The 51,040-nt window shown below is 70.5% G+C and carries 43 protein-coding genes, 1 tRNA gene and 2 pseudogenes; 13 read left to right on the top strand and 33 right to left on the bottom strand.

Annotation, left to right across the window (positions count from 1 at the left end; genetic code table 11):
• Nucleotides 1-1,008 (top strand): annotated as a pseudogene (locus AB0F81_RS25435) (transposase); the annotation flags it as partial.
• Nucleotides 1,009-1,546: 538 nt separating this feature from the next.
• Here the strand turns inward: AB0F81_RS25435 and AB0F81_RS25430 are convergent.
• The 5 genes from AB0F81_RS25430 to AB0F81_RS25410 form a co-directional block, all read right to left on the bottom strand.
• Nucleotides 1,547-2,134: an ATP/GTP-binding protein gene (locus AB0F81_RS25430; protein WP_360201084.1), complete on the bottom strand. Its 588-nt coding sequence runs from the start codon at nt 2,132-2,134 to the stop codon at nt 1,547-1,549.
• Between the two features lies 1 nt (nt 2,135).
• Nucleotides 2,136-2,516, bottom strand: a complete 381-nt coding sequence (locus AB0F81_RS25425) for a DUF742 domain-containing protein (RefSeq protein WP_122982576.1) — start codon at nt 2,514-2,516, stop codon at nt 2,136-2,138.
• A gap of 90 nt (nt 2,517-2,606) precedes the next feature.
• Entirely contained in the window at nt 2,607-3,011 is a 405-nt protein-coding gene (locus tag AB0F81_RS25420) for a roadblock/LC7 domain-containing protein (protein ID WP_014447580.1), read from the bottom strand.
• Nucleotides 3,008-6,481: a nitrate- and nitrite sensing domain-containing protein gene (locus AB0F81_RS25415; RefSeq protein WP_360201078.1), complete on the bottom strand. Its 3,474-nt coding sequence runs from the start codon at nt 6,479-6,481 to the stop codon at nt 3,008-3,010. The genes AB0F81_RS25420 and AB0F81_RS25415 overlap by 4 nt, the downstream gene beginning before the upstream one ends.
• A 453-nt stretch (nt 6,482-6,934) precedes the next feature.
• Nucleotides 6,935-8,059, bottom strand: coding sequence for an adenosine deaminase (locus AB0F81_RS25410; protein ID WP_360201082.1), 1,125 nt, complete (start codon nt 8,057-8,059; stop codon nt 6,935-6,937).
• Nucleotides 8,060-8,082: 23 nt separating this feature from the next.
• On the opposite strand from AB0F81_RS25410, the gene AB0F81_RS25405 reads away from it, so the two are divergent.
• Nucleotides 8,083-8,886: a putative RNA methyltransferase gene (locus tag AB0F81_RS25405; RefSeq protein ID WP_360201076.1), complete on the top strand. Its 804-nt coding sequence runs from the start codon at nt 8,083-8,085 to the stop codon at nt 8,884-8,886.
• Here the strand turns inward: AB0F81_RS25405 and AB0F81_RS25400 are convergent.
• From AB0F81_RS25400 to trpS, 11 genes are all read right to left on the bottom strand, one after another.
• Nucleotides 8,883-9,563, bottom strand: a complete 681-nt coding sequence (locus tag AB0F81_RS25400) for a DUF4272 domain-containing protein (protein WP_360201074.1) — start codon at nt 9,561-9,563, stop codon at nt 8,883-8,885. The two genes, AB0F81_RS25405 and AB0F81_RS25400, sit on opposite strands and share 4 nt — an antisense overlap.
• Nucleotides 9,564-9,586: 23 nt before the next feature.
• Nucleotides 9,587-10,864, bottom strand: a complete 1,278-nt coding sequence (locus tag AB0F81_RS25395; RefSeq protein ID WP_360201072.1) for a thymidine phosphorylase — start codon at nt 10,862-10,864, stop codon at nt 9,587-9,589.
• Between the two features lie 73 nt (nt 10,865-10,937).
• Nucleotides 10,938-11,651, bottom strand: coding sequence for a cytidine deaminase (locus tag AB0F81_RS25390; protein WP_360201070.1), 714 nt, complete (start codon nt 11,649-11,651; stop codon nt 10,938-10,940).
• 15 nt (nt 11,652-11,666) lie between these two features.
• Nucleotides 11,667-12,935, bottom strand: coding sequence for an ABC transporter permease (locus AB0F81_RS25385; protein ID WP_360201068.1), 1,269 nt, complete (start codon nt 12,933-12,935; stop codon nt 11,667-11,669).
• Nucleotides 12,936-12,939: 4 nt separating this feature from the next.
• The gene (locus AB0F81_RS25380; RefSeq protein WP_360201067.1) at nt 12,940-14,178 is read right to left on the bottom strand and encodes an ABC transporter permease; all 1,239 of its coding nucleotides are present in this window, start codon (nt 14,176-14,178) and stop codon (nt 12,940-12,942) included.
• Nucleotides 14,175-15,653 (bottom strand): ABC transporter ATP-binding protein, encoded by a 1,479-nt coding sequence (locus AB0F81_RS25375; protein WP_360201065.1) that lies wholly within the window; start codon nt 15,651-15,653, stop codon nt 14,175-14,177. Before AB0F81_RS25375 ends, AB0F81_RS25380 begins: the two co-directional genes overlap by 4 nt.
• 156 nt (nt 15,654-15,809) lie before the next feature.
• Nucleotides 15,810-16,898 (bottom strand): BMP family ABC transporter substrate-binding protein, encoded by a 1,089-nt coding sequence (locus AB0F81_RS25370; protein WP_360201063.1) that lies wholly within the window; start codon nt 16,896-16,898, stop codon nt 15,810-15,812.
• A gap of 259 nt (nt 16,899-17,157) precedes the next feature.
• Entirely contained in the window at nt 17,158-17,385 is a 228-nt protein-coding gene (locus AB0F81_RS25365; RefSeq protein ID WP_360201061.1) for a hypothetical protein, read from the bottom strand.
• Between the two features lie 14 nt (nt 17,386-17,399).
• Nucleotides 17,400-18,320 carry a YhjD/YihY/BrkB family envelope integrity protein gene (locus AB0F81_RS25360; protein ID WP_360201059.1) on the bottom strand — a complete coding sequence of 307 codons (921 nt, stop codon included), beginning with the start codon at nt 18,318-18,320 and terminating at the stop codon, nt 17,400-17,402.
• Between the two features lie 36 nt (nt 18,321-18,356).
• Nucleotides 18,357-18,890: a 2'-5' RNA ligase family protein gene (locus AB0F81_RS25355; protein WP_360201057.1), complete on the bottom strand. Its 534-nt coding sequence runs from the start codon at nt 18,888-18,890 to the stop codon at nt 18,357-18,359.
• 4 nt (nt 18,891-18,894) lie between these two features.
• Nucleotides 18,895-19,920, bottom strand: a complete 1,026-nt coding sequence (gene trpS, locus AB0F81_RS25350) for a tryptophan--tRNA ligase (RefSeq protein WP_360201056.1) — start codon at nt 19,918-19,920, stop codon at nt 18,895-18,897.
• Between the two features lie 131 nt (nt 19,921-20,051).
• Between trpS and galE the strand changes: the two genes are divergently transcribed.
• From galE to AB0F81_RS25330, 4 genes are all read left to right on the top strand, one after another.
• Nucleotides 20,052-21,026, top strand: a complete 975-nt coding sequence (gene galE, locus AB0F81_RS25345) for a UDP-glucose 4-epimerase GalE (protein ID WP_360201055.1) — start codon at nt 20,052-20,054, stop codon at nt 21,024-21,026.
• A complete protein-coding gene (galK, locus tag AB0F81_RS25340) occupies nt 21,023-22,168 on the top strand; it encodes a galactokinase (RefSeq protein WP_360201054.1) in 1,146 nt (381 codons plus the stop codon). Before galE ends, galK begins: the two co-directional genes overlap by 4 nt.
• 37 nt (nt 22,169-22,205) lie before the next feature.
• On the top strand, nt 22,206-22,409 hold the full coding sequence (locus AB0F81_RS25335) for a hypothetical protein (protein WP_360201052.1): 204 nt from the start codon (nt 22,206-22,208) through the stop codon (nt 22,407-22,409).
• A gap of 115 nt (nt 22,410-22,524) precedes the next feature.
• Nucleotides 22,525-23,343, top strand: a complete 819-nt coding sequence (locus AB0F81_RS25330) for an ATP-binding protein (RefSeq protein WP_360201050.1) — start codon at nt 22,525-22,527, stop codon at nt 23,341-23,343.
• Here AB0F81_RS25330 and cysN read toward each other — a convergent pair.
• The 9 genes from cysN to AB0F81_RS25285 all read right to left on the bottom strand — a co-directional run bounded on the left by cysN (nt 23,340) and on the right by AB0F81_RS25285 (nt 32,764).
• The gene (gene cysN, locus AB0F81_RS25325; protein ID WP_360201049.1) at nt 23,340-24,638 is read right to left on the bottom strand and encodes a sulfate adenylyltransferase subunit CysN; all 1,299 of its coding nucleotides are present in this window, start codon (nt 24,636-24,638) and stop codon (nt 23,340-23,342) included. The genes AB0F81_RS25330 and cysN overlap by 4 nt on opposite strands.
• Nucleotides 24,638-25,549: a sulfate adenylyltransferase subunit CysD gene (cysD, locus tag AB0F81_RS25320; RefSeq protein ID WP_360201048.1), complete on the bottom strand. Its 912-nt coding sequence runs from the start codon at nt 25,547-25,549 to the stop codon at nt 24,638-24,640. Before cysD ends, cysN begins: the two co-directional genes overlap by 1 nt.
• A gap of 54 nt (nt 25,550-25,603) precedes the next feature.
• Complete coding sequence (locus tag AB0F81_RS25315; protein ID WP_360201046.1) at nt 25,604-26,488, bottom strand: 3'(2'),5'-bisphosphate nucleotidase CysQ; 885 nt, start codon at nt 26,486-26,488, stop codon at nt 25,604-25,606.
• Between the two features lie 39 nt (nt 26,489-26,527).
• Nucleotides 26,528-28,327 carry an exopolysaccharide biosynthesis polyprenyl glycosylphosphotransferase gene (locus AB0F81_RS25310; RefSeq protein WP_360201044.1) on the bottom strand — a complete coding sequence of 600 codons (1,800 nt, stop codon included), beginning with the start codon at nt 28,325-28,327 and terminating at the stop codon, nt 26,528-26,530.
• Between the two features lie 138 nt (nt 28,328-28,465).
• A complete protein-coding gene (pth, locus tag AB0F81_RS25305) occupies nt 28,466-29,053 on the bottom strand; it encodes an aminoacyl-tRNA hydrolase (protein WP_360201042.1) in 588 nt (195 codons plus the stop codon).
• Nucleotides 29,054-29,139: 86 nt separating this feature from the next.
• Entirely contained in the window at nt 29,140-29,754 is a 615-nt protein-coding gene (locus AB0F81_RS25300) for a 50S ribosomal protein L25/general stress protein Ctc (RefSeq protein WP_360201041.1), read from the bottom strand.
• A gap of 335 nt (nt 29,755-30,089) precedes the next feature.
• On the bottom strand, nt 30,090-31,070 hold the full coding sequence (locus AB0F81_RS25295; RefSeq protein WP_360201040.1) for a ribose-phosphate diphosphokinase: 981 nt from the start codon (nt 31,068-31,070) through the stop codon (nt 30,090-30,092).
• 112 nt (nt 31,071-31,182) lie between these two features.
• Entirely contained in the window at nt 31,183-32,622 is a 1,440-nt protein-coding gene (gene glmU / locus AB0F81_RS25290) for a bifunctional UDP-N-acetylglucosamine diphosphorylase/glucosamine-1-phosphate N-acetyltransferase GlmU (RefSeq protein ID WP_360201038.1), read from the bottom strand.
• A gap of 70 nt (nt 32,623-32,692) precedes the next feature.
• Nucleotides 32,693-32,764, bottom strand: a tRNA-Gln gene (locus AB0F81_RS25285).
• Nucleotides 32,765-33,002: 238 nt separating this feature from the next.
• Here AB0F81_RS25285 and AB0F81_RS25280 point away from each other — a divergent pair.
• Nucleotides 33,003-33,605, top strand: a complete 603-nt coding sequence (locus tag AB0F81_RS25280) for a TetR/AcrR family transcriptional regulator (protein ID WP_360201036.1) — start codon at nt 33,003-33,005, stop codon at nt 33,603-33,605.
• 24 nt (nt 33,606-33,629) lie between these two features.
• On the opposite strand, the gene AB0F81_RS25275 is transcribed toward AB0F81_RS25280, so the two are convergent.
• From AB0F81_RS25275 to rsmA, 4 genes and pseudogenes are all read right to left on the bottom strand, one after another.
• Nucleotides 33,630-34,091 carry a DUF4383 domain-containing protein gene (locus AB0F81_RS25275; RefSeq protein WP_360201035.1) on the bottom strand — a complete coding sequence of 154 codons (462 nt, stop codon included), beginning with the start codon at nt 34,089-34,091 and terminating at the stop codon, nt 33,630-33,632.
• Nucleotides 34,092-34,169: 78 nt separating this feature from the next.
• On the bottom strand, nt 34,170-35,966 hold the full coding sequence (locus tag AB0F81_RS25270) for an ABC-F family ATP-binding cassette domain-containing protein (RefSeq protein WP_360201033.1): 1,797 nt from the start codon (nt 35,964-35,966) through the stop codon (nt 34,170-34,172).
• A gap of 7 nt (nt 35,967-35,973) precedes the next feature.
• Nucleotides 35,974-36,921: a 4-(cytidine 5'-diphospho)-2-C-methyl-D-erythritol kinase gene (locus tag AB0F81_RS25265; protein ID WP_360201031.1), complete on the bottom strand. Its 948-nt coding sequence runs from the start codon at nt 36,919-36,921 to the stop codon at nt 35,974-35,976.
• A 125-nt stretch (nt 36,922-37,046) separates the two neighbouring features.
• A pseudogene (gene rsmA, locus AB0F81_RS25260) lies at nt 37,047-37,868 on the bottom strand (16S rRNA (adenine(1518)-N(6)/adenine(1519)-N(6))-dimethyltransferase RsmA); the annotation flags it as partial.
• 72 nt (nt 37,869-37,940) lie between these two features.
• Between rsmA and AB0F81_RS25255 the strand changes: the two are divergent.
• Nucleotides 37,941-38,363 carry a hypothetical protein gene (locus AB0F81_RS25255; RefSeq protein ID WP_360201030.1) on the top strand — a complete coding sequence of 141 codons (423 nt, stop codon included), beginning with the start codon at nt 37,941-37,943 and terminating at the stop codon, nt 38,361-38,363.
• Between the two features lie 4 nt (nt 38,364-38,367).
• Here AB0F81_RS25255 and AB0F81_RS25250 read toward each other — a convergent pair whose 3' ends face one another.
• Nucleotides 38,368-39,252, bottom strand: a complete 885-nt coding sequence (locus AB0F81_RS25250; RefSeq protein ID WP_360201029.1) for a TatD family hydrolase — start codon at nt 39,250-39,252, stop codon at nt 38,368-38,370.
• Nucleotides 39,253-39,331: 79 nt separating this feature from the next.
• On the opposite strand from AB0F81_RS25250, the gene AB0F81_RS25245 reads away from it, so the two are divergent.
• A complete protein-coding gene (locus AB0F81_RS25245; RefSeq protein ID WP_360201028.1) occupies nt 39,332-40,366 on the top strand; it encodes a hypothetical protein in 1,035 nt (344 codons plus the stop codon).
• Between the two features lie 47 nt (nt 40,367-40,413).
• Here AB0F81_RS25245 and AB0F81_RS25240 read toward each other — a convergent pair whose 3' ends face one another.
• Both AB0F81_RS25240 and metG read right to left on the bottom strand, forming a co-directional pair.
• Entirely contained in the window at nt 40,414-41,931 is a 1,518-nt protein-coding gene (locus AB0F81_RS25240; protein ID WP_360201026.1) for a hypothetical protein, read from the bottom strand.
• A gap of 232 nt (nt 41,932-42,163) precedes the next feature.
• On the bottom strand, nt 42,164-43,966 hold the full coding sequence (metG, locus tag AB0F81_RS25235; protein WP_360201024.1) for a methionine--tRNA ligase: 1,803 nt from the start codon (nt 43,964-43,966) through the stop codon (nt 42,164-42,166).
• A gap of 132 nt (nt 43,967-44,098) precedes the next feature.
• Here metG and AB0F81_RS25230 point away from each other — a divergent pair, with 132 nt between their 5' ends.
• The gene (locus AB0F81_RS25230; protein WP_360201022.1) at nt 44,099-45,058 is read left to right on the top strand and encodes a hypothetical protein; all 960 of its coding nucleotides are present in this window, start codon (nt 44,099-44,101) and stop codon (nt 45,056-45,058) included.
• A gap of 7 nt (nt 45,059-45,065) precedes the next feature.
• On the opposite strand, the gene rsmI is transcribed toward AB0F81_RS25230, so the two are convergent.
• Nucleotides 45,066-45,923 (bottom strand): 16S rRNA (cytidine(1402)-2'-O)-methyltransferase, encoded by an 858-nt coding sequence (gene rsmI / locus AB0F81_RS25225; RefSeq protein ID WP_360201020.1) that lies wholly within the window; start codon nt 45,921-45,923, stop codon nt 45,066-45,068.
• Between the two features lie 147 nt (nt 45,924-46,070).
• Here rsmI and AB0F81_RS25220 point away from each other — a divergent pair, with 147 nt between their 5' ends.
• The 3 genes from AB0F81_RS25220 to AB0F81_RS25210 form a co-directional block, all read left to right on the top strand.
• Complete coding sequence (locus AB0F81_RS25220) at nt 46,071-47,579, top strand: glycosyltransferase family 39 protein (RefSeq protein WP_360201080.1); 1,509 nt, start codon at nt 46,071-46,073, stop codon at nt 47,577-47,579.
• 436 nt (nt 47,580-48,015) lie between these two features.
• Nucleotides 48,016-48,780 (top strand): hypothetical protein, encoded by a 765-nt coding sequence (locus tag AB0F81_RS25215; protein WP_360201018.1) that lies wholly within the window; start codon nt 48,016-48,018, stop codon nt 48,778-48,780.
• On the top strand, nt 48,777-51,040 hold a 2,264-nt coding region (locus AB0F81_RS25210), incomplete at its 3' end, for a bifunctional polysaccharide deacetylase/glycosyltransferase family 2 protein (RefSeq protein WP_360201017.1). The genes AB0F81_RS25215 and AB0F81_RS25210, both read left to right, overlap by 4 nt.

The raw sequence follows: 51,040 nt of genomic DNA, 5'->3' as shown, positions 1-51,040 counted from the left end.
CCGGGCTCACGTCCGGTGCCGGCGTCGCGCACCCCCGGCACGCCGTCGTCGGTGCCGCCGGCCGCCAAGAGCACCCCGGCCGAGGCGGGCGAGCCGTTCCGGCCGACCCTGACCAACGCCGAGCTGAACCGGGCCCGGGCCGAGCGCCAGCGCACGGTCATCCCGGCCCGGCCGAACACCCGGCAGACCCCCCCGGCGAACGGGACGCCGGCCGGCCCGACCGACTACAGCCTGCCGATGCCCACCCCGCGGCCCGCGCAGGAGACGGCGGAGCCCGGTTCCCGGGCCAACTGGCCGCTGCTGAACACCGGCAACGAGGACACCGCTCCGCCGCCCGCCGCGGCGTCGGTCAGCTCGCCGCCCGCCTCGGGCCGGGTGAAGCCGCCGTGGCAGGACATGCCGAAGGAGCCGCCGTCGCTGCGCCTGGTGGACTCCCAGCTCAACAGCCGCGACACCGGCTCCGGGCTCGATCCGGTCGGCCCCGCGCCGCTGCGCGTGGTCGAGGGCGCCAACGGGCACAGCACCAAGCTGACCGCGCTCGACCGCAGCACCACCCCGCCGGTTCCGGCCGACGGCAACGACGGTGACCTGCTGATCTTCGCCGCGGCCCGGTCCGCCTGGTTCACCGGGCACGACGAGAGCAACAAGCCGGACAAGCTGGACTGGACCAACCCGAACGACAGCGGTTGGCGTGCCGCGGAGAAGGCCGCCACCCCCGCGGTGGCCGCCGAGACCTCGGCCGGCCTGCCGAAACGGGTGCCCCAGGCCAACCTGGTGCCCGGTTCGCCGCTGCGCGAGGAGCGCCCGCTGCGGATCGTCCGGGACGCGGCCTCGATCGCCGCGCACACCACGGGCTACTTCCGTGGCTGGCGACGCGGGCAGGAGATCGGTGGCTTCGCGATGGGCGGTCGCCCCGGCCGGGAGGCCGCCGGCGGCTGGGACTTCACCCGCGACGGCCAGCCCGCCGACGACTACCGCAACAACAACGCCGGTTACGGCGGACGCTGATCGACCTCGAAAAGGCCGCGACCCCGCAGGGTCGCGGCCTTTTCCACGTTCCGGGCAGTTGCGCGCGATCGTCTTCGACTTCTTCGGTACGGCTGACCGGCCCCTCCGCCGAGGCACTACGGGCTGACGGGCTCGCCGAGACGGCACCCGGGCGGTGGGCCCCTACGAAATGTGGGCCGATCTGGACGGAGACCCCTCGCCGCAGCGCTGGCGGGCCATCACGCGGGCGCTGAGCGGGTCCGCAGGCCTCGAACCGCGGCTCTGAGCACCCCTGAATCATCCCCGGGCGCAGGTTACCTTCTGGGGCTTCTCAGCGGCTGTGTCGGTGAACTCTGCGAACACCGGTGTTCTCCTGGCGAGAGGGATGCCGCAAGCCCGGCCCGCGCCTCCCACCAAACCGTCGCCGCTCGGCTTCGGCGTCCCCCACGACCCTCACCGAGCTATCTGCCTTACTGCAACGGAAAGCTCACGCAGCGTAGGCGACGATGGGCACGGAGAAGCCCCGCTCCGGCGACCGGAGCGGGGCTTCGACCGTTCGTCAGGCCGGCGCTACCGCGCGCGAGCGACGCATCGTCAACACATACTCGACGAGCGAGATGAGGACGTTCTTCGTCGACTCACGGTTGCGGGCGTCACAGCTCACCACGGGCACGTCGCTCGAGATCGCCAGCGCGTCCCGAACGTCCTGCGCGTTGTGATACTGCATGCCGTCGAAGCAGTTGATCGCCACCAGGTACGGCAGGCGGCGGTGCTCGAAGAAGTCAATGGCGGCGAAGCAGTCGGCGAGCCGACGCGTATCCACCATGACCACCGCACCGATCGCACCCCGCACCAGCTCGTCCCACATGAACCAGAACCGCGTCTGGCCAGGCGTTCCGAACAGGTAGAGGATCAGGTCACGGTCGATGCTGATCCGGCCGAAGTCCATGGCCACAGTGGTGGTCATCTTGCCCGGCACCTGCCGGTTGTCATCGACACCCACACCGGCCGAGGTCATGATCGCCTCAGTGGTCAGTGGGGTGATCTCCGAGACCGACCCCACCAGCGTCGTCTTACCGACGCCGAAGCCACCGGCGATGACAATCTTCGCCGATGTCACGCGTCCCGCAGCGGGACGGTGCGACATGTCAGAGCCTGCGAAGTCCACTCAGCACCCTTTCCAGCAGTTCCGTGCCTACCGCGTCGGTCTCGTCTTCGAGCGAGGTGGGCTCGTACACCGCGACCAAGCCGTCAGAGGCCATGTCGGCGACGATCACACGTGCCACACCGAGCGGCAGTTGCATGCGTGCGGCGATCTCGGCGAGCGACTGAACGCGCCCCCCGTCGCACATCGCCGCGATGTACTGATGCTCGCTTCCACCCTGCCCGCCGCGGATCATTCCGGAACGGCCGCGCACGGTTGTCTCGACCAGCGCTTCCAGCGCTATCTCAAGCTTCGGCCGGGTCCGACCGCGGGTCACGGCATACGGCCTGACCAGCGCGCCGGTCGGCTCATCGCGTTCAGGCATCGTCACCGTCAACCCCTCCCTCGGCCCCTAGAAGTGTATTAGTTGTCAAGGTTTCTGACAGTAGCCGACTGGGTCGGCTCACCGTCCCTCTCAGCCCAGCACCCCGGCCGCGGAACGCGGCGCGGGGGTCAGAGCCTCACCGACGCGGTCGACCAGGAGCGCCATCTCGTAGCCCACCTGTCCGACGTCGCAGCTCCGAGCCGCGAGCACCGCGAACGAGGAGCCGTCAGAGATGGACATCAGGAACAGGAACCCATTGTCCATCTCGACGACCGTCTGCAGAACGGCCCCGCCCTCGAAGCACCGCGCGGCGCCCTGGGTCAGGCTTACCAGGCCGGACGCGATGGCCGCCAACTGGTCGGCACGGTCGCGCGGAAGATCCCGCGAGGCCGCGAGGAGCAGGCCATCGGCGGAGACCGCGATCGCGTGCGCAACCCCGGGTACGCGGTCGGCGAAGTTGGCAAGAAGCCAACCGAGATCCTGCGTAGATGTCATGCCTCATGCTCCTTGCCAGCCTGCGAGGGCTGCTGCCCTCCCGGAGTCTCCTCCAGGTTGGTCGATTGTTCCTTGGTGCGACCGCGCTGCACACCCCGGTGGTACGCGGACAGCAGACCGCGAACCCCCTCGGGCGTCCGGCGCTGGACGGAATTACCGCCCCGGTCAACACCGCCGGGGACGAGTTGCGCCATCGGCGTGCGCTTCGGCAGGCCCGCCGTGGTGGTGGTCTCGACCGGCGCCTCGGCAGCCGCACGGGCGGCCTGCCAGCCGTCGTCAGCCGCGGTACGCCACGGGTTCGACGCGGGAGCGCCGTTACCGCTGTAAGCACCGGCCGCGGCCGCTGCCCCGACCGTGGCGGTGTCACGGTCACGTTCCTCGGGCGATCCGGCCTGCTGCGGCACGCCGGCCGAGCGGGTCGGTTCGCCGGTCGGGATCCGCTGCGAGAGAACCGCCTCGTCACCCGATCCGTTGCTGGTGGCCCGCGGCGCGTCGCTGCGAGCCGTGGTGAACCAGGCCGACTCGAGCTCCCGGAAGATCGGCAGCTCCATCGTCTCGTCGGCGAACGGAACCGCACCCTCCTGGTGCGCCGAGGCCTGCGCGGCGGCGATCTGAGCGGCCGCCGCGGCCTGCGCGTCCGCCGCCTGAGCGACCGGCTCGGGCGCGGCCGGCGGGGCCGACGCCGGCACGGCTGCCGTCTGCGGGTTCGTCGGGCGCGCCACCTGCGGCTGCGGCTCGAAGTTGTCCGGCCGGTACCGCGGCAGCTCGGCCGTCATGTCGAGCGCGGCGGCCAGGTTCTCGGGCACGTGCGGGGTCGCACCGCCCTCCCGCTCGGCGGAGACCGGCGGCCAGGCCGGCGGCGCCGACGCGAACGGGTTGCGCTGCTCGGCCGGCGCTCCGGAGGCCGGAGCGGCCGAGACGGGCTCGGACGGCGGCGCGGAGATCGGGGCACCGGAGACCGGCGGGGCCGACGACACCGGCGGCGCCGAGATCGGCGGAGCGGAGACCGGCGGAACCGGCGGGGCCGAGACCGGCGGCATGAACGGGTTGCGACCCTGGCTCTCCGGGTTGGCCGGCAGCTGGCGCGGAATGGTCGCGCCGAAGCCGTTCGCCTCGCCGTCGGGACGCGGGAAGTCACCGTTGCGCCGCTGCGGCAGGTCGTCGAGACCGGCGAAGCCCTGCGGCGCGGACGGCAGCGGCGGGATCATCTCGTTGCTGCGCGGCCCGTGGAAGCCGTTGGCCGATCCGTTGGCGCCGCCGTTCAGCAGGTTCGCCGGGGGCGCGGCACCGGTCAGGTCGGACCAGGCCGGCACACCGCCGTTGCTGCCGTTGCTCGCCGGGTCGAACGGCCGGCCACCGGGGTAGCCGGCGTTGCCGCTCTCCAGGGCGAGCGGCTCACCGAAGGCCGAGAGCGAGGACGGCGCGTGGTCGCCGAAGCCGTTGCCGGCCTGCACCCGGGCGGAGGCCGCCGCGGCGAGGACCGACATGGGCAGGCCCACCTCGGCGACGGTGCCGCGTTCGCGGTCGGCCGGGCGCAGCTCGACACGGACACCGTGCCGGTTCGCCAGCCGGGCGACCACGACGAGGCCCATCATCCGGGAGACGGCCACGTCCACCGTGGGCGGGTTGGCGAGCCGCTCGTTGAGGTCGCGGAGCTGCTCGCGGCTGATGCCGATGCCGTGGTCCTCGACGGTGAGCACCGCGTTCTCGCCGATCTTGCGCGCCTCGACGAGGACGTGCGAGTTCGGCGGGGAGAAGGCGGTCGCGTTGTCGAAGAGCTCGGCGACCAGGTGGACCATGTCGTTGACCGCGTGGGCCGCGACCTCGATCTCCCGGTCGATCATGCCGAACTCGATGCGGGTGTAGTGCTCGACCTCGGACTGCGCGGCACGCAACACGTCGATCAGGGCGGCCGGCTCGCGCTGCACACGGGTCGAGTCAGCACCGGCCAGAACCAGGAGGTTCTCGTCGTTACGCCGCATTCGGGTGGCCAGGTGGTCGAGCTGGAAGAGCTCGGCCAGCCGGTCCGGGTCCTCCTCGCCGCGCTCCAGCCGGTCCAGGTGACCGATGAGCCGGTCGACCAGGATCTGCGAACGGCGGGCGAGGTTGACGAACATCGTCGCGACGGAGGCACGCAGGGCGGCCTGCTCGGCCGCGGTCCGCACCGCCTCGAGGTGAACCGCGTTGAACGCCTCGGTCACCTGACCGAACTCGTCCCGGCTGCGCACCGGCAGCGGCTCGGCGATCTGGTCGGCGACCTGCGCCGGGGTGAGCGACGCGGAGAGCGCCGGGTCACGCAGCCGGCTCACCGCGTGCGGGAGGCCGAACTGGGCGACCGCGAGAGCACCCTGGCGCAGCTCACGCAGCGAGCGGGCCATCGAGCGGGCGACCAACCAGGCGAACAGGATGGCCAGCAGGAGCATGCCGAGCAGCACGCTGGTCTCCAGGAAGACCCGCTGGTTCGTCTCGTCGCGCAGCGCGGTGGCCTCGTCCACGATCTCGGCGTCGAACTTCGTCTCGACCTGGCGGAAGAGCTCGTTGTAGCCCTTCATCGCCTCCTCCCAGGTGGGAGTCTTCATGAAGTCGACGTTCTTCGTGTTCGCACCCTGCAGCGCCAGCAGCGGCGCGGTCAGGTTGGTCGCGGCCTGCTTCTTGAGGCCCTGGATCGTGTTCTCGACGGTCCGCTTCTCGGCGTCGGTGCCGACCGAGCCGACGACGTCCGACGCCAGCTGGTCACCCACCGTGGTGCGCAGGAACGCGGTCCGCAGGTCGGCCGAGATCTCGCTCTTGCTGATCACCTCGTGGCCGAGGAACCGCTGCTGGGACACGAAGTCCTTGGAGCGGGCGACCGCGGCGACCACGCGCAGGCGGTTGCTCAGGTCCGGGTCGATGGCCAGCTGGGCGGACATGTCCCGCACCTGCAGCAGGTCGTCGATCAGGGTGGTGTAGGTGGTCTTGACAACGTCGAGCTCAGGGTCCGTACCGTTGCCGTTGCCGACCTTGCTCCGGAAGGAGGGCAGGTCCTGAAGGTTGCGGTCCAGCTTGAGGAGCAGCAGGGTGACGTTCTCCGGAACGTCCTCCAGCGCCGCCTTCTGCTGCGCGTAGGGCCCCTTGGCCTCGTCGGTGCCGCCGTGCTCGTCGTTGTAGAGCTTCTCCGCCGCCTTGGCGGCGGCCTCGTTGCGGTCGCGCTTCGAGAGCGTCAGCATCACCGCGTAGGTCCGCTCGGACTGCAGGTGGTCGACGAGAGCACCGGCGTTCTGAGAGAGCACCGAGAGGGTACGAGCGCGCTCGGCGTTGCTGGCCTCTTCGATGTGGTCCACGAGGCCGTTGACGCCAACGATGATCGTCGCCACGGTCGGAACCAACATGATCAAGCCGAGCTTGGACCAGATTGGTAGGTCTCGCAGTCGACCAGCCGGTCGACGCAGACGCGACATGACGCCGTTCGCCGTGTTGGGGCGCTTGCTCACGTCACCGTCCTCCTGATTCGGGCCCGGCATTCGGCTTGCCGGGCACCGCGCACGGCCGACTCGCCGGGTCGGGCCCCCGAGATTCCATCACGACAAGTGTCAAAGAGAAAGGGCAGGCGGACACGGACCGGTTGTGTGACGCGATGTTGCAACATCGAAGTTGGACATCGCCGGTCCCTTATCACTGCCTGTAGAGGTGCACATCTCTCAAGGTCACTCAAGCTCGGTCGGCCCTGCGTTGGGGGGTGGCTGCTGGCCGACCGGGACCCGATCCTAGTCGATCGCGCCAGAAACGACGATGGCTCGCTTCCGCGCGATCGGCAAGGCGAGATGCCGGATTCTGCCGACTTTGCAGGCGGCAGTGTAGCCGAACGGCGGAGCCGCGAAGCCGGACCGTCGTTTTCTTTTGACGTACGTTCGTCCTTATCCCGGGAAAGGGCGAAAAGCCGGACTTCAGCCGACCAACTTGGCATACGCCGGCTTGATCACCTCGTTGATCAACACCAATCGCTCGTCATACGGGATGAACGCCGACTTCATCGCATTGATCGTCAGCCACTGTAGCTCCATCCAGCCCCAGCCGAACGCCTCGACGAGCAGCGACATCTCCCGGGACATCGACGTACCGCTCATCAGCCGGTTGTCGGTGTTGACCGTGACCCGGAAGCGCAGGTCGTGCAGCAGCTTGATCGGATGGTCGGCGATCGAGGCCGCCGCACCGGTCTGCACGTTGGACGACGGGCAGAGCTCCAGCGGGATCCGCTTGTCCCGCACATACGCCGCGAGCCGCCCCAGCACCGGCGGGGCGGCCTGCGTGCCACCGGTCACGGTGACCGAGCTCGGGCCGTCCGGCGCGCCGGAGATGTCGTCGACGATGCGCACGCCGTGCCCCAGCCGGTCGGCGCCGCACCACTGGATGGCCTGCCAGATCGACGGCAACCCGAAGGCCTCGCCGGCGTGGATGGTGAAGTGGAAGTTCTCCCGCTGCAGGTACTCGAAGGCGTCCAGGTGCCGGGTGGGCGGGAAGCCGGCCTCGGCGCCGGCGATGTCGAAGCCGACCACACCGGTGTCGCGGAAGCGGACGGCCAGTTCGGCGATCTCCTGCGAGCGGGCGGCGTGCCGCATGGCGGTCAGCAGGGTGCCGATCCGGATCGGTGTGCCCTGGGCGGCCGCCTCGGCGCAGCCCTCGCGGAAACCGGCGTGCACCGCCTCGACCACCTCGTCCAGGGACAGCCCGCGTTCCAGGTGCTGCTCCGGGGCGTAGCGGACCTCCGCGTACACCACGCCGTCGGCGGCCAGGTCGAGCGCGCACTCCTTGGCGACCCGGTGCAGGCCTTCCTGGGTCTGCATCACCGCCACGGTGTGCGCGAAGGTCTCCAGGTACCGTTCCAGCGAGCCGGAGTCGGCGGCCGCGACGAACCACTCGCCGAGCTGGTCCGGGTCGTGGGCCGGGAGTTCATGATCGACGGCTTCGGCGAGCTCGATGATGGTGGCCGGCCGCAGACCGCCGTCCAGGTGATCGTGGAGCAGAACCTTCGGTGCCTTGACGATGTCCGAGTGCGCGATGCCAGCCATCAGCAGAGCCTAGAGGGAAGCACCCGATGATCGACGGAGCAATTCCGTATCTGCTTTGCCCAGTGTGCCGCGAACCACTCGCGCGGCACGAGAGGGCGCTGCGCTGCCCCCGCCGGCACAGCTTCGACATGGCCAAGCAGGGGTACGCCGACCTCAGCGCCGGCCGGTTGCCGCACACCGGGGACACCGTCGAGATGGTCGCCGATCGGGCGGCTTTCCTGGCCGCCGGGCACTACGACTTCATCTCCGCGGCGCTCGCCGAGCACCGTACCGACGGCCTGGTGCTGGACGCGGGCACCGGGACCGGCGACTACCTGGCCCGTTTCCTCGACGCGTCCCCGGCCGCGACCGGGCTCGGCCTGGACGTCTCCAAGCCGGCTCTGCGCCGGGCCGCCAAGGCGCACCCGCGGGGCGCGGCCGTGCTCACCGACCTGTGGCGGCCGCTGCCGGTCGCCGACGCGAGCGCCGCGGTGATCCTGAACGTCTTCGCCCCGCGCAACGGGCCGGAGTTCCACCGGGTGCTGCGCCCGGACGGGGTCCTGCTCGTGGTCACCCCGGCCGCCGACCATCTGGCCGAGCTGATCGCCACGCACGGCCTGATCCAGGTGGACCCGGAGAAGGCCGCCCGGGTCGCCGGCAGCCTGGGTGAACACTTCCGGCCGGAGGCCGCCACCGAGCTCCGGAGCAAGCTCACCCTGAGCGCGGCCGAGGTGCGCACGCTGATCGGGATGACACCGAGCGCCCGGCACGTGCCGGTGGCCGAGCTGCCCACCCGCGAGGTCACCGTCACCGCCGCGGTCGATCTCACGGTCTACCGGCCGCGGAGCTAGACGGAGAGGTCGACCTCTTCCCACTCCGGGGGCTTGTCGTGGTAGGGGCCGTGGAAGACGACCGCCCACTCCAGCGCCCAGCGGCGCTGGCCGATCGCGTTGCTGTCCACCTCACCGGGCAGTTCCCGGCCGTGCTGTTCGGCCTCCTGAAACGCCCAGTCCAGGCAGTAGTAGAGGTCGAGCAGCACCGCGGCCTCAGCCGGGTCCCGCACCGCGACCAGCGAGCGGGACCGCCAGCTGGCGAAGGTCTCCCCGGCCGGCAGGTCCGGCATCTGGCCCATCAGCCGGTCCTCCGGCGGCACGGTCGGGTCCAGGTGCCGGCTCAGGCCGAGCAGCCAGGCCAGCGCGAAGACCGCGTCGTGGTGCAGCACGAACGAGCGGTGGTCGCCCTTGGCCCCGATCACGAACTGCCACTCCGGCGGCGTGACCAGGTCCACCAGGTGCGACCCGAGCAGCCAGCTCATCGCCGCCTCGGTGGGCATGCCGAAGCAGCGGGCGACGACGACGTGCAGCACCGCGGCGCGGGCCTCGAGCTCGGCGACCGGTCGCAGCTCGACGGTGTCGCCGAGCTCCCAGACCAGCGGGAAGGCCAGCGGCGGGAGGGGCAGGCCGAGCCGAGCGAGTTCGTCGAGGCTGGCCTCGCGAACCGCTCGGGGATCGGGGGCGGCCTTAATCATGGGCGGCCTTTAATCATGGTCGGTCAGGCTATGCGGTCCAGGAGAAGGCCGACAGGGGTGGACGCCTCGGTTCCGACGAGGATTGCCCGTTCGGCGTCCTCGCGGGCGACCGGGATCCGGGACTCGTCGTCGGCACGCAGCTCCAGCAGCACGTCACCGGCGTTCACCCGGTCGCCGGGCCGGACCTTGAGCTGCACCCCGGCGCCGAAACTGACCGGGTCCTCCTTGCGGGCACGCCCGGCACCCAGGCGCCAGGCCGCGATGCCGATTCCGTACGCGTCGATCGAGCTCACCACGCCGTCGGTGGTGGCCCGCAGCACCTCGGTGTGCGCGGCCGTCGGCAGCGGCGCGTCCGGGTCGCCGCCCTGCGCCCGGATCATGGCCCGCCAGGTGTCCATCGCGGCGCCGGAGGCGAGCGCTTTCTCCGGGTCGGCGTCCACGCCCGCGGCGGCCAGCATCTCCCGGGCCAGGGCCAGGGTCAGCTCGACCACGTCGGCCGGGCCACCGCCGGCGAGCACCTCGACCGACTCGGCCACCTCGTTGGCGTTGCCGATCGCCAGCCCGAGCGGGGTGCTCATGTCGGTCAGCAGGGCAACCGTGGTGACCCCGCTGTCCGTGCCGAGCCGCACCATGGTCCGGGCCAGTTCCTGCGCGGTCGCCAGGTCCTTCATGAAGGCGCCGGAGCCGACCTTGACGTCCAGCACCAGCGCGCCGGTGCCCTCGGCGATCTTCTTGCTCATGATCGAGCTGGCGATCAGCGGGATCGCCTCGACGGTGCCGGTGACGTCGCGCAGCGCGTAGAGCTTGCGGTCGGCCGGGGCCAGGCCCTCGCCGGCGGCGCAGATGACCGCACCGATCTCCTGCAGCTGGCTCTTGAACTGCTCGTTGGAGATCTTCGCCTGCCAGCCGGAGATGGACTCCAGCTTGTCCAGGGTGCCGCCGGTGTGGCCGAGACCGCGCCCGGAGAGCTGCGGCACGGCCACCCCGCAGGCCGCCACCAGCGGGGTCAGCGGCAGGGTGATCTTGTCGCCGACGCCGCCGGTGGAGTGCTTGTCGGCGGTCGGCCGGGAGACCGACGAGAGGTCCAGCCGCTCACCGCTGGCGATCATCGCCGCGGTCCACCGGGCGATCTCGCCCGGCGTCATGCCGCGCAGCAGGATCGCCATGGCGAGCGCCGACATCTGCTCGTCGGCGACGACACCCTTGGTGTAGGCGTCGACGACCCAGTCGATCTGCTCGTCGGAGAGTGTGTGGCCGTCCCGCTTGGCGCGAATGACGTCCACGGCGGCGATGCCGCTCATGCCGCCACCTCCGCTTCGCTCCGGCGTCGACATGAGTTCAGGACTGCGCCTGATGATTCGCTCGCAAGCTCGCTCATGAGTGCTCCTCCCAGCGCTGAGGAATGCCCTCCGGCGCGTCACCTTCGCCGGCCCAGGAGAGGCCACCGGCGGCGTCCACCACCACGATCCGCGGGGTACGGACGAGGCCCCACGCCACGGCCGCCGCCGCGGTGGGGAAGTTCGGGCCCTCCTCGAGGATGCCCTTCTCGTCGGTGGCACCGGGCTCACCCGACGAGCGCTCCCAGTAACCGGTCCAGATGGTCTCGCCACCGGACAGGTCCGGGTGCACGAACACCGTGCCCCGGCCACGCCACTTGGCCAGCTCGGCGGGGACCTCGGCGCCGCCGGCCGGGCCGGTGACGCGTTCCATGTCCTCGTAGCCGAACGCGTGCGGCAGCAGCTCGGTCATCCGCAGCGGCCGCGGCAGCGCCTCGACCTGCAGCTCCGGGCCGCCGTGCTCCCAGAGCAGCTGGCGGCACCGGCCGCACGGCATCAGCGGGGCACCGGTCGCGTCCACGCAGGAGATCGCCACGAGGCGTCCCCCACCGGTCGCGTGCAGCGAGCTGACCAGCCCGCACTCGGCGCACAGGGTCATGCCCAGGGACGCGTTCTCCACGTTGCAGCCGACGACGACCCGGCCGTCGTCGACCAGCCCGGCAACACCGACCGGGAAGTCGGAAATCGGAACGTAGGCGCGCCGCATCGTCTCGATGGCAGCCGCGCGCAGGCCTGCCCAGTCGATCTCCATACCTTCGATTCTGCCTTAGCCCTTGACGTACGGGAGACCATCTGCTGCCGGGGCACGCACGCGCCCGACCAGACCGGCGACCGCGATGATCGTCGCGATGTACGGCAGCATGTTGAGGAACTGGCTCGGCACCGGGCTGCCGACCGCGCTGAGGTAGGTCGCCAGCTTCTGCGCGAAGCCGAAGAACAGCGCCGCGCCGAGGGCGCCGAACGGCGAGTACCGGCCGAAGATCAGGGCGGCGAGCGCGATGAAGCCGGCGCCCGCGGTCATGTTCTTGGTGAAGCTGCCGGTCGCCACCAGGGTGAAGTAGGCGCCGCCGATACCGGCCACCACACCACCCAGCAGCACGTTCAGGTAACGCAGGCCGCGCACCCGGATGCCGACCGTGTCGGCGGCGGTCGGGTGCTCGCCGACCGCGCGGGTCCGCAGCCCCCAGCGGGTCCGGCTCAGCCCGAAGTGGATCACCACGACCAGGATCAGCGCGAGCCAGACCAGCAGGTTCGCCTGGAACAGCACCGGGCCGATCACCGGGATGTCGGCGAGGCCGGGGATGCTCCAGGACGGCAGCCGCGGCGGGGTGTTGAAGCCGGCCGCGTCAGGCTGCATCAGCCGCTCGTAGAGGAAGCCGGTGATGCCGAGCGCGAACAGGTTGAGCACCATGCCCACGACGGTCTGGTCGACCAGGTAGCGGATCGACAGCACGGCCAGGATCGCCGCGATGATCACGCCGCCGACGGCCGCGCTGATCAGGCCGGCCCAGACGCTGCCGGCCATCGTGCCGATCAGGGCCCCGGCGAACGCGCCCATCAGGAACTGGCCCTCGATCGCCACGTTGACCACGCCGGAGCGCTCGCCGAGCACACCGGCCAGGGCGCCGAGGATCAGCGGCAGGGCCAGCTGCAGCGTGCCGCTCGTGGTGTCCACCAGCGGCAGGAACTTGCCCGCCACCTGCCAGCAGAGGAAGGACAGGACGAAGGCCAGGATGCCGAGGCTGAGCAGCAGGTTCTGGTACTGCTTGGCCAGCCCGGCGAAGAGCACCCCACCGGCGGCCACGGCCAGCACGCCGAACAGGATCGCGCCGAGCTGCCCGTTGATCGAGAGCGCGGCGCCCTGGGCATCGTCGCTGAGCGTGAAACGCGCGGTCTCGCTCGGGGCGAGCGCGCCGAAGAGCACGGCGGCCAGGCCGCCGAAGATGATCAGGCCCAGGCCGAGGCGGCGCTGCCGGGTCCAGAACGGCTCCGGAGCGGCGACCTCGGTCAGCTCCTCCACAGTCGCGGTCGACATGTCCTCAGCCCTTCGCCAGGGTCACGCCGGCCCGCAGGTTGCGGCTGGCGCGGAGTCGGAAGATCGCCTTCACCAGAGCGGGGGCGGCGATGAAGATGACGATCAGGGCCTGCAGCACCGTGACCAGCTCCAGCGAGATGCCGGAGAAGGTCTGCATCCGGTTGCCGCCGGCCCGCAGCGCGCCGAACAGCAGCGCGGCGAAGAACGTGCTCCACGGCTTGTTCCGGCCGAGCAGCGCGACCAGCAGGCCGTCGAAGCCGATGTTGCCGGCCACCGCCGGGGTCAGCGCGTGCGCGGTGCCGAGCACCTGGACCGCGCCACCCAGACCGGCGAGGCCACCCGCGACGGCCATCAGCAGCGCGTACGTCTTGGCGACGCTGATGCCCGCGGTCTCGGCGGCGTGCGGGTTGGCGCCGACGGCGCGCAGCTCGAAACCGAACGCGGAGCGGTTCAGCAGCCAGGCGACCGCGACGGTGGCGACCAGCGCGAGCAGGATGCCCAGGTGCACCCGGAGCACGCCGCCGAACGACGGCAGCTGTGCGGACTCGGCGACGGCCTTGCTGATCGCGTCGGTCCGCTCCGGGTCCTGAACACCCTTCTGCAGCACCAGCCAGGACAGGAAGAGGCTGGCGATGTAGTTCAGCATGATCGTCGTGATCACCTCGTGGGCCCCGGTCCGGGCCTTGAGGATGCCCGGGATGAAGCCCCAGAGGGCGCCGCCGAGCAGACCGGCGAGCAGCGCGACCAGCAGGTTCAGCACGATCGGCAGGCCGAACGAGAAGCCGACGACGCCGGCCGTGATGCAGCCGAGCACCGCCTGGCCCTGGGCGCCGATGTTGAACAGGCCGCCGCGGAAGGCGAGCGCCACGGACAGACCGGTGAAGACCAGCGGAGCCGCGTAGGTCAGCGTCTCGGAGATCGGGGCCAGCGCCTCCTGCCAGGTGCCGGAGCCGGAGAACCAGGCGGAGTACGCCGCCGGGTCGCCGAGCGCGCCCTTGAGCAGGTCCGAGTAGGCGGTGGTGATCAGCTCCCAGCTCGACGACAGCGCGTCGCTGGGGCGGGCCGTGAAGTAGCCGAACTTCGCCAGCACCTCGGAGTCGGAGACGACGATCAGGATCGCGCCGATGACGACGGCCAGGAAGGCCGAGAGGAAGGTGACGGTGACGCTGTTCGCCGACCACAGGTTGCGGACGAAATGGCTGACGAAGGAGTCCTCGTCAGACTTTCGCGGCTCGGCGGTCACTTCGATTCCTCTTCTCCGCCGGTGATACCGGCCATCAGCAGACCGATCTCCTCACGGGGGGTGTCCGGGGAGACGACGGCCAGGATCCGGCCGCGGTACATCACCGCGACCCGGTCCGCGAGCCCGACGACCTCGTCGAGTTCGCTGGAGACCACGAGCACCGCGGTGCCCTGGTCGCGCTCGTGGATGATCCGGCCGTGGATGAACTCGATCGAGCCGACGTCCACACCGCGGGTCGGCTGCGACGCGATGAACAGGCGCAGCGGGCGGGACATCTCCCGGGCCACCACGACCTTCTGCTGGTTGCCACCGGACAGCGTGCCGACCGCGGTCTCCGGTCCCTGGCAGCGGATGTCGAACTGCTCGATCCGCTCCCGGGCCGACTCGGTGACCTTGGCCGGGTCGAGCTTGAACGCGTTGCCGTACGGCGCCCGGTCGTACATGTCGAGGACCAGGTTCTCGGCGACGGTGAACTCCTTCACCACGCCGTCGTGGCTGCGGTCCTCGGGGATGTAGCCGACACCGGAGCGCAGGATCTGCTTGGTGCTCATCCCGGACAGGTCCTCGTTGTCCAGCTCGATCGAGCCGGTACGCACCGAGCGCAGGCCCATGATCGCCTCGACCAGTTCCTCCTGGCCGTTGCCCTGGACACCGGCGATGCCGAGCACCTCGCCGGCGCGCACCACCAGGTCGAGGCCGTCCACCGCGCGGGCGCCGCGGTCGTCGTCCACCACCAGGCCGGAGATCTTGAGGACGTTGCGGCCGGGCTCGGCGGGCGCCTTGGCGACCTCCAGGCTCACCGCGCGGCCGACCATCAGCGAGGCCAGCTCGTCCTCGCTGGTGTCCGGGGTGGCCGTGCCGACCACCTTGCCGCGGCGGATCACGGTGATCCGGTCGGCGATCGACTTGACCTCTTTGAGCTTGTGGGTGATGAAGACGATCGACTTGCCCATCTCGGTGAGCGAGCGCATCACCGCGAGCAGTTCCTCGGTCTCCTGCGGGGTCAGCACCGCGGTCGGCTCGTCCAGGATCAGCAGGTCGACGTCGCGGGTCAGCGCCTTGACGATCTCCACCCGCTGCTGGGCGCCGACCGGCAGGTCCTCGACGAGCGCGTCGGGGTCGACCGGCAGGCCGTACTTCTTGGAGGTCTCGATGACGTCGCGCCGCGAGCGCCGGCGGTCCAGCCAGCCGAGCGGGCCACCGCGCACCTCCTCGTGGCCGAGCGCGATGTTCTCCGCCACGGTGAAGACCGGGACCAGCATGAAGTGCTGGTGGACCATCCCGATGCCGGCCGCGATGGCGTCCCGCGGGCTGCGGAAGGTCACCGGCTCGCCGTTGACGACGATCTGGCCCTCGTCCGCCTGCAGCAGGCCGTAGAGCTGGTTCATCAGCGTCGACTTGCCCGCGCCGTTCTCGCCCAGCAGGGCGTGCACCTCGCCGGGCTCGACGGTGATGTCGATGTGGTCGTTGGCCACCAGGTCGCCGAAGCGCTTGGTGATGCCGCGCAGTTCCAGTTTCAGCGGAATCTCCCGACGTCGGTAACTGGCCTGGTGGACGGTTAATGCGAGCCGCCGCTCGGCCGCAGGTTATTGCCTGCGGCCGCGCGGCGGCCAGATGTTACTACTGGTGGATCACTGCGGCGCGCTGGCCGACTCGACCTTGACCTTGCCGGAGACGATGTCCGCCTTGAGCGTGTCGACCTCGGTCTTGAGGGCCGCGTCGACCTTCGAGTCGAACTGGTTGAACGGCGCCAGCGAGACGCCGTCGTTCTCCAGCGTGCCCAGGTAACCGGGGCTGGCGGCGAGCGCCTCGCCCTTCGCGCCCTTGAGCACGGCCTGCTTGACCGCGTCCTGGATGTTCTTGACCACGGTGGTCAGGAAGACGTCACAGTACTGCGCGGCGCTCTTGCAGCCGTCCTGGTCGACCCAGATGACCGAGAGCTTGCCGGCCGAGTCCTTGGCCACCTCGGCGGAGCCCAGGCCGGTGCCGCCGGCGACCGGCATGACCACGTCAGCGCCCTGGGCGACCAGGGTCTGGGTGATGGTCTTGCCCTTGTTCTGGTCGATGAAGCTCTCGGCGAAGGTGCCGTTCTGGGCCTTCTTGTCCCAGCCGATGACCTCGACCTTCTTGCCCTTGGTGGTGCTGTAGTGAGCCACACCGTCGGCGAAGCCGTCCATGAAGATGGTGACCGGCGGGATCTTCAGGCCGCCGTAGGTGGCCACCTTGCCCGACTTCGAGTAACCCGCGGCCAGGTAGCCGGCGAGGAACGCGGCCTGGTGCGTGGCGAACTGCATCGGGTAGACGTTGGCGCCGGAGCTGCCGCTGTCGACGATGCCGAACTGCGAGTCGGTGCTCTCGCCCGCGACCTTCTTGGTGGCGTCGCCCATCAGGCCGCCGACCGCGAGGATGAAGTTGCACTTCTTGCTGACCGCGCCGCGCAGACCGGGCTCGTAGTCGGCCTCGGACGACGAGGCGGTGTACGACGTCTTGATGTTGCTGGCCTCACCCTTGGCGGCCTCCAGGCCGGCCCAGGCGGAAGCGTTGAACGACTTGTCGTCGATGCCACCGAGGTCGGTGACCATGCAAGCCTGGTATTCCGCCGCGGCGCTGCTGCCGCCGCTCGGCGTCTCGTCCGGGGCGTCGCCACAGGCAGCGGCAGCGAGCGTCAGCCCACCTGCCGCGAGAATCGCCACGATCCGCTTCCCACGTACTGGGCGCAAGACGCCCTCCTTCCACTGCTCACCGAATCCGCACGGTGAATCTCAGGTCGGCAGCGTAGCCTCGGCTAAACGCCTCGTCAGGGGATCGTTCCGGACTGTTCGCGCACCGTTACCTGGTTGCAATCCCAGCGGCCGAACGGCACGTTTCTGTATCACGTTGTACGCCCAGGAAACGGGCAACACGGATATCATGCGGCGACGTAGATCACTCCGGAACCTTAACGCTTAAAAAGCTGATTCAGCGCGACAAATGCAATTGTCAGGACCGGCGCGCGCGCCAGGCCCGGATCCCGAGCACCCCGACCGTGGTGCCGATGACCAGCGAGGCGCCGATCAGCAGCGCGTGCACCCAGAGGAACGACGTGGGCGCACCGTCCGCGAACGACCGGTCGTCCTTGTAGATCGCGACGCCGAACCGCGGCCAGATCGCCCAGGTCCACACGCCGACCCCGATGAGGAACGCCGCCCACCGCCTGCTGATCACCACCGGGCCAGTATTCATCACTGCGGGCGGGCGTGCCTGATCCAGGTGTTCTGTCCCACAGGGGCGGTCTTGTCGTCGGCCGACAGGTCCACCACCCGGCCGTGCGGGCTGGTCGCCGCCCAGGCCGCGCCGAAGAGCAACAGCTGGTTGAAGACGTACAGGTAGACCAGCGCGCCGACGGCGGAACCGACCAGGGCGTACGCCGGGTTGCGCTCGACGATCGCGACGAAGGACCGGCCCACCGTGTTGAGCAGCATGATCCCGAGGCCGACCTGGATCACCGGCGGCGCCATCCGGCGCGCGGTCATCCGTAGCCGGGGTACCGCGGCCAGCAGGGCCGCCGCCAGCAGCATGTTCACGCCCAGGGTGAGGACCAGGCTGACGATCGACAGGATGGTGGTGAAGCCGCCGCCGGCCAGCCAGTGCAGCAGCCGCTCCAGGCCGTAGACGGCGAGCTGGGAGAGGGCCAGCAGCAGCAGGACGCCGATCAGCACGACCAGGTCGACCACCTGGCGTACCCCGATGTAGCCCGGCTGTTCGCGCAGCTGCCAGATGAGGCGCTGCGAGGAGCGGATCGACTCGACCCAGCCGATGCCGGTGAAGGTCAGCCCGAGGATGCCGACGATCCCGACGGTCTTCTTGCTGTCCACGATCGCCTGGACGTCGAGGAAGGGCAGGTTGTTCGCGAGGAACTCGACGACCAGGTCGAAGAGCTCGTTGTTGTTGGTCAGCAGGATGCCGAAGACCGAGTAGCCGATCAGCAGCAGGGCGAAGATGGCGAAGAAGCCGTAGTAGGCGATCGCGGCGGCCAGCCGGCCGCCCTGGACGTCCTCGTAGCGCAGGATCGCCCGGCACAGATGATCGAAGTACGGCGACCGGTAGCGGAGGGCCATGATCCGGGCCTCAGCCGCGTCGTATGCCCGGTCGATCGGATTCACGCGCCGACCGTAACCGACATCACGAAAAACGAGCGTTCAGCCGAGCGGGAAGTCGCGGCGTGGCCGCCACGGCCCCTCTCCGCCGTGCGAGAAGAGTGTGAAGGAGCCGACCTCGAAGGTGGCCGAGAAGTCGGCCAGATCCTCGAAGACCGCGTCCAGCGCCTCCGCCGAGACGTCCTGGGCGACCGTGACGTGCGGGTGGTACGGGAAGCGGGTGTCCCGCCGCACGTCCTCCGAGCGTGTGATCGCCTCGGCCAGCAGCTCACACTCGCTGATGCCCCGGGCGAGCGTCACGAAAACCACCTCGGTGACCGGCCGGAACGTCCCGGTGCCGCGCAGGTGGATGGTGAACGGGGGCTGCGCCGAGGCGATCGCCTCGAGGTGTTTCTCCACCGCCGGCAGCGCGTCGGTGGCCACCTCGGTCGGCCCGAGGAGGGTGACGTGCGCCGGCGTGTAGGCGGCCTGCGGATCACCGGCCTCCGCGCGCCGGCGGGTCAGCAACGAGCCCCAGGGTTCGGGGATGTCGATGGCCACGCCGATGCGCGTACGGGCCGGTACCGGCTCGGGCACCGGGTCAGGCCCCGCGGGCGGGGTTGACGAAACCCACGTTCTGGTAGGCGGCGGCGAGCGTGACGGCCGAGACGGCACGGGCCTTGTCGGCGCCGATGGCCAGGATCTTGTCGAGCTGGGCCGGGTCGTCGAGGTACGCCTTCGTGCGCTCCTGGATCGGCTTGACGAACTCCACCAGCACCTCGGCGAGGTCCTTCTTCAGGTCGCCGTAGCCGCGCCCGTCGTACATCTCCAGCAGCTCGTCGATGGCCCGGTTGGTGAGCGCCGCGTAGATGGTCAGCAGGTTGCTGATGCCCGGCTTGTTCTCCTCGTCGTAGAGGATCTCCCGGCCGGTGTCGGTGACCGCCGACTTGATCTTCTTGGCCGAGCGGGCCGGGTCGTCCAGCAGCTCGATGATGCCGTTCGGCGAGGAGGCCGACTTCGACATCTTGCTGGTCGGGTCCTGCAGGTCGGTGATCTTCGCGGTGTCCTTCACGATGAACGCCGACGGCACGGTGAACGTCTGCCCGAACCGGGTGTTGAACCGCTGCGCGAGGTCGCGGGTGAGTTCCAGATGCTGCCGCTGGTCCTCCCCGACCGGAACCTGGTCGGCCTGGTAGAGCAGGATGTCCGCGGCCTGCAGGATCGGGTAGGTGAACAGGCCGACGGTGGTGCTGTCCTGGCCGGCCTTGGCCGACTTGTCCTTGAACTGCACCATCCGGCCGGCCTCGCCGAACCCGGTGATGCAGCTCAGCACCCAGCCCAGCTGGGCGTGCTCCGGCACGTGCGACTGGACGAAGAGCGTGCAGCGGTCGGGGTCGAGCCCGAGCGCCAGCAGCTGCGCGACGGAAACCCGAGTACGGTTACGGAGAGCAACCGGGTCATGCCCCATGGTGATCGCGTGCAGGTCGACCACACAGTAGAAGGCATCATGCGTGTCCTGCATCGACACCCAGTTGCGGACGGCGCCCAGGTAGTTGCCGAGGTGGAAGGAGTCGGCGGTCGGCTGGATGCCGGAAAGCACACGCGGGCGGCGGGCAACGTCGGACATGGGCGCCATTGTGTCAGCCTCGGGTCCGGTCCCGCGAATCACCCACCGATTCGGGACGATGTTCGAACCTGTTGACTTATGAGCGTTTCTGAGAAATTCTGAACCTACCAGTTGAGGGAAAGGGCCCAGTCGTGAAATTGCTCGTCACCGGCGGCGCCGGCTACGTCGGCAGTGTGACCAGCAGGCTACTGCTGGACGCCGGCCACGAGGTCGTCGTCCTCGACAGCCTGCGCACCGGCTTCCGTGAGGCGGTGGCCCCCGACGCCACCTTCGTCCAGGCGGACATCGCGGACGCCGCCCAGGTGCTCACGCCGGAGGCGGGCTTCGACGCCGTGCTGCACTTCGCCGGGCTGATCGCGGCCGGCGAGTCGATGGCCAAGCCGGAACTCTACTGGCACGAGAACGTGGTCAAGTCACTCGCGCTGCTCGACGCGATCCGCGCCGCCAAGGTGCCCCGGGTGATCTTCTCGTCCACCGCCGCGGTCTACGGCAACCCGGTCGAGCTGCCCATCACCGAGTCCGCTGTCAAGGCCCCCACCAGCACGTACGGGTCGACCAAGCTGACCTTCGACCTGGCCCTGACCTCCGAGACGTTCGCGCACGGCCTGGCCGCCGTCTCGCTGCGCTACTTCAACGTGGCCGGCGCCTACATCAACGGCGAGCACGAGATCGGTGAGCGGCACGACCCGGAGACCCACCTGATCCCGATCACCCTGCAGGCGGCCGCCGGCAAGCGGGACAAGCTGCAGCTGTTCGGCGACGACTACCCCACCGACGACGGCACCTGCGTGCGCGACTACATCCACGTCGAGGACCTGGCCCGGGCTCACCTGCTGGCGCTGGACGCCGCGGTGGCCGGCGAGCACAAGATCTACAACCTGGGCAACGGCAACGGCTTCTCCAACCGGCAGGTCGTCGAGGCCGCCCGCGAGGTCACCGGCGCCGCGATCCCGGTCGAGATCGCCCCGCGGCGCGACGGCGACCCGGCCACCCTGGTGGCGTCTTCCGCCCGGGCCCGCGAGGAGCTGGGCTGGGTGCCGCAGAAGAACACGCTGCAGGCGATGATCGGCGACGCCTGGACCTTCTACCGCAAGCATGTGGCATGAGCGGTGTGCCTGAGGCCGCCGCTGCGGCCTTCCGGGAGGCGTACGGCACGGAGCCCACCGGCCTCTGGGCGGCTCCCGGCCGGGTGAACCTGATCGGTGAGCACACCGACTACAACGACGGTTTCGTGCTGCCCTTCGCCCTGCCGCAGCGCACGATCGCGGCGGCCGGCCCGGCGCCGGACGGACAGTGGTCGGTCTGCTCCACGCTGGCCCCCGAGCCGGTGACCTTCGGCGTCACCGAGCCCGGCGAGGTCACCGGCTGGGGCGCCTATGTGGCCGGCGTGGTCTGGGCCCTGCGGGACGCCGGCTTCGACGTGCCGCCGGCGCGCATCGCGATCGCCTCGGACGTGCCGCTCGGCTCCGGCCTGTCCTCCTCGGCGGCCCTGGAGTCGTCCGTGCTGACCGCGCTCGCCGACCTGGGCGCGCTCGACCTGCCGGTGGAGAAGCGGCCGGCGCTCGCCCAGCGGGCCGAGAACCTCTACGTGGGCGCGCCCACCGGCATCCTGGACCAGTCCGCGTCGATCCGCTGCCAGCAGGGCCGGGCGCTGTTCCTGGACTGCCGGACCTATCAGGTCGAGCAGATCCCGTTCGACCTGGCCGCCGAGGGCCTGGCCATCCTGGTGGTCAACAGCAACGCGCCGCACCAGCACGTCGACGGGGAGTACGGCGCCCGCCGCAAGTCCTGCGAGGCGGCGGCCGCGGCCCTGGGCGTGCCTGCGCTGCGCGACGTCGGCGTGGACGAGCTGCCGTCGGCGCTGGAACGGCTCGACGACGACGTGTTGCGCAAGCGGACCCGGCACATCGTCACCGAGAACCAGCGGGTGCTGGACACAGTGACCCTGCTCCGCTCCGGGCGGATCCGCGAGATCGGCCCGCTGCTGACCGCCTCGCACGCCTCGATGCGCGACGACTTCGAGATCACCGTGGCGCAGGTGGACGTGGCCGTGCAGGCCGCCCTGGAGGCCGGGGCCTACGGCGCCCGGATGACCGGCGGCGGCTTCGGCGGCTGCGTGCTCGCCCTGGTCGACGCCGACCGGGCGGAGGCGACCGCCACCGCGGTGGCCGAGGCCTACGCGCAGCGCGACTTCACCGCCCCGACCAGCTGGGTGGCCGTCGCCGGCCCCGGCGCGACCCGGCTGTAACGCTTCGAGCGGCCCTGCGGCGGGTATGGCTCGGGTCATGACGACCGAGACCAACTCGCCGCAGGAACAGCCCCGGGAGACCAACGAGCCCAACGAGTTCGGCTTCGCCGGGGAAGCGACCGCCCCGCAGCCGGAACCGGCCGGTGACGTCGACGGCGAGAGCATCGCGATCCCGTCGGGCGACATCACCGGCGCGGTCACCGAGGCCGTCGAGGAGCTTTCCGAGCACGACGACCGCTAGCCGTTCAGGCCCCTCAGGGCCACCAATCCGAGGGGTGTCCTCGGCCTTTCGCCTGATCACCCGCAGGAGCGAGACCAGGGGCTCAACGGCGGGGCGCACGGCTATGGTGTCCGGCATGGGGGTCAGCCCACCGTACCTTCGCGATCACACCGAGCAAGGTGTCACCGTCAGTATCGACGTCGGCGACGACGCTGCCGTCTCGCTGCTCACGGTGCGCGGTCCGTGGGACGCCCAGCTGCGCACCAGCGCCTCGGCCGGCCTGCGCCGGTGCCTCACCGAGCACCCGGACGGTCTGATCGTGGATCTCACCGGGTTGCTCGACCCGCACAGCGAGAGCGCCTCGACCTGGTCGACCGCTCAGCACGTCGCTGCGGGCCTGGAACCGCCGGTGCACCTCGCCCTCTGCGTGCCGCCGGATCTGCCGCTGGCGGACCGGATGCAGGCGCTGGGGGCGGGCCGTTTCCTGCCGGTCTACGCGAAGGTGCGCCAGGCCCGGGTGGCCCTGGCCGGCCGGATGCCCGGCGCCGAGCGGGTGAGCGTGACGCTGGCGCCCGATCCGGACGCACCGAGTGCCGCGCGCAATCTGGTCGGGGACGCCTGTCTGCAGTGGGGGCTGGTGCATCTGCTGCATCCCAGCCGGCTGGTGATGTCGGAGCTCGTGACGAACGCGGTGGAGCACGCCGGCACCGAGATCCGGGTGGTGGTGAGCCGGCGCGGCGCCGGGGTGCACCTGTCGGTCGGTGACGGGGATCCGCGGCTGCCGGAGATCGTCCAGCTGACCCGTCCACGGCCGGACGTGCCGCTCGACGTACGGGGCCGGGGTCTGCGCACGGTGCACGAGACCGCGGCGATGTGGGGTGCCGTGCCCACCGAGAACGGCAAGGTGGTGTGGGCGACGGTCCGGTCTCCCGAACCGCCGCCCACGTCGCCCTAACGGGCCTCGATGATCATCCCGGCGCCGACCGTACGGTTGGTCGTCTCGTCGATCAGGATGAAGCCACCGGTCGTCCGGTTGCGCCGGTACTCGTCGGCGAGCAGCGGCACCGTGGTGCGCAGCCGGACCCGGCCGATCTCGTTGAGCCCGAGCTCGTTCGCCGCCTCGTCCCGGTGCAGGGTGTTCACGTCCAGCCGGTACTGCAGGCCGCGGACCACGGTCCGGGCGGTGCGGGTGGTGTGCTTGATCGCGTACTTGCCGCCGATGCGCAGCGGCGCCGTCTCGTCCATCCAGCAGATCATCGCCTCGATGTCCTGGGCGGGCGTCGGGGCGTTGTGCGGGCGGCAGAGCATGTCACCGCGCGAGATGTCGATCTCGTCGGTCAGCCGGATCGTCACCGACATCGGCGGGAAGGCCTCGTCGACCGGCCCGTCCGCGGTGTCGATCGACGCGATCGTGCTGGTCATGCCGGAGGGCAGGGCCATCACGTCGTCGCCGGGCTTGAGCACGCCGGAGGCGACCTGACCGGCGTAACCGCGGTAGTCGGTGACCGTGGTCGACTGCGGGCGGATCACGTACTGCACCGGGAAGCGCACGTCGACCAGGTTGCGGTCGCTGGCGATGTGCACGTGCTCCAGGTGGTGCAGCAGGGACGGGCCCTCGTACCACGGGGAGTTCTCCGAGCGGCTGGCGATGTTGTCGCCGTTCAGCGCGGAGATCGGGATGATCGTCAGGTCCGGCACGTCGAGTTTCGCGGCGAACGAGGTGAACTCGTCAGCGATCTTGTTGTAGACGTCCTGATCCCAGTCGACCAGGTCCATCTTGTTGACGCAGAGGACCAGGTGCGGCACCCGCAGCAGGCTCGTCAGGAACGCGTGCCGGCGGGACTGCTCGACCAGGCCCTTACGGGCGTCGACCAGGATCAGCGCGAGGTCGGCGGTGGACGCGCCGGTCACCATGTTCCGGGTGTACTGAATGTGCCCGGGGGTGTCCGCGATGATGAACTTGCGCCGCGGCGTCGCGAAGTAGCGGTACGCCACGTCGATGGTGATGCCCTGTTCCCGCTCGGCGCGCAGGCCGTCGGTCAGGAGCGCCAGGTTCGTGTACTCGTCGCCGCGGGACGCGCTGGCGCTCTCCACGGCCTCGAGCTGATCCTCGAAGATCGTCTTGGTGTCGTACAGCAGCCGGCCGATGAGCGTCGACTTGCCGTCGTCCACGCTGCCCGCGGTGGCGAACCGCAGCAGGTCCATGCCGCGCGAAGCGGCGGCGTCAGGCTCGAGAACTGCCTGGCTCATCAGAAGTAACCCTCTCGCTTACGGTCTTCCATCGCGGCCTCGCTGACCTTGTCGTCGCCGCGGGTCGCACCACGCTCGGTGATCCGGGTGGCGGCGACCTCGTCGATCACCTTGTCCACGGTGTCGGCCTCGGACAGCACCGCGGCGGTCTGCGACGCGTCGCCGACCGTGCGGTAACGCACCCGGCGCACCTCGGAGGTCTCGCCGTCGCGCAGCCGGATGAACTCGTTGACCGCGTAGAACATCCCGCCCCGCTCGACGACCTCGCGGTCATGCGCGTAGTAGATGCTCGGCAGCGGGATCTGCTCCTTGGCGATGTAGTGCCAGACGTCCAGCTCGGTCCAGTTGGAGAGCGGGAACACCCGGATCGACTCGCCCGGGTGGTGCCGGCCGTTGTAGAGCGCCCACAGCTCGGGCCGCTGGTTCTTCGGGTCCCACTGGCCGAACTCGTCGCGGAAGCTGAACATCCGCTCCTTGGCCCGGGCCTTCTCCTCGTCGCGCCGCGCGCCGCCGAAGAGGGCGTCGAAGCGGTACTTCTCCACCGCGTTGAGCAGCACCGGGGTCTGGATGCGGTTGCGCGTGCCGTCCGGCAGCTCGCGCACCAGGCCGGTGTCGATCGCCTCCTGCACGCTGGCGACCACCAGGTTGAGGCCGAGCGACGCCACCCGGCGGTCCCGGTACTCCAGCACCTCGGGGAAGTTGTGGCCGGTGTCGACGTGCATGACCGGGAACGGGATGCGCGCGGGGGCAAACGCCTTCTCGGCGAGGCGCAGCATCACGATCGAGTCCTTGCCGCCGGAGAAGAGCAGCACGGGGCGCTCGAACTCGGCCATGACCTCGCGCATGACGAAGATGCTCTCGGCTTCGAGAGCATCAAGATGCGAGACGCGGTAGGGCTTCGTCTGGCTCATGGGTTCAGTCCCCAGACCTTTCGGGGTTATCGGCTGGTTTCCGGGCCGTCATTGTTACGGAAGATGCCGCTGCAGCGCAGCAAGCAACCGAGGAGCGAGATCTTTGCGACAGACGACCAGGTCAGGCAGCTTCGGGTCGGCCTGGTTGTAGGCCAGCGGGGACCCGTCGATGCGGGACGCGTGCAGGCCGGTGGCGAGCGCTACCGCGGCCGGCGCGGCCGAGTCCCACTCGTACTGCCCGCCGGCGTGCACGTAGGCGTCCGCCTCGCCGCTGATCACCGCGGCGATCTTCACCCCGGCGGAGCCCATCGGCACCAGCTCGGCGCCGATGTCCTCGGCCAGGGCGGTGACGAACGCGGGCGGCCGGGTCCGGCTGGCCGCGATCCGGATCGCTCCGCCGGTGGCCGCCTCCAGCGGCATCGGCGGGTAGGCCGGCGGCTGGTCGGTGGCGAACGTACGGTGCTGAGCCGGCATCGCCACCGCACCGGCCGCGAGGCAGGCCGGGTTCGACGAGTCGGCGGTCCAGAGCGCCACGTGCACGGCCCAGTCGGTGCGGCCCTCCTCGGAGAACTCCCGGGTGCCGTCGAGCGGGTCGACGATCCACACCCGCGAGGCGCCGAGCCGGTCCGGGCGGACCGTGACCTCCTCGCCCTCCTGCCAGGCGACGCGCGAGTGCTCGTCCTCCTCGGAGAGCACCGCGTCGGCCGGACGCCAGCGCGCCAGCTCGCTGCGGAGCAGATCGTGTGCGGCCTGGTCACCGGCCGCCTTGAGCGCCTTCGGGTCGGCGTAGCCCATCTCGGCGCGAACCTGGAGAAGCACCTGACCGGCGCGCTCCGCGAGCCAGCGGGCGAACGCGGCGTCGATGACCGGTGGTGTGCCGTTCTCGCCGGCGTCCCGCGGACCAGCAATGCGTGCCGACGTCTTCGTCTGCTCGCCCATCGTCTCGCTCCTCACTCGCCTGCAGCAGGCTGCGAACCTTCAGTACGCCCCGGATGACCGCGCCACCGCGGTCACCGTCCTGAGCAGGATCACCAGATCCAGGCTCAGTGACCAGTTCTCGACATAGCGAAGGTCGAGCCGGACCGCCTCCTCCCAGGAGAGGTCGGAGCGCCCGGAGACCTGCCACAGACCGGTCATGCCGGGTTTGACTGCCAGCCGGCGCCGAACGTCGTCGGCGTAGGCGGCAACCTCCGTCGGCAACGGCGGCCGTGGACCGACCAGCGACATCTGCCCCAGGAGGACGTTGATCAGCTGCGGGAGCTCGTCCAGCGAGAACCTGCGTAACCACCGTCCGACCGGGGTGACCCGCGGGTCGTCGCGGATTTTGAAGAGCACACCGTCGTGCTCGTTGAGGTGCCTCAGCTCGTGCAGACGTGCCTCGGCGTCGATATACATGCTGCGGAACTTGAAGATCCGGAAATGACGGCCGTCACGTCCCACGCGCACTTGCCGAAAGAGTACCGGGCCGCGCGAGGTGAGGCCCACGCAGAGCGCCACGCCTAGGAGTACCGGACCGGAAAGGATCAGAAGGAGGAGTGCACCTAGACGATCGACCACGTCCTTGACCAGGCGCGATCCACCGTGCAGCCGAGGATGCTCGACGTGCAGCATGGGCAGTCCGTCGAACGGCCGGATCGTGGTCCGCGCACCGGCGACGTCGACCAGCGCGCTGGCCACCACCAGGTCCACCTCGTCGCGTTCCAGGCGCCAGGCCAGCCGGCGCACCGCGGCACCGTCCAGTTCGGGGCAGCTGAGCACCACCACGGTGTCGGCGTCGGCCTGTTCCACCGCGCTCGCCACGTCGTCGAAGGTGCCGTAGACGGTGAGGTCGGTGATCCCGATCCCGTCGGCGTCCGGCGGCAGGCACGCCCCGACCACCTCCAGGCCGTGGTAGCGCTCGCGGCGCAGCTGCCGGGTGATGCCGATGACCGACAGCTCGTGGCCGACGACGATCACCCGACGGAGGTTCTCCCCGCGGGCGCGGGCCAGGTGCAGCCGCTTGCGCAGCAGGAACCGGGACATCACCACGGTCGCTATCGCGACCGGAAGCGCCACCAGCACATAGGAGCGCGCCAGGTCCAGATCGAGGGCGTACGACAGGACGGACGCCCCCGCGATGAGGGTCACACCGCCCCGGATCACCCGCTGGTACTCGTCACTGCCGACGAAGAGGTAGCGCCGTTCGTACGCCCGGCAGAACGCCAGGACCACCAGGAGGGCGGCCGGCAGCAGCGCGGACAGGAGAAGGTAGCCACGGTTGTACGCGGTGACCGCGTCGCCGAACCGGAGCATGAACGCCACGACCCCGGCGACCACCCCGGCGACCAGGTCGGACAGTACGAGTGCCCGAACGTACTGGCGTTCCCAGAGCTGGCGCCGTGACAGCGCGGCGTGCCGGCCACGGGCCCGGAGGAAGGGGCGGTTCGCCGCGCGGGCCGCCTCGGACCGGTTGCGCCGGCTCGACCAGTGCCGGTCGACCGCCCGGTTGCGCGCCGGGTCCGCGGCGGACCGTACGCCTCGTGGTGGTGCGTTGTCCGGCCGCCGCGCCTCGGCGCCGGAAGGCGGCGGGCTCAGCGGCGCGACCGGCCCGGGGATCTTGCTGTTGCGCCCGGACCTGCGCTTGCCCGGCCGCTGTGGACCGTGGTTGCCGGGGGGATGATTCGCCAGGCCGTAACCGGGCGGCGGATCCTGCGGGACACGATCGGGCCGGATCACCGGGAGGATCGCCGTCGGTTCGGTCAACGCGCCCGCCCGGTCCTCGGACACGTCCTGCGACATCCTCGAACCTCCCGTCCCGTCGGCCATGCACTGATGTGCGTGCGTCCGTGTGACCAACGGACGGACGGCGGAGGGCGTCACGGGATGACTAGGCGGACAAAACGACCCAAACGGATTCTTTGTTTCGTCCTGCGGGCATCAATTCCCGTGGTATTTGTTCTGCGCCCACTCGACACCCTCGAGGACCACGGCCTCCACCACGTCGGCCGCCCGATCCACCAGGAAGTCCAGTTCCTTGCGCTCCACCGAGGAGAAATCGGAGAGCACGTAATCGGCCGGATCCTGCCGTCCGGGCGGACGACCGATGCCGAACCGCACCCGCGCGTAGTCCTTGCTCGACAACGACTTCGACATGGAGCGCAGCCCGTTGTGCCCGCCCTCGCCTCCGCCGCGTTTCACTCGAACCTGCCCGAACGGCACATCAAGCTCATCATGCACCGCGATCACATTCGCCACGGGAACTTTGAAGAACTGCGCCAGCGACACCACCGGGGCGCCGGAGAGGTTCATGTAGGTCAGCGGTTTCACCAGGATCAAGCGCGGACCGCCGAAGCCCAGCCGGCCCTCAGCCGCTTCGGCCTGCGCGCGTTTCGCCCGCCCGAACCGGCCGCCGATCCGGGACGCCAGCAGGTCGGCCACCATGAAACCCACGTTGTGCCGGTTGCCCGCGTACTCCCGGCCCGGGTTCCCCAGTCCGACCACCAGCCAGGGCGCCTCGTCGCTCACCACTGTCCGCCTCCCACATACGCATCAGGGAAAGTGCCACCCGGCACTTTCCCTGACAACTGGTTTACCGCTGCTGCGCGACAGACTTACTCCGCGCTGCTGTCACCCTCAGCAGCGGCGCCCTCGCCGGCCTCGTCCTCAGCCGGCGCCACGGTCTGCGCCGCGCTGACGATCGCGAGCACGGTCTCCGGGTCCACCGCGAGCTCGGTGCCCCGGGGCAGCTTCACGTCACCGGCGGTGACGTGCGAGCCGGCCTCCAGGCCCTCGATCGAAACCTCGAGCTCGGACGGCAGGTGCAGCGCGTCGGCGACCACGGCAACCGTGTTCGACTCGTGCACCACCAGCGTGTTCTTGGCGGCCTCACCGGTCAGCGTCACCGGGACGTCGACCTGGACCTTCTCGCCGCGCTTCACGATCAGCAGGTCCACGTGCTCGTACGTGTCCTTGATCGGGTCCCGCTGGATCGCCTTCGGCAGGGCGAACGTGGCACCCGAGCCGCCGACGATGTCGATCGTGAAAATCTGGTTCATGCCGCCGTGGCGGATGGCGGCCGCGAACTCACGGGCCGGCAGCGCGATGTGCTGCGGCTTCTCGCCGTGGCCGTACAGCACGGCTGGCACCAGACCGGCCCGGCGCGTGCGGCGGGCACCACCCTTGCCGAACTCGGTACGGGGCTCGGCGCTGATCTTTACCTCGGACACGGGGAAACTCCTGAAACTCTTCGAAGCGGGCTGCGTCTAAGTCTGCGGCTGCGGTATCCGGCAGTGCTGCGGTGGTGTCGGCGCTGCCGGGCAAGGGCGCGCGGGGCACAGGCCCGGAGCACCGCGTCGATGACGGCGCCTCGAGCGGGCTGCGAACCTCAACAGCCCACGAAGCACCCTCGCCGTGGCAACCGCACTAGCTTACCTGCCACGATCGCGCATCATTCAGCGGGTCCGCCCACCTGGCGACGTCCGCGAAAAATCACTCCACCGGTGCAACTTGCACCACACGAGAGAACGCCCGTCACCGACGGGCGTCCCGCTCGATCACGAAATCAGCTGAGACCACCGAACAAAGTGGTCACCGAGCCGTCGTCGAACACCTCACGGATCGCCCGGGCCAGCAGCGGGGCGATCGACAGCACGGTGATCTTGTCCAGACGCTTCTCCGGCGAGAGCGGCAGTGTGTTCGTCACCACCAGCTCGCTGATCCGGCTGTTCTTCAGCCGCTCAGTGGCCGGGTCGGAGAGCAGCGCGTGGGTCGAGGCCACGATCACGTCGGCCGCACCCTCCTCGAAGAGGATGTCCGCCGCCTTGGCGATCGTCCCACCGGTGTCGATCATGTCGTCGACGATCAGGCAGACCCGGCCCTCGACCTCGCCGACCACCCGGTTCGCCACCACCTGGTTGGGCTTCAGCGGGTCACGGGTCTTGTGGATGAAGGCCAGCGGGCAACCGCCGAGGCGGTCGGTCCAGCGCTCGGCCACCCGGACCCGGCCGGAGTCCGGCGCCACCACGGTCATCGGGCGGCCGGCGAACTTCTTCTGCACGTAGTCGGCGAGGATGTCCATCGCGAACAGGTGGTCCACCGGGCCGTCGAAGAAGCCCTGGATCTGCGCGGTGTGCAGGTCGACCGTGAGGATCCGGTTCGCCCCGGCGGTCTTCAGCAGGTCGGCGACCAGGCGGGCGGAGATCGGCTCCCGGCCGCGGTGCTTCTTGTCCTGCCGCGAGTACGGGTAGAACGGCAGCACCACGGTGATCCGCTTCGCCGATCCCCGCTTCAGCGCGTCGATCATGATCAGGGTTTCCATGACCCAGCGATTCACCCCTTCGGTGACCGACTGGACCACGAAGGCGTCCGATCCACGGACCGATTCCTTGAACCGGACGAAGATCTCACCGTTGGCGAACTCATACGAATCCGACGGCGTCGGCGCCACGCCGAGCACCTGGCCGATCTCCTCGGCCAGTTCCGGGAAACCCCGGCCGGAGAAGAGCATCAGACTCTTACGGTTCTCGGCGACGATGCTGCCCATCGGCTCGCTGCTCCCGTGTGATTAGGGGGTGGGTTCGCAGTGAAGTATCCCTTGCGGCAAGGTAACCGCCACGTTTCGAGCCCGCCGGGTGGGATGGCTCACCCCAGCTGGATCACTCCTGCTCAGGGGTGATATCTGCGGCCTCGGCGGCGGCCGCCGACACCGTGCCCGGCCGCTTACGCACGGTCCAGCCCTCGATGTTGCGCTGCTGGGCGCGGGTCACCCCGAGGTTGCCCGCCGGAACGTCCTTGGCGACAGCGCTGCCGGCCGCCACATAGGCCCCCGGGCCGATCTCGACCGGTGCGATCAGGACGGTGTCCGAGCCGACGAAAGCCGCCTCACCCACGACGGTGTGGCTCTTCCGTACGCCGTCGTAGTTGGCGAAGATCGTGCCGGCGCCGATGTTGGCCTTCGCGCCGATCGTCGCGTCGCCCACGTAGGTCAGGTGCGGCACCTTGGCGCCCTCGCCGAGCTCGGCGTTCTTCGTCTCGACGAAACCGCCGACCTTGGACTTACGGGCCAACCGGGTCCCCGGCCGCAGATAGGAGAACGGGCCGACCGTCGCCTCCGGACCGATCTGTGCCCCGATCGAGTGAGTACGCAGGACGGTCGCCCCCTCGGCCACCGTCGTGTCGATCAGCGTGGTGTCCGGGCCGATCACCGCGTCCCGCGCCACCGTCGTGGTGCCGGACAGCTTGCAGTTCTGCTCCACCACCGCGTCCGGCTCCAACGTCACCGTCGCGTCGATCCAGGTGGTCGCCGGGTCGAGCAGCAGCACCCCGGAACGCATCCAGGCGTCGTTGATCCGGTCCCGCATCAGCACCCGCAGCCGGGACAGCTCCGCCCGGTCGTTGCAGCCGAGCGTCTCGTAGGCGAACTCGGCCACCTCGATCGCGACCGGGTGCCCCTGCGCGGCCAGGATCCCGAAGACGTCGGTCAGGTATTCCTCGCCCTGCGCGTTGTCCGTGGAGAGCTTGCCGAGCGCCTCCCGCAGCAGCGCCGCGTCGAAGGCGTAGATCCCCGAGTTGATCTCGCGGATCCGGCGCTGCTCCTCGGTCGCGTCCTTCTGCTCGACGATCCGCTCCAGGTTGCCGGCCGCGTCCCGGACGATCCGGCCCAGCCCGCCCGGCTCGGCCACCTCGGCGCTCAGCACGGTCGCCGCGGCGCCGGCCCGCTCGTGGGTGGTGAGCAGCGCCTCGACCGTCTCCGGCCGCAGCAGCGGAACGTCACCGCTGAGCACCACCACCGTGCCGGTCAGCTCGGGCGCGGCGTCCAGCGCGATCCGGACCGCGTGGCCGGTGCCGTTCTGCTCGGCCTGCAGCACCGGGGTTGCGTCGGGCGCGGCCTCGGCCAGGAACGCACCCACCTGGTCGGCCTTGTGCCCGACCACGACCAGGGTGCGGTCGGTGTGGATGGCGGAGGCCACGTGCAGGACGTGCCCGAGCAGGGTGCGGCCGAGCAGCGGCTGCAGGACCTTGGGCGTCGCGGACTTCATCCGCTTGCCCTCACCGGCGGCGAGGACGACGACGGTACGGCTGGGGGCCTGGCTCACGCGGCAACTCCATCGTTCGCAGTGGCATCTGTGCATGCGCGGCGTCACGTCAACCGCGGTCGACAAGTTGCTCGGCTGCCAGGACTCGAACCTGGAATGAGGGAACCAAAATCCCTAGTGTTGCCAATTACACCACAGCCGATCGGTCCGGTCGTCACACTAGCGCCCGACGACAGCAGCCCGAAGTCAGTATCCCAGTCCGTCCCCGCTACGCCTGCGGGAGGGCGACGACAGGCCCGTGAGCAGCAGCGAATCCATCGATCGAGTTGCCTTCGCCATTTGCCTGATCCCGCAACCCCGGACATCCGGGATGCCAGGCCGCCACCTGGCAGGATGGGCCAGTGAGCGATCAAGGAGACCGGCGCGCGCCACGAGTTCGGATGTCGGCGGCCCAGCGCCGGGAGCAGCTCATCGTGATCGGCCGGCAGCTCTTCGCGGAGCGGGGCTACGACGGCACCAGCGTCGAGGAGGTGGCGGCGCGGGCAAAGGTGTCGAAGCCGGTGGTCTACGAGCACTTCGGCGGCAAGGAAGGCCTCTACGCCGTGGTGGTGGACCGCGAGGTGCGCGCCCTGCTCGACCGGATCGCCGCGGCACTGACCGCGGGGCATCCCCGGGAGCTGCTGGAACAGGCGGCGCTGGCGCTGCTCGACTACATCGAGGAGGAGCCGCACGGCTTCCGCGTGCTGGTGCGGGAGTCGCCGGTGCTCTCCGCGGGCGGCAACTTCTCCAGCGTGATGAGCGATGTGGCGCACCGGGTGGAGCACATCCTGGGCGCCGAGTTCAAGACCCGTGGCCTGGACCCGAAGGTCGCCGAGCTCTACTCGCAGGCGCTGGTCGGGATGGTCGCCCTGGTCGGGCAGTGGTGGCGGGAGGCGCGCAAGCCGAAGAAGGAGATGGTCGCCGCGCACCTGGTCAATCTGGCCTGGAACGGTCTCTCCCACCTGGAGACCAAGCCGGGGCTGATCACGCGCCGGGTCCGCTGAGCGGACCCGGCGGCGGGCAGTGAATCAGGCGGTCCGGCCCTCGCGCACCTGGCGCGGCGCACCGGCCTCCGACCGCGGGGCGATCTTGCTGTACAGGCTGACCGTGATCAGCAGCAGGCCGACGAGGTAGGTCACGACCACCGTCGACATGGTGAAGCCGAAGAAGTTCACGTCGTCGGTGCGCAGCACGGCCAGCTCGTAGGTGCCCAGCACCAGCAGGCCCCACCCCAGGTACTTGTCGGCCGCGACGTCGAGATTGCGACCGGTCGCGGTGGTCAGCAGCACGACGGCGCCGACGGCCAGCGACACGATCGACCAGAGCATGTTGGTGCCCTGGCCGAGGACCCGCTCGCCGGGGCCGGTGAAACTCTCACCCGACGTCTGGATGAATCCCAGGATGCCGAAGACCACCAGGTAAGCCCCGGCGATGAAGCCGGCTATCCGATAGAGCGGCCGAAGCGGGTGATTGACCGGGGTGTGCGCCATGGTTCCGTCTCCAAGGTCGGGTGCCTACGTGCCGATTCTCGCGTATCCCCCACAAGCGGCGCAGGCACACCCCCCGGTTCAGTTCTCGGACACCTGCTCGGCGAGCTCCAGCCAGGCCTCCTCGGCCTCGGCACGCTCCTGCTGCACCGCCTTGAGCTGCGCTTCCAGCTCGACGAGCTTCTCGTAGTCGCTGCCGTGCTCGGCCAGGCTCTCGTTGATCTTCGATTCTTTCTCGGAGAGCTTGTCCATCTGCCGCTCCAGCCGCGCCAGGTCCTTGCGAGCTTGGCGCAACTCACCCTGGGAGAGGCCCGGCACGCTGCGCGGCGCCTCGGCACCCCGGACCGGTACGCCCGGAGCGGACGGCGCTGCCACACGGGCGAGGTATTCGTCGACGCCACCGGGCAGGTGCACGAGCCGGCCGTCACCGAACATCCCGAACGCCGTGTCGGTGACGCGCTCGACCAGATAGCGGTCGTGGCTGGCCACCACCATCGTGCCGGGCCACGAGTCGAGCAGGTCCTCGAGCGCGGCCAGGGTGTCGGTGTCGAGGTCGTTGGTCGGCTCGTCGAGGAGCAGCACGTTGGGCTCGGTCGCGAGCAGCCGCAGCAGCTGGAGACGCCGCCGCTCCCCACCGGAGAGGTCGCTGACCGGCGTCCAGATCCGCTTGTCGGTGAAGCCGAACACCTCGGCGAGCTGGCCCGCGGAGAGTTCCCGGTCGCCGAGCTTGACCCGCTTGGCGACCTCCTCGACGGCTTCGAGCAGCCGCAGGTGCCCGGGCAGCTCCTTGAGCTCCTGGGAGAGGAACGCCGGGCGCACGGTCGAGCCGGTGACCAGACGGCCGCCGTCGGGTGTCGTCACGCCGGCGAGCAGCCGCAGCAGGGTGGTCTTGCCGGCGCCGTTGGCGCCCAGGATCGCGATCCGGTCGCCGGGGCCGACCTGCCAGGTCAGGTCCTGGAGGATCGGTTTGGGACCGGCGTTGAGCGTGACCTGCTCCAGGTCGTAGACCTGTTTGCCGAGCCGGGTGGTGGCGAGGCGCTGCAGGCTGACCGTGTCACGCACCGGCGGGACGTCGGCGATCAGCTCGTTGGCCGCGTCGATGCGGAATTTCGGCTTGGAGGTGCGGGCCGGCGGGCCGCGGCGCAGCCAGGCGATCTCCTTGCGCAGCAGGTTCTGCCGGCGGGCCTCGATGGCGGCGGCGACCCGCTGCCGTTCCGCCCGGGCCAGCGTCCAGGCGGCGTAGCCACCCTCGTAGGTGTGCACCTGCTCGTCGACGACCTCCCAGGTCGCGGTGCAGACCTCGTCGAGGAACCAGCGGTCGTGGGTGACCACGACCAGCGAACCCTTGCGGGTCAGCAGGTGCTTGGCGAGCCAGTCGACACCGGCCACGTCGAGGTGGTTGGTGGGCTCGTCGAGGATCAGCAGGTCGCTCTCCCGGACCAGCAGGGCGGCGAGGGCGACCCGGCGGCGCTCGCCACCGGACATCGGCCCGACGGGCGTGTCCAGCCCCAGGTAGCCCATGCCGAGACCGTCGAGGATGGTGCGCACGCCGGCGTCACCGGCCCACTCGTGCTCGGCGCCCATGCCCTCGGCGAGCCAGGCGGTGCCGAGCACGACGTCACGCACGGTCGCGTCGGCGGCCAGCGCGAAGGTCTGCGGCAGGGCGGCGACGCGCAGGTCCCGACGGTGGGTGACCCGGCCCGAGTCCGGCTCCTCGAGCTTGGCGAGCAGCCGCAGAAGGGTGGATTTGCCGGCGCCGTTGAGACCGACGATGCCGAGGCGGGCGTCGTCGTCCAGGCCGAGCGAGACGTCGGTGAGCAGCTGACCGGCGGCGCCGTAACCCTTGTTGACCCGGTCCAGGTTGATGATGTTGGCCACGATGCGTCTAGATTACCCGCGCGCCCGGCTGCGGCCCGCGTGCGGTGACCGTCGCCCGGCACACCCCGGCCGCGGTCAGCCCCGCCGCGACCCGCTGCGCGTGCCCCGCGTCGGTGGCGAGGAAGACGCAGGTCGGGCCGGAACCGGAGACGATGCCGGTGATCGCGCCCGCCTCGTGACCGGCTTTCAGCACGTCGGCGAGGTGCGGGCGCAGCGAGAGCGCGGCCGGCTGCAGGTCGTTGCCGAGCGCGGCGCCGAGCACCTCGGGGTCCCGCTGGCGCAGCGCGGCCATCAGCTGGTCGGGATCGCCCAGCGGGGGCGGCGGCCAGGAACTCTCCCGCAGCACGTCGAGCTCGCGGTAGACCGCCGGGGTGGACAGGCCGCCGTCGGCGATCGCGACCACCCAGTGCCAGGTGGTGGGGCGGGCCAGGATCGGGCTGACCGCCTCGCCGTGGCCGGTGCCGAGCGCGGTGCCGCCGTGCAGCAGGAACGGCACGTCGGAGCCGAGCTGCGCGCCGACCTCGGCCAGCTCGTCGCGGGACATGCCGAGGCCCCAGAGCATGTCGCAGGCGATCAGGGTGGCGGCGGCGTCGGCGCTGCCGCCGGCCAGCCCGCCGGCCAGCGGGATCGACTTGCGCAGGTGCAACCGGGCGTGGGCCGGGACCCGGCCCCGGGCGGCCAGCGCGCGGGCGGCCCGGATGATCAGGTTGCTCTCGTCGAGGGCCAGCTCGCCGGTGCCCTCGCCCTCCATCGTGAGCGTGAGGGTGTCACCGCGGCGGGCGGTGAGCTCGTCGAAGAGGCTGATCGCGTGATAGACCGTGTTCAGCTCGTGATAGCCGTCCGGCCGCAGCGGGCCGACCCCGAGGTGCAGGTTGATTTTCGCCGGCACGCGGACCTTGACCGGACCGTGGTGCGGGCGCGGCTCGTCATCGTCCGGTCCCCAGGCCTCTGTCACTGAGCGGTGTCCCGGATCGGAGCGTCACCCACGGGTTCCCCGGTCATGAGTCTCTCCTTGGGTTTCGCCTCGGACGGGGGCTCTGCGTCGGACGGGGTGAGCTTACCGCCGTACCCCGACAGTTTGGCCGCTGCCGCGATCGCGGCGAACTCGCTCACCGTGAGCGACTCGCCACGCTGTTGCGGGCTGATGCCCGCGGCGCGCAGCAGCCGCTCGGCCCGGTCCGGGCCGCCGGCCCAGCCGGCGAGCGCGGCGCGCAGGGTCTTGCGGCGCTGCGCGAACGCCGCGTCGATCACCGCGAAGACGTCGCGGCGCTCGGCGCCCGCCGGCGGGTCGTGCCGGGTGAAGGCGACCAGGCCGGAATCCACGTTGGGCACCGGCCAGAACACCGCGGGCGGGACCTTGCCGGCCGGTTTGGCCTCGGCATACCAGGCCAGCTTCACCGACGGTACGCCGTAGACCTTGGAGCCGGGGCCGGCGGTGAGCCGGTCGGCGACCTCCTTCTGCACCATGACCAGCCCGCCGCGCAGCGTGGGCAGCTCGGCCAGCAGGTGCAGGACCACCGGCACCGCGACGTTGTAGGGCAGGTTCGCCACCAGCATGGTGGGCGCCGGGTCGAAGCGGTCGCCGGTCACCCTGAGCGCGTCGGCCGGGTGCACGGTGAGGTGCGCGACGGCGACGGTCTCCGGCAGCGCGGCGGCCAGGGTCGGGTCGATCTCCACCGCGTGCACGTGCCGCACCGCGCCGACCAGGCCGAGCGTGAGCGAGCCCAGGCCGGGGCCGACCTCCAGCGCGACGTCGTCGGGGCGCAGGCCGGCCGCGGCGACGATCCGGCGGATGGTGTTCGGGTCGTGCAGGAAGTTCTGGCCGAGCTTCTTGGTCGGCGCCACACCGAGACGTGCGGCGAGTTCCCGGATCTCAGCCGGGCCTAGGAGCGAGTCAGCCATGCCCAGAGCCTAGGTCCGGGGCAGCGAGGGCTGGACACCGCCGGGTAGTAATGGGTTCATGTGGTGCGGCCGATGACGGAGCTGCTGGTGCTGCGGGGTGTGGTCGAGGCGGCGCCCGACCGGGTGGCGGCGGTGCTGCTGGACGTGTGGCCCGGCGGGCGGTCGCCGCTGGCCGTCGCCGGGCCGGTCGAGCACGCCGACGGGGACGAGTTCGTGGCGATCCGGGACGGCAGCCGGATCACGGTGACCGTCGACCGGGCCGCGCGGTCGGTCTCCCAGCAGGGCGAGTGGTGGTACCGCGGGGTGACCACGGTCGAGCCCGACCCGCGCGGCTCCCGGGTGGTCCACCGGATCTACAACATCGCGCCGGGGCACCGCTGGGCGGTGCGGATGGTGTCGCGCGGCCCGCTGCACGCGGCACCGACCGCCTTCGCGACCCAGCTGGAGCAGCTCAGCCGCGAGCTGGGCGTGGCCGCCTGGGTCGAGCTCGACTGAACGGTCACCAGCCGCCGAAGATCCGGTCGCCGTTGGCGGAGATCGCGGCGCAGAGCTCGTCCAGGTCGGCGTTCTGGGTCTCGGCGAGGGTGCGCACGGTGAGCGGGATCAGGTACGAGGCGTTCGGCCGGCCCCGGTAGGGCGTGGGCGTCAGGTAGGGCGCGTCGGTCTCGACCAGCATCTGCGCGGGCGGGGTGAGCGCCGCGGCCTCGCGCAGCTTCCCGGCGCTGGCGAAGGTGACCGTCCCGGCGAAACTCAGGTAGTAGCCGCGGCGCACACACTCGGCGGCGAACTCGGCGTCACCGGAGAAGCAGTGCAGGACCACAGTGTCCGGAGCGCCCTCCGAGTCGAGCACCCGCAGCACGTCGTCGTGGGCGTCGCGGTCGTGGATGATCAGCGCCTTGCCGTACCGCTTGGCGATGGCGATGTGCGCCCGGAAGCTCTCCTCCTGGGCGGCGCGGCCCTCGTCGCCGGTGCGGAAGGTGTCCAGTCCGGTCTCGCCGATGCCGCGGACCCGCGGCCGGGCGGCGAGCGCCTCGATCTCGCGCAAGGCACCGTCGAGATCGGAGAGGCGGGGCGCGTCGTTCGGGTGCAGTGCCACGGTGGCCAGCACCGCGTGGTGCCGGTCGGCCAGGTCGGCGCCCCAGCGGGACGAGTCGACGTCCACCCCCACCTGGACGAGCCGGTCCACACCGCTCTTGGCCGCGGCGGTGATCAGCGCCTCCACCGGGTCGCCGGTCCCCTCGCCCGGCACGCCCGCCTCCTGGACGGTCAGATCGAGGTGGGTGTGGCTGTCGAAGACCGGCACGGCGAGCGGCTCCGGGGCGGGCGGGAACTCACCGGCCCGGCGGGACTGCTTGGCGCGACGCGATTCCGATGGTGATGGCATGTGAGACATTGTGCACGTCGCATTTTTCGGTAACCGGCCGTTCATCCCGCATCCACCGGGGTCACTTAAGTTGCGCCGCGTGACTGTGACCGGTGAGGACAGTGACCTCGGCGCCGACCCGCTGGACCCGCCCCTGATGGCTCCGCTGCGCCGCGACCTCAGCTGGCAGCAGGTGCAGCTGATGAGTCAGTCCGCGGCGTACCGCGACGATGCCGGGCTGCGCCGGATCCGGGCCACCGCGACCATCCGCCGGGGTACCCGGATGACCAAGGTGCTCTCCCCGGCACAGGTCGCCGGGCATCTCGGCGGCTGGCAGCCGTACGGCTTCTGCTACCGGTCCTGCGACATCGCCCACCTGCGCGAGCCGGAACAGCTGACCCTGCTGCGCACCGACGGCGCCGCCGACGACCGGGTCGCGTTCGCGCTGCGCTGGCGGGCCACCGACGCGACCGACTTCGAGGTCCCGGCCGAGCCGGCCCAGCCCGGCCTGGCCGCCCTGCCGGGGCACGCCCGGATCGGCGCGATGGTGCTCGGCACCGGCTTCACGCCGAGCACCGACGACCTGATCCCGGAGTACGTGACCAGCGGTTTCGCTGACCTGCCGCTGCCCGCCAACGCCCAGCTGCTGGCGCATGTGCCGGGCGGGGACGAGGTGGTGCTCTACACGTACCAGCCGGAGCAGCACGGGTGGCTGCGGCTGGCCGGACCGCGCTGGCGCGGGCTGCTCGGCGAGATCCCCGGCGTCAGCCCGGACCGGGAGTACGTGCCGTGCACCGCGGCCGGCTCGGCGCGGCTGGTCGGCCGGATCGACGACAAGGAGTACGAGGCGGTCGCCGACCCGCCCGGCGAGTTCCGGGTGCGGGCTCTGACCCGTGCCGCGCGCTATCCGGTGCAGACGCTGAGCCGCCGGGCCGAGCAGGCCCTCTGGCGCGGGGTCCCCTGCTGGGTGCTGCAGCGCGACGAGACCTGGGCCCGCCTGCGGCTGCTGCGCCCGGACGGCGACGCGATCAACCGGATCGGGGCCCGCTGTTACGAGCGGGGCGTCTACGAGTCGTGGGCGCCGGTCGACGAGCTGACCGACCATCACCTGGCCGACCTCGCGTACCTGATCTGAGGACACGGAAAAGGGGCCGGCGGGAGCCGGCCCCTTTTTTCGTCAGGTCAGCGCGTGAGCTTCGCCTGGCGGGACTTCTGGGCGAGGTTGTTCGACCAGTCCCAGGTCCACGCGGCGGTCAGGACGTAACCCTTGGTCAGGCCCTTGGGGAGCTTGAGCGACCACTTGCCCTTGGTCACCTTGACCCGGACGCCCACCTCGAGGCAGTACTCCCAGAACTGGTCCTCGTTGGTGTAGCGCTTCCACTTCTTCTGCGGGGTCAGGCAGTACGTCTTGCCGGACTTGGTCATCCGGGCCACGGTGACGTAGACGTAGGGCACGCCGGACTGCTTGTCGGTCACGGTGCCCCGGACGGTCTTCCAGGAGCTGACCCGGTTGGAGTTGCTCGGCTTGGTGATCGTGAGCTTCGGCTTGGTGGAGTCCTTCAGCACGTTGATCTTGCCGGCGTACTGGAAGGTGGCCGCGCCGTGAGCGTTCGCGGGGGCGACCCGGATCGTCCGGGTGCCGCTGAGCTTGCGGCCGGTGTTGTTCCCCTCGTTGTCGTACAGGTACAGGATGTAGCCCCGGACGGAGCCCTTCTTGGCCCGGTGGAAGCTGCGGGAGCCGTCGGCCCAGTCGATCACGAAGCCGGTGGCGCCGGCGGGCAGCTTCTTCACGTTCACGTGGAACGGGACGCCCTGGTAGACCTTCGTGGTGCTCAGCGAGTAGCTGCCGGCCGGGGCCGCGCTGATCGTGACCGACTGCACCGGCGTGGTGTACGGGTTGCCGGACCGGTCGGTCAGCGTCATCGAGATGTTGTACTTGTTGGTCCGGTTGAACGTCTTGTAGGCGACCGTCGCTCCGGCCTTCAACGTCGTGGAGGTGCCGTCACCCCAGTTGACCCGGCGGGTGATCTGGCTGTCCGCCGTGACGTTGTCGCCGTAGTCGGTGCCGAGCTGGCTGAGGACGACGCCCTGGCCGTGCCAGAGGTACCTGGCGTTCAGCCGGAACGTCCCGGTCGGCGCGATCTTGTCCGCCGGCGTGGTCGGGCCCGTGGAAGGGTTGCCACCCCCGGTGTTGCCGCCGCCGGTCTCACCACCGCCGGTGTTGCCGCCACCGGTCTCACCGCCGCCAGTGTTGCCGCCGCCGGTCTCACCGCCACCGGTCTCACCACCGCCGGGGGTCTCGCCACCGCCGGTCTCACCGCCACCGGTCTCGCCGCCGCCAGGGGTCTCGCCGCCACCAGTCTCGCCGCCGCCGGGGGTCTCGCCACCACCGGTCTCACCGCCGCCGGGGGTCTCGCCACCACCGGTCTCGCCACCGCCACCGGTCTCGCCACCGCCGGGGGTCTCGCCACCGCCGGTTTCGCCACCGCCAGGGGTCTCGCCTCCGGTCTCACCCTCACCGGCGCCGCCTTCCTCGCCCTCACCGCCGGTGCCGGGCTCGGTGGGCGGGTCGGTGCGGAGGTTGGCGATCGCGGACTGAGGGGTGCCGGCGGAAGCCGGTGACGTGTAGACCGCGCCTCCTACGACCAGCGCGCCACTGACGAGCGCCGCCAGAACGGGGCGCGAGAGACGTGGTTTCAACGGAACTCCTTCGAGGGGTCGTCCCACCGAAGGAGCGGCGCACCATTCAGGTCGAAACGTGTCCGTACCGATGAAACGCCCACGTCCCCCCGTGGTGGACGTGACGGTACTGGATCTACGTGACTTTGATCAATCCCTGAACGGACAGGTTCCGCGTGCGATGGGCCACCGCTACGGCGATGCCCGCCGGACCCTCTCGGGCCGGCGGGCATCTGTCGTCAGGAATCGCAGGTCAGGCGCCCTCGCCCAACCGGGCCAGCTCCTCCTCGACCACCGACGGGTCGAGCTTGCGGAACACCGGTTTCGGGGCGCTCAGCGGCGTGCCCGCCACCAGCGGCACCGACTGCCAGCGCGCGCCCACCGTGTAGTCGCCGGTCAGGATCGGATAGCCCGGGCCGCCGTCGAGGTCCTCTGCCTCCACGATCTGCGGCATCGGCGCGTGCACCCCCTCACCGCCGAGCAGCTCGAACACCTTCTGCGCGGAGTGCGGCAGGAACGGGGTGAGCAGCGTGTTGGCGTCGCTGACCACCTGGAGCGCCACGTGCAGGACGGTGCCCTGCCGCGGCTTCTCCTCCTCCGACTTGAGCTTCCACGGCGCCTGCTCGGACAGGTATTTGTTGGCCTCGGCGACGACCCGCATCGCCTCGCCGATGGCCGCCTTCTGCCGGTGCTTGGCGATCAGCTCACCGACCGTGTCGAAGCCCGCCTTCGCCACCGCGAGCAGCGCCTCGTCCTCCGCGGTCAGCTCACCGGCGGCCGGGATCTGCCCGAAGTTCTTCGCGGCCATCGAGATCGACCGGTTCACCAGGTTGCCCCAGCCGGCCACCAGCTCGTCGTTGTTGCGCCGGACGAACTCGGCCCAGGTGAAGTCGGTGTCGTTCGACTCCGGGCCGGCCGCGGCGATGAAGTAGCGCAGGGCGTCGGCGTCATAGCGCTCCAGGAAGTCGCGCACGTAGATGACCACGCGGCGCGACGAGGAGAACTTCTTGCCCTCCATCGTCAGGTACTCACTGGAGACCACCTCGGTGGGCAGGTTGAGCTTGCCCAGCTCGCCGGCCTCGCCGCCCTTGTCGCCCGCACCTGAGTAACCCAGCAGCAGCGCCGGCCAGATCACCGAGTGGAAGACGATGTTGTCCTTGCCCATGAAGTAGTAGCCGAGCGCGTCCTTGCCCTGCGCGTCGGCCGACCACCACTGGCGCCACGCGTCCGGGTCCCCGGTGCGCCGGGCCCACTCGATGGACGCCGACAGGTAACCGATGACCGCGTCGAACCAGACGTAGATGCGCTTGTCGGCCCGGTCGCGCCAGCCGTCGAGCGGAATCGGCACGCCCCACTCGAGGTCGCGGGTGATCGCCCGAGGCTGCAGGTCGTCCAGCAGGTTGCGGGAGAACTTCAGGACGTTGGGCCGCCAGTTCTCCCGGTGGTCGAGCCAGCTGCCGATCGCCTCGGCGAAGGCCGGCAGGTCCAGGAAGAAGTGCTCGGTCTCGACGAACTGCGGGGTCTCGCCGTTGATCCGGGAGCGCGGGTTGATCAGCTGCTCCGGGTCGAGCTGGTTGCCGCAGTTGTCGCACTGGTCGCCGCGGGCGCTGTCGTAACCGCAGATCGGGCAGGTGCCCTCGATGTAGCGGTCGGGCAGGGTGCGGCCGGTGGACGGCGAGATGGCGCCGAGGGTGGTGCGGGCCACGATGTAGCCGTTCCTGTGCAGGCCCTCGAACAGCTCCTGGACCACCGCGTAGTGATTGCGCGTGGTGGTGCGGGTGAACAGGTCGTAGGAGAGCCCGAGCCCGTGCAGGTCCTCGACGATCACCCGGTTGTAGCGGTCGGCGAGCTCACGCGGGGTCACGCCGTCGGCGTCCGCCTGCACCTGGATCGGCGTGCCGTGCTCGTCGGTGCCGGAGACCATGAGCACGTCGTGGCCGGCCATCCGCATGAACCGGCTGAAGACGTCGGACGGCACCCCGAACCCGGAAACATGACCGATGTGGCGCGGGCCGTTGGCATAGGGCCAGGCGACCGCGGCGAGAACGTGACTCATGGTGCTCAAGCGTAGTGACCGCCGCTGGTGCCCTGCGAACGGATTGGCGCTCCCCACGCCGGAATGCCGTTTTGTCCCGACACGCCCGATCAGTGACGTGCTCGGCGGGGACCGGCGGCGTTCAATGACCAGGTGACCGGAGACACGCCACAGCCTGCGGAAAGTCGCGACCAGGGTAACCCGTGGACCCTCGCCGAACCGGACCCGCGCTGGTGGCGCAGCGAGGAGGAGCAGCCACCGGTCGAGGCCGGGGCGGGTGACAGCGCGTCGGCCAGGGCGGCCGGCGGTGCGGACGCGACCGCGCACTTCACCGAAGCGGCACCGGCCGGTGGATCCCGGCTCGCCACCGCGGGCGAGCTGATGATCATCGAGCCGGGCGAGGGCGGGGCTTCTCCCGTACCGGAAAAGGACGATGACGAGCGCAACCGGCCCACCGTGGCGCTCGCACCGCATCGCCCGCCGGCGGCGGCGCCGGGATCCGAGGCGCGCCTGGAACGGATGGAGAACCATCCGTTCTGGCTGAGCGAGGAGGAACGCGCCACCCGGGCGGCGGCCGATCTGGCCGCCCGCCGGGCCAGCCGGCGCCGCCGGCCACCGGCCCGCAATCCGGCGAGCGCGCTGCTCGCGCTGGTCACGCTGAGCCTGATGGCGGCGTTCTTCGGCTGGGTCAGCGCCGAGCCGTTCTGGCTCGCGGTCGGTCACGGCGAAGAGGGGTACGCAACGACGACCCGGTGCCACGGCAGCGGACTGACCCAGCGGTGCACCGGCCGGTTCGCCACCCGCGACGAGCAGTTCACCGTGGCCCGGGTGACCCTGCTCGGCATCTCCGGCGACGGCCGCCACGCCGGCGCGGTGACCCCCGCCCGGATGGTCAGCCCGGGCAGCGATCAGGCCTACGCCGCGCCCGCCGGCGTGCTCCTGCACCTGCGCTGGGCGCTCGGCTTCCTGCTGGTGCTGGTCTGCGGTTACGGCATCGCGGAGGCGACCGGCGCGCGGCGGCTCGAGTCCCGCCGCGCCCGGCGCCGGGCCGTGCTCGGCAGCGTCGCCGGGCCGCTCCTGCTGCTGGCCGGCTTCCTGATCGCGGCCTACTGAGCGCTGTCTATTGAGTGCTGTGCACCAGCGTGTAGACCTCGCGTTTCTTCAGGCCGTACTCGTCGGCGACGGCCTGGATCGCGTCCCGGCGTGAGATGCCGGCGGCCTCGTGCCGGGCCACCGCCGCCCGCAACTCGGCGTCGTCCGGCCGCTCCGCCGGCCCGGCCGGCGCGCCGCCGACCACCAGCGTGATCTCCCCGCGCGGCTCGCCGGCGCCGGCCCAGGCGGCCAGCTCGGCCAGCCCGCCGCGGCGGACCTCCTCGTACGTCTTGGTGAGCTCCCGGCAGACCGCGGCCGGGCGGTCCGCACCGAAGATCGCCGCCAGGTCCTCCAGAGCGCCGACGATCCGGTGCGGCGCCTCGAAGAAGACCAGCGTGCGCGGCTCACCGGCCAGCTCCCGCAGCCGTCCGCGGCGGCCCGAGCCGGAACGCGGCAGGAACCCCTCGAAGACGAACCGGTCACTGGGCAGGCCGGAGAGGGCGAGCGCGGTCGTCACCGCGCTCGGTCCCGGCGCCGCGGTCACCGGGAAACCGGCGTCCAGCGCGGCCCGGACCAACCGGTAGCCGGGGTCGGAGACGCTGGGCATGCCGCCGTCGGTCACCACGGCGACCACCGCGCCGGACTCCAGGGCCTCCACCAACTCCGGCGTACGCCGCTCGTCGTTGCCCTCGAAGTAGGAGACGATCCGGCCACGCACGGTGATGCCCAGGTCACGGGCCAGCCGGTTGAGCCGCCTGGTGTCCTCCGCGGCGATCACGTCCGCCGAGGCCAGGACCTCGCGCAGCCGGGCCGAGGCGTCGCCGATGTTGCCCAGCGGAGCGCCCGCCAGCACGACCCGGCCGGCGGTCTGTTCGTCTCGAAGCATCGGAAAAGTCCATCACATGTCAGGACGCGGCGATGGCGGGCATCACTTCACAGGCGTAGGTCCTACGATCGCGGGGTGACGACGGCGACAGCTGAGACTGATCTCACCACCGCGGACTCCCCCGCCGAGGCGGAGTCGTCCCCCGGCCTGCGCGGTGTCCCCTCCATCGTGCGGCGTCGCCTCTCGACGCTGGACCGGCGCTTCGATCCCTACTCCTGGCTGGTCACCGCGATCATCGTGACGATCGCGGCGATCCTGCGCTTCGCCGGTATCAGCAAGCCGAAGGGCCACATCTTCGACGAGGTGTACTACCCGACGGATGCCTGGGACATGCTCCAGCACGGCGTCGAGTGGGACGAGAAGACCAACGGGCCCGCGTACGTGGTGCACCCACCCCTGGGCAAATGGCTGATCGCCGGTGGCGAGCAGTTGTTCGGCAACAACGAGCTGGGCTGGCGCTTCGCTTCCGCGGTCGCCGGCACGCTGATGATCCTCATCCTGATCCGGGTGGCCTACCGGCTGTTCCACTCGATCGTGCTGGCCGGCACCGCGGGTCTGCTGATGACGCTCGACGGCTTCCAGTTCGTGCTGTCGCGCACCTCGCTGCTGGACATCTTCATCGGCCTGTTCATCCTGATGACCTTCGCGGCGATGGTGCTCGACCGCGACCACTACCGGCGCAGCTGGACCCGCGCGCTCGAGCGCGGCTACGACCCGGCGACGACCCCGCACATCCCCCGGATCGTGCCCTGGTGGCTGCTGGTCGCCGGGATGACCTTCGGCATGGCCTGCGGGGTGAAGTGGAGCGCGCTCTTCTTCGCGCCGTTCTTCGCCGCCCTGGTGATCGTGTGGCGGGTACAGGCCCGGCGTTCGGCCGGCGTCCGCGGCCCGATCCTGGCCGGGATCCTCGGCGACCTGGGCTGGCTGATCCTCAGCTTCGCCCTCACCGTGCTGCTCTACCTGGCCAGCTGGACCGGCTGGTTCGTCACCGACACCGGCTACTTCCGCCACTACCGGGCGGACAACGGGTGGAGCGAGCCGCCGGTCATCGGCGCGCTGCTCAACCTGATCCACTACCACTCCGAGGCGTACAACTTCCACAGCGGCCTGACCGAGAAGCACGTCTACCAGTCCTGGCCGTGGCAGTGGCTGCTGCTGGGCCGGCCGGTCGCGTTCTACTGGAGCGGCAACGGCAACTGCGGGGCGCCGAGCTGCGCCGCCGAGATCCTGCTGCTCGGCACGCCGATCCTGTGGTGGTCGTTCCTGCCGGCGCTGGCCGCGCTGGTCTGGTTCGGCATCGCCCGGCGGGACTGGCGGGCCTACGCGATCTTCACGGGCGCGGCGGCCGGCCTGCTGCCCTGGTTCTGGTTCGCGGTCGCCGACGGCCGGACGATGTTCTCCTTCTACGCCCTGCCCGCGCTGCCGTTCCTGATCCTGGCGGTGGTCTACGTCCTCGGGGCGATCATGACGCCACCGGGCGGCATGGCGGCCGGCGCCAACCGGACGGACCGGCAGCTGGTGGGAACGGTCGTGGCGGCGACCTTCGTGGTGCTGGTCGCGCTCTGCTTCGCCTACTTCTACCCGGTCTTCGTGGGCACGCTGATGCCTTACGACGACTGGTCGGTGCGAATGTGGCTCGGCAGCCGCTGGATCTGAGATCCGCGGGGCAGACAGGCGCGCGCCCCGATCGCCTGCCACGGGGGAAGCGGGCGATAGGGGCGCGCAACAAGGAGCTTATCGAGGTCGGATGACTGGCACAACGGGTGCGGTCACGAATTGCCGTGTCGCTACGAGCATCCCAGCGATTCGGACATTAGCCTCTTAATTCTCTTATAGGTTTAATCGATTCGCGAAGAATGCTCGATTATCGAGTCCGGAATGCGACAGCAAATAGATGCGCGAATCGGCGTAACGTCATTCGACTGCGGGCCGCACCGCAGCTCAGCAACGGGTGCCGCAAATCCGATAGACCCGTCACCAGCGGGTCAAACGCCCAGCCTCATCATTTCGTCCTATTTCTGAGTATCAGTCGGTCGTCCCCCTTGTGAGTGATACGTGCCAAGATCGCAATAAATGTTCTTAAGCTCGCCGAGTGACTTCGCAGGAACCAGGAAACCCGCCTACCGCCGAGAACCACGCGCCCGACACGGAAGTCATCGCCGTGTCGACGCCCGCACCCGTGTTCGTCGACTCCACGGGGCGACGCAGCCGGCTGCTTCGGCGCATCGCGTTAGCCTTCGGTGTCCTCGTCGTCGCCTACGGCGGCCTGGTCAGCGTCAGCCTGGCCGGCGGACCGGTGAGCTCCAGCGCCGTGTTCCCGCTGCCCGGCCTGGAGACCGACGACCGGGACGACGAAGAGCCGGAGCCGCGGCCCAAACCCAGCCCCACCCCGAAACCGACCGCCGAGAGCACGCCTCAGCAGCGCTACATCCCGGAGTCGGTGCAACGCCGCACCGAGAGCACGCAGCAGCGCCGTGTCTCCCCATCGCCGTCCCGGTCACGGCCGAGCAAACCGGCCAAGTCGCCGAGCGTCCGGCCGTCCGCCGCCACGACCCCGAAGCCCACCACCAGCAGGACGCTGGAATCGACCCGCAAGCCGCCGGTGTCGCCGAGCACGTCCGTCAGCACGTCCAAGTCACCGGCGCCGGAACCGCCCGGCCCGGTGCCGCCGGTGCCGCCGGTCCCGCCGGCCGGTGACTCCGGGGGCAGCGGTGGCGGCGGTCAGGCCGAGGAACCGGCCAAGCCCGTCTCGACGCCCCGGCCGACCGTCGCGCCGACGCCCGCGCCCCCGCCTCCGCTGCCGCCCGCCGACGACGAGCCGGCGCAGGACGCCACGCCGACCCGGGCGGCCCCGTGAGCGACGTCCCCACCCGCCGGGCCCGGGCCCGGAGCCGGCGGCGCATCGTGCCCCGTCCCCGCGTTCTGCTCGGCACCCTGCTGATCGGGCTCTTCGTGGCCGTCCTGGTCGTGCAGGCCTACATCAACGCCGAGTTCAAGGGCGACCACGTGCAGAGCGAGGTCGGCGATCAGTCCGGGGTGCCGCAGTCGATCCGCGAGGGCGGTCCGGTCATCAACACCACCGGCAGCCAGGAGAGCACCAGCCGGCTTCCCGAGCGCACCATCGCACTCACCTTCGACGACGGCCCGGATCCCGAGTGGACGCCGAAGATCCTCCAGGTGCTCCGCGACAACGACGCCCACGGCACGTTCTTCGTGGTCGGCTCCCAGGTGGCCCGCCACCCCGAGCTCGCCAAGCGGGTCGTGGCCGACGGCAACGAGCTCGGGCTGCACACCTTCACCCACCCCAACATGCAGCGGCTCGCGCCCTGGCGGCGTGAGCTGGAACTCTCGCAGAACCAGGTGGCGATCGCCCGGGCCACCGGGGTCCGCACCAACCTGGCCCGGTTCCCGTACTCCTCCAAGAACGCCGCGATCGACGAGGTGAACTGGAAGATCGTCAAGGAGGCCGGCGACCTCGGTTACCTCGTCGTGGTCAACGACCGCGACAGCGGGGACTGGCAGCGGCCCGGCGTCGAGAAGATCATCCGCAACGCGACCCCGGACGGGAACAACTCGGCGGTCGTCCTGTTCCACGACGCCGGTGGCGACCGCTCGCAGACCGTCGCGGCGCTCGCCGAGTTCATCCCGCGGATGAAGGCCCGCGGCTACCGCTTCACCACCGTCACCGAGGGCCTCAACCTGGGCATCTCGGCACAGGCCGCGGCCGCCGCCAAGGGCCGGGCGGAGAGCACCGGCACCGTCGCCCAGCTGCCGGTCAACCCGGAGGCGCCGAACCGCGACGAGTTCCGCGGCATGGCTCTGATCTGGACGGTACGACTGGCCGACGGCATGGTCACCGCGGTCGCCACACTCTTCGTGGTGGTCGGGGCGCTCACCATCGGCCGTACGCTGCTGCTGCTCCTGCTGGCGAGCCGGCACGCCCGGCAGCGGCGCAAGCGAAGCTGGCGGTGGGGTCCGCCGGTGACCGAACCGGTCTCGGTGATCGTGCCCGCCTACAACGAGAAGGAGGGCATCGAGGCCGCCGTCCGCTCGCTCGCCTGCGGCGACTACCCGGAGATCGAGGTGGTGGTGGTCGACGACGGCTCCACCGACGGCACCGCCGAACTGGTCGAACGGATGCACCTGCCGAACGTGCGGGTGGTGCGGGTGCCCAACGGCGGCAAGCCGAACGCCCTCAACACCGGGGTGGCCCTGGCCCGGCACGACCTGATCGTCACGGTCGACGGCGACACCATCTTCGAGACGGACTCGATCCGCCGGCTGGTGCAGCCGTTCGCCGACCCGTCGGTCGGTGCGGTCGCCGGCAACGTCAAGGTCGGCAACCGCGGCACCATGGTCGCGCTCTGGCAGCACATCGAGTACGTCATCGGTTTCAACCTGGACCGCCGCCTCTACGAGGTGCTGAACTGCATGCCGACCGTGCCGGGCGCGATCGGCGCGTTCCGGCGCGAGGCGCTGGCCCAGGTCGGCGGGGTGAGCGACGAGACGCTGGCCGAGGACACCGACGTCACGATGGCGCTGTGCCGGGCCGGCTGGCGGGTCGTCTACGAGGAGCACGCCAAGGCGTGGACCGAGGCGCCGACGACGCTGGAGCAGCTCTACCGGCAGCGGTACCGCTGGAGCTACGGCACCATGCAGGCGATGTGGAAGCACCGCCGGGCGATCTTCGAGTCCGGCCCGTCCGGCCGCTTCGGCCGGGTGGGGCTGCCGTTCCTCGCCCTGTTCGGGGTGGCCCTGCCGATGCTCGCGCCGGTCGTCGACATCATGCTCGTCTACGGCCTGGTCTTCTGGGAGCTGTCCGAGACCGTCACGGCCTGGTTCGGCATGCTCGCGCTGCAGATGTTCACCGCGGCGGTGGCGTTCCGCTTCGACCGCGAGTCGATGCGGCCGCTGCTGCGGCTGCCGCTGCAGCAGTTCGCCTACCGGCAGCTGATGTACCTGGTGCTGATCCAGTCGGCCACCACGGCCCTGACCGGGGGCCGGCTGCGCTGGCACAAGCTCAACCGGGCCGGTCTCGCGCCGCGCTCACCGAGCCCGGCGCCGGCTCCGCCGCCCGGCGCGGGTGTCGCACCGGCCGTCGACAGCTGGCCGCCGGC

This window comes from Actinoplanes sp. NPDC024001, assembly GCF_040638955.1.
Taxonomy (GTDB): domain Bacteria; phylum Actinomycetota; class Actinomycetes; order Mycobacteriales; family Micromonosporaceae; genus Actinoplanes.
Note: the sequence above shows the minus strand (reverse complement) of the source record. Positions and strands in the feature narration are given on the sequence as shown.

Excerpts from the sequence above, each read along its gene's own strand:
- AB0F81_RS25430 (WP_360201084.1), bottom strand. The coding sequence starts at position 2,134 with ATGTCGCACCGTCCCGCTGCGGGACGCGTGACATCGGCGAAGATTGTC.
- AB0F81_RS25425 (WP_122982576.1), bottom strand. The coding sequence starts at position 2,516 with ATGCCTGAACGCGATGAGCCGACCGGCGCGCTGGTCAGGCCGTATGCC.
- AB0F81_RS25420 (WP_014447580.1), bottom strand. The coding sequence starts at position 3,011 with ATGACATCTACGCAGGATCTCGGTTGGCTTCTTGCCAACTTCGCCGAC.
- AB0F81_RS25405 (WP_360201076.1), top strand. The coding sequence starts at position 8,083 with ATGATCGACGGAGCAATTCCGTATCTGCTTTGCCCAGTGTGCCGCGAA.
- AB0F81_RS25400 (WP_360201074.1), bottom strand. The coding sequence starts at position 9,563 with ATGATTAAGGCCGCCCCCGATCCCCGAGCGGTTCGCGAGGCCAGCCTC.
- AB0F81_RS25395 (WP_360201072.1), bottom strand. The coding sequence starts at position 10,864 with ATGAGCGGCATCGCCGCCGTGGACGTCATTCGCGCCAAGCGGGACGGC.
- AB0F81_RS25390 (WP_360201070.1), bottom strand. The coding sequence starts at position 11,651 with ATGGAGATCGACTGGGCAGGCCTGCGCGCGGCTGCCATCGAGACGATG.
- AB0F81_RS25385 (WP_360201068.1), bottom strand. The coding sequence starts at position 12,935 with ATGTCGACCGCGACTGTGGAGGAGCTGACCGAGGTCGCCGCTCCGGAG.
- trpS (WP_360201056.1), bottom strand. The coding sequence starts at position 19,920 with ATGTCCGACGTTGCCCGCCGCCCGCGTGTGCTTTCCGGCATCCAGCCG.
- galK (WP_360201054.1), top strand. The coding sequence starts at position 21,023 with ATGAGCGGTGTGCCTGAGGCCGCCGCTGCGGCCTTCCGGGAGGCGTAC.
- AB0F81_RS25335 (WP_360201052.1), top strand. The coding sequence starts at position 22,206 with ATGACGACCGAGACCAACTCGCCGCAGGAACAGCCCCGGGAGACCAAC.
- AB0F81_RS25330 (WP_360201050.1), top strand. The coding sequence starts at position 22,525 with ATGGGGGTCAGCCCACCGTACCTTCGCGATCACACCGAGCAAGGTGTC.
- cysN (WP_360201049.1), bottom strand. The coding sequence starts at position 24,638 with ATGAGCCAGGCAGTTCTCGAGCCTGACGCCGCCGCTTCGCGCGGCATG.
- cysD (WP_360201048.1), bottom strand. The coding sequence starts at position 25,549 with ATGAGCCAGACGAAGCCCTACCGCGTCTCGCATCTTGATGCTCTCGAA.
- AB0F81_RS25315 (WP_360201046.1), bottom strand. The coding sequence starts at position 26,488 with ATGGGCGAGCAGACGAAGACGTCGGCACGCATTGCTGGTCCGCGGGAC.
- AB0F81_RS25310 (WP_360201044.1), bottom strand. The coding sequence starts at position 28,327 with ATGTCGCAGGACGTGTCCGAGGACCGGGCGGGCGCGTTGACCGAACCG.
- AB0F81_RS25295 (WP_360201040.1), bottom strand. The coding sequence starts at position 31,070 with ATGGGCAGCATCGTCGCCGAGAACCGTAAGAGTCTGATGCTCTTCTCC.
- AB0F81_RS25280 (WP_360201036.1), top strand. The coding sequence starts at position 33,003 with ATGTCGGCGGCCCAGCGCCGGGAGCAGCTCATCGTGATCGGCCGGCAG.
- AB0F81_RS25275 (WP_360201035.1), bottom strand. The coding sequence starts at position 34,091 with ATGGCGCACACCCCGGTCAATCACCCGCTTCGGCCGCTCTATCGGATA.
- AB0F81_RS25255 (WP_360201030.1), top strand. The coding sequence starts at position 37,941 with ATGACGGAGCTGCTGGTGCTGCGGGGTGTGGTCGAGGCGGCGCCCGAC.
- AB0F81_RS25250 (WP_360201029.1), bottom strand. The coding sequence starts at position 39,252 with ATGCCATCACCATCGGAATCGCGTCGCGCCAAGCAGTCCCGCCGGGCC.
- metG (WP_360201024.1), bottom strand. The coding sequence starts at position 43,966 with ATGAGTCACGTTCTCGCCGCGGTCGCCTGGCCCTATGCCAACGGCCCG.
- rsmI (WP_360201020.1), bottom strand. The coding sequence starts at position 45,923 with ATGCTTCGAGACGAACAGACCGCCGGCCGGGTCGTGCTGGCGGGCGCT.